Raw genomic sequence first — 54,854 nt, forward strand, 5'->3', positions numbered from 1 at the left:
GGGCACCGGCGGTGGCGCGGTCGAGCTCCCGTCGGACGTGCACGGCCAGACGGCGGCTCAGCACACCTGCTCGAAGCCGTTCACCGAGTGATCACCCGAGTGATCACCGTCGCTCGGGTTCGCTAGAATCGGGCGACGCCGGGTTCTCCCGGCGCCGGGAGGGCTGTCCGAGCGGCCGATGGAGCCAGTCTTGAAAACTGGTGGGCAGAAATGTCTCGTGGGTTCGAATCCCACGCCCTCCGCAGCGATCGTCGGTCACTCCTGGTCGGCGATGACGATCTGGACACCAGCGGCGCGCAGGCGCTCGAGCTCGGTGGGGTCCGCGCTGGAGTCGGTGATGAGAAGTTCCACCTGGTCCATGTCGGCGACTTGCGCCATCGCGACATTGCCGATCTTGGAGCCGTCGGCCACGACGACGGTGCGCTGTGCCTTGACGACCATCGCCCGGTTGGTGCGTGCTTCCGTCTCGTCGTGGGTGGTGACGCCCGCCTGGGCGCTGACACCGTCTGCACCCAGAACGGCCGTTCCGACGTTCACGGCGTTGAACGTGCTTTCGGCGAGAGCGCCGACGAGCTCTAACGACTGGGGGCGGAGAAAACCCCCGGTCATCGCGAGGCGGACGTCGGCGTTGCTGGAGAGCAGATTCGCGATCGTCAAGGAATTGGTGACGATGGTGATGTCACGGTGGTTCGCCAGGGCGCGCGCCACACTGGCGGTCGTCGTCCCTCCGCTGAGCGCGACGACGTAGCGGCCGGTGGGGAGTCGCCGCACCATCGCACGGGCGATCGCGCGCTTCGCCTCCTGGAAGCGCGTGTCGCGCAGCGCCACAGGGATCTCGTGGCCGCCTCGCTCCAGAGCCGTAGCACCGCCGTGGGTGCGGACGATGAGGTTCTGGTCCGCAAGGTCGGAGAGGTCCCGGCGCGCTGTCGCCGCCGAGATCCCCAGGCCGTCGGAGAGGTCGGTCAGGCTGATCGTGCCGCGCTCCGTGATCATGTCGAGGATGGCGACGAGTCGCTCGGCACGTCGGCCGGTGCTGACGCGTGCGATCAGGGATTCGGTGGTCGGGGAGAGCATCGGGGCCTTTCCGGGCTTGACGCCGAACGGACTCCGACAGCGCAAGCGATCAATCAATGTGAGCACTTTAGCCTCAAATCGCTCATTCTGTTGCGCGAAGTTGACACGGTATCGCAGGATCGCGTCATGCCACAGATCGTTTTCCTCGGCGCGGGCAGCGTCGTGTTCACTCGCCAGCTTCTCGCCGACCTGTACCGGTTCGACGACCTCCCGAGCCTGAAGATCGTGCTGCACGACATCGACGCCGAGCGGCTCGAGGTCGCGCGCGGTACGGCGGAGCAGGTGGCTTCCCGCTTCGGCCGTGCGACCGAGATCGTCGCAACGCTCGACCGCCGCGCGGCCCTCGTCGGAGCCGACTTCGTCATCAACATGATCCAGGTGGGCGGCATCGACGCCACCCGCATCGACCTCGAGGTGCCGGCAGCGGCCGGCCTGCTCCAGACGATCGGCGACACCACCGGCGTCGGCGGTGTGTTCCGCGCGCTGCGCACGTTCCCCGTGCTCTCCGGCATCGCGGCTGACATGACCGAGCTGTGCCCGGACGCGTGGTTCCTCAACTACACGAACCCCATGGCGATGAATGTCTGGTGGATGTCGGTCGTCGCCCCGCAGATCAAGACCGTCGGCCTCTGCCACAGCGTGTACTGGACCGTGCACGACCTCTGCCAGCTGATCGGGGTCCCGATGGAGGGCACGCACTACCGCGCTGCGGGGGTGAATCACCAGGCCTGGCTGGTCGAGTGGTCGCGCGACGGCGAGGACCTCTACCCCCGGCTGCGTGAGGCGATCGAGCGCGACCCCGAGCTGCTGCGCCGCGTCCGTGTCGAGATGTTCCGTCGCATCGGCTTCTACCCGACCGAGACCAGCGAGCACTCCTCCGAGTATCTCGACTGGTTCCTGCGGTCGCCCGAGCAGATCGAGCGGTTCCGCCTGAACCCGCTGGAGTACATCGGCATCTCCGAGGAGAACGTGGCCGAGTTCGTGCACGCGAAGGCAGCGCTCGCCGCCGGGGACGAACTGGAGCTGGAGGAAGGGGCGGCGGAGTACGCGCCGCAGGTCATCCACTCGATCCTCACGGGGACGGAGCGCATCATCCACGCGAACGTCGTCAACCGCGGACTCATCGACAACCTTCCCCGGGGTGCGGTGGTCGAGGTTCCGAGCCGGGTCGATGCCGACGGCGTCCACCCGCTGCCCTTCGGTTCGATCCCGGTGCAGGGCGCAGCACTGAACCGCACGTACCTCTCCGTCGCCGAGCTGACCATCGAGGCGGCGCGAACCGGCGACCCGGAGCTGGTCCGCCGGGCCGTGCTGACCGACCCCAACGCCTCCTCGACGCTGACACCCGAACAGATCTGGGCCCTGTGCGACGAACTCACGGCGCGGCACGCACCCCTGCTGCCGGTCGCGCTGGGCGGCACGCTCGCCGAGTCCCGCTGACCGACCGGCAGAAACGATCAGCCGAGCGGACCACACCGACCAGCACCACCTGTCCAGTCGATCGTGCCGGGTTCACCCGGCACCGGCATCCTGCAGAATCCGAGAGAGGAACAGACGATGAAGTCCCCGTCACGAAAGCGCATGCTCCGAACGACCGGCGTGGTCGCCGCCGCGGCCGTCCTTGCCGCCCTGGCCGGATGCAGCGGCTCACAGGGCGCCACGACGCTCGATCCCAAGGCGAAGACGACCATCCAGGTGTGGTCGGGCCAGGCCGACGCCGCGGAGAAGATCATGGAGTCGCTGGCCGCAGAGTTCGAGAAGCTCCACCCGAACGTGTCGATCGACCTCTCGCCGGGCGCCTCGTCCACCGACCAGCTGCTCCAGAAGCTCTCAGCCGGCTTCGCGGGCAACCAGTATCCCGACATGTCCTACGCCTTCGGCTCGTGGGCTGGGCAGCTCGAGTCCACCGGCCGGACGCTCGACATCACCGACGAGGTCAAGAAACCCGAGGTGAAGTGGGATGAGTTCACCACAGCCGCCCGCGGGACCGCCCAGCCGAGCGGCAAGAAGACCATCGGCTTCCCCGCAGTCGTCGACAACATCGGCCTCCTCTACAACAAGACCCTCTTCGACAAAGCCGGCCTCGCGTACCCGACGGACGACTGGACCTGGGACGACTTCCGCGAAGCCGCGAAGAAGCTGACCGACAGCGCCAACCACGTTTACGGCTACGGATACTCGGTCTCCGGTAGCGAAGAGACGACCTGGCAGTTCTGGCCGCACCTGTGGCAGGCCGGTGGCAGCATTCTGAACAAGGATGCGACGGAGGCCGAGTTCGCGTCGCAGGCCGGTGTCGACTCGCTCACCTTCCTCCAGAAGATGGCGGTCGACGACAAGAGCGTGTACCTCGACCAGACCGACACGAAGTTCGGTCAGCTTTTCACCAGCAACCGGATCGGGATGATCACCTCCGGCCCCTGGCAGCTGTCCGACCTGAAGACCGGGGGAACGAACTACGGCGTCGTGCAGCTCCCCGGCACGAACGGCGACCATCAGACCGTGTCCGGACCGGACATCTGGGCGCTGTTCGATCACAAGGACAAGAACCGCGCATACTGGGCCACCCAGTTCGCGCAGTGGCTGACATCGGCCGAGCAGGACGAGCGTTTCAACGTCGCCCTGGGCAACCTCCCCCTGCGGTCCTCCGAGGCGGGATCCGACGCCGTGAAGGAGGAGGCGAAGGCCTTCCCCGGCTATGAGGTGTTCGTGGCGAACTCCGACAACGTGAAGAACACCCGGCCGACCACCACCGGCTACGCGGGCCTCTCCGTCGCGATCGGCAAGTCCATCTCCCAGGTGCTGCAGGGCGAAGGACAGCCCGGGGATGCGCTCAAGCAGGCCGCCCGCGCTGCCGACGTCGCGCTGAGCAAGAAGTAGGGGCGGCCATGGCAGACAGCATCGCGCCGGCAGCGGCGCCGACCAGGTCCCGGCGGCTGTCGGGCCCCGGCTGGAAGGCATCGCTGACAGGATGGGGGTTCGTCGCCCCCGCGACCGTCATCATCCTGGGTCTCTCCATCTTCCCGGCCCTGTGGGCGTTCGTGCTCTCACTCCAGAGCTGGGATGGGTTCAGCGAGCCGACCTGGGTGGGCGCCGACAACTACACCGCTCTGATGTCGGACGCCGATTTCGGCAACTCCGTCCTCAACACGGTGGGGTTCACCCTGCTGTTCGTGCCGGCGTCTGTGCTGCTCGGGCTGTTCCTCGCGGTGGCGCTGAACCGGCGGATCCGGTGGATGGGGTTCTACCGCACCGCGATCTTCGTCCCGTTCGTCGCGTCGGCGGCGTCCACCGGCATCCTGTCGACCTACCTGTTCAGCCCGCAGTTCGGCCTGGTCAACAACGTCCTGCGCGTGCTGCACCTGCCGCAGCAGGGGTGGCTGGACGACCCGCATCAGGCCATGCTCGTGATCGCGATCATGTCACTGTGGGGGTCGGCCGCGTTCACGACGGTCATCTACCTGGCAGCGCTCCAGGATGTCCCTGCCGACCTCATCGAGGCGGCCCGCATCGACGGCGCCAACCGCTGGCAGACCTTCTGGCGCATCGTCTGGCCGCAGCTCGCTCCTGTCACCGTCTTCGTCGGCATCTGGCAGACCATCCAGGCCATTCAGCTGTTCGACCTCGTGTACACGACGACCCGTGGCGGCCCGCTGGACGCCACACGGACGATCGTCTACTTCCTCTACGACAGGGCGTTCCACGCCCTGCAATTCGGCTACGGGTCGGCCGCCGCCTACGTGCTCTTCGCGGTCACCCTGCTCATCACGATCGGCGTCGTCGTCTTGCAGCGGCGGCGGGGCTCGGAGGCGTTCTGATGGTGACGGTACTCGATGAGGTCTCGCAGGCCTCGACACAGATCGCGCGGGAGACCGCTCAGCGTCCCGCGAAGCGGTCACGGATGAGCGGGTGGCATTTCGTGCTGCTTCCCATCGCGATCCTCTTCCTGGTGCCCTTCCTGCAGATGGCGCTGGCGTCCTTCTCCCCGGCGAAGGAGCTGGTCGCCTTCCCGCCTCCGTTCATCCCGTCCCACTTCACGCTGGACGGGTACGCCAAGCTCTTCGGCCAGACCGACATCCTGCTGTGGCTCGGCAACACCGTCGTCGTCTCCGCGACCGCGATCGTCTCCAACCTCATCCTGTGCTCGCTCGCCGGTTACGGATTCGCGAGGCTGCGGTTCAAGGGCCGCAACTTCGGGTTCCTGATGATCCTCGCGACCATCATGATCCCGACACAGCTGCTGATGATCCCGACGTACATCCTGTTCGCGAAGCTCGGCCTGCTGAACGGTCTGGGCGCGGCCATCGTCCCCTGGTTGGCGACGGCGTTCGGGATCTTCCTGATGCGGCAGTTCTTTCTCACCCTGCCGGTCGAGCTGGAGGAGGCCGGTGCGATCGACGGCTGCAATCGCTGGCAGATCTTCTTCCGGATCGTGCTCCCGCTGGCGCGCCCCGCGCTCGCGACCCTCGCGATCTTCACCCTGCTCGGCGCATGGAACGACCTCGTCTGGCCGCTCATCGCGATCAACAACACGTCGTCCTTTACGCTGCAGCTCGGCATCGCGAACTTCCAGGGCGCCCACCAGACCGACTGGAGCCTCATCATGGCGGGCAATGTGATCGCCACCCTGCCGCTGATCCTGTTCTTCCTGTTCGCTCAGCGGCAGTTCATCGCGACCATGACATTCTCGGGATTGAAGGGATGAGCCGGACGACGACTCGTGAGCTCGTCGACGACGCGGTCTCCCGCAACGGCGCCGTGCTCGCGTTCAATGTGATCACGCTCGAGCACGCAGAAGGTATCGTCACGGGCGCGGAGACGGCCGGCACCCCGGTTCTGCTGCAACTCAGCGAGAACGCGATCCGGTATCACGGCGGTCGGTTCGCGCCGCTGCTGGCGGCATGCGATCGCCTGGCGGACGAGAGCGCGGTGCCCGTCGGCCTCCACCTCGACCACATCCAGGACGCGCAGCTCAGCGAAGAGCTCATCTCGTTCGCGGGAGCCCTCGGCGCAACCTCCATCATGGTGGACGAAGCTCACCACGACTACGCGCAGAACGTCGCCCGCACGGCAGCATCGGCCCGGCGCGCGCACGAGCGCGGGCTGTGGGTCGAGGCGGAGCTCGGCGCGATCGGCGGCAAGGACGGCGCGCACGCGCCCGGGGTGAGGACCGACCCCGGCGAAGCCGCCTCGTTCGTGGAGGCGACCGGCGTGGACGGGCTGGCCGTGGCGGTGGGCTCGTCGCACGCGATGACGACCGCCGACGCACGGCTCGACCTCCCGCTGATCTCCGAGCTGGCCCGCGCGGTCACCGTGCCGCTTGTGCTGCACGGATCCTCCGGTGTCCCGGTTGAGACGCTCGCCGCGGCCATCTCCTCCGGCATCCGCAAGGTCAACGTCGGCACCGCGCTGAACGTGGCCTTCACGGGCGGGGTCCGCTCGTTCCTCGACTCGGACTCCGCAGCGAACGACCCGAGGCGCTACCTGGCTCGAGGCCGCGACAACATCGCCGAGACGGTGGCCGCGCTCTGCGAGCAGCTGGTCGCGCCGGTTCCGACCACGTACGAGGGAGCACGATGAACGACCACCTGTGGGACACGATCCGGAGGCACAAGGCGGGAGAACCGGTGGGGATCTACTCGATCTGCTCCGCCCATCCCGTCGTGCTGGAGGCTGCCATCGCTCAGGCCTCGGCCGACGCCGGCTACGTGCTCATCGAGGCGACCTCCAACCAGGTCGACCAGTTCGGCGGCTATACCGGTATGCGACCCGCGGACTTCCGCGCGCTCGTCTACGCGATCGCCGACGAGCAGGGTTTCCCGCACGAGCGCATCGTGGTCGGCGGCGACCATCTGGGACCGAACCGGTGGCAGCACCTGCCCGCCGAGCAGGCCATGGCCAACGCCGACGCTCTCGTCGCCTCCTACGTCGAGGCCGGGTACACCAAGATCCACCTCGACTGCAGCATGTCCTGCGCCGGCGACCCTGTGCCGCTCGGCGACGAGCTTGTCGCGTCCCGCAGTGCGCGTCTCCTGCGCGTCGCGGAGGAGACTGCCCGCAGCACGGGGCAGTGGGGCCGCCAGCTCTACGTGATCGGTTCCGAGGTGCCTGTGCCGGGAGGTGCGCACGAGACCCTCGACGAGCTCACGCCCACCGCCCCCGAGGCGGCGCGGGAGACGCTCCGTCGCCACCGTGAGGCGTTCGAGGCTGCCGGCGTGCTCGACGTCTGGCCGCGGATCGTCGCGCTGGTCGTGCAGCCGGGCGTCGAGTTCGACCACCTCCAGGTCATCGACTATCAGCGGTCCCGCACGGAGGCGCTGCGCGAGGTCCTCGACGGCGAGCCGGGCATGGTCTTCGAGGCGCACTCGACCGACTATCAACTGGAGTCTCGGCTCAGCGAGCTGGTGCAGGACCACTGGGCGATCCTCAAGGTCGGGCCCGGGCTCACGTTCGCCATGAGGGAGGCGTTGTTCGCTCTCGCCGCCATCGAGGACGAGCTGGTCCCTGACGCCGAGCGCTCGAAACTGGTCGAGGTGATCGAGGGGCGGATGCTCGCCGAGCCCGGAAACTGGCAGAACTACTACGAGGGCGACGCCGACGAGCAGCGGATCGCCCGCCGCTACAGCTACAGCGACCGGCTCAGGTACTACTGGTCCGATCCCGCGATCGAGGAAGCCGAGAACACGCTGTACGCCAATCTCTCGCGGCGACCCGTGCCGCATCCGTTGATCGGACAGTTCCTGCCGGACCAATACGCCCGGGTGCGTGCGGGCGAACTCGAGCCGACACCGCGTGCGCTGGTGCTCGACAAGATCCGCGACGCCCTTCGGCCGTACGCCGCCGCCACCCTCCGACCGATCCACGCTTTCTCAACAACCGCTACAAACCAGGGAGACCTCCTTGCCTGAATCACGCTCCGTCACCACCGAACGCGCCGAGAGCGAAGGCTCACGGTTCACCATCAGAGAGATCAGCCACCAGCCGGAGGTATGGCACCAGGTCGCGACGGGTATCGCGGCCGATCGGTCTCGCATCGACGAGTTCCTCGCACCACTGCTGGCGCGACCCGATCTGCGCATCGTCCTGACCGGCGCCGGCACCTCCGCGTTCGTCGGGGGCGTCGCCGCTCCCGAACTGTCCCGCCTCCTCTCGCGGCGCATCGAGGCGATCGCAACGACGGACCTCGTGTCCAACCCGCGTGAGTTCCTGGCTGAGGACGTGCCGACACTCCTCGTGTCGTTCGCCCGCTCGGGCAACAGCCCGGAGAGCGTCGCCGCAACCCGCTTGGCCGACGAATGCCTCAGCGACGTCAGCCACCTGATCGTGACGTGCGACCCCGCGGGCCAGCTCAATCAGGAGCACCGCGGCCTCGAGCATTCGTGCGTCCTGCTCATGCCGGCCGGTGCCAACGACCAGGGCTTCGCCATGACGTCGAGCTTCACCTCGATGCTGCTGTCCGTGCTCCTGGTGTTCGGCGGCGACGTCCAGACGGTGGAGCCCCTGATCCGTGCTGCCGAGGGGCTCGTCGGCCCGGGCTGGGATGCGATCGCCGACCTCGCCGCACCCGACTGCGACCGCGTGGTGTACCTGGGCAGCGGACCGCTGACGGCGCTCGCCCGCGAGTCCGCGCTCAAGCTCCTCGAACTCACCGCCGGACGGGTGGTGAGCCACTACGACTCGTCGCTGGGTTTCCGGCACGGACCGAAATCCGTGCTCAACGACCGGACCCTCGTGGTCGTCTTCCTCTCTTCGGACGAGTACACGCGTCGGTACGACCTGGACATCGTCGCCGAGCTTCGTGACACCATCGACCCGGCTCGGGTCGTCGCGGTAGCCCCGGACGGCGTCGTCGCGCAGGGAGACCGGCCGGTCACGTTCGACGGGCTCGACGGAGTGAACGACGCGTACCTCGCGAGCGTGTATGTCGTCGTAGCGCAGATCCTGGCACTGTCGTTCGCGCTCCGCGTCGGCACGACTCCGGACAACCCGTTCCCGGACGGGAACGTCAACCGCGTCGTAAAGGGCGTGCGGCTCTACCCGCTCGGCGGCGACGGAAGCGGGCGCGGGTGAGCATGTACCTCGGCATCGACGGAGGCGGCACGAAGACCGCCTTCGTTCTGCTCGACTCCGACGGCACCGTGGCCGCCCGCTCCCGGCAGCCGAGCAGCGACTATTACCGACTAGGGGTGGAGACGGTGACACGGACGCTCGCGGACGGCGTCGACGACGTGTGCCGGCAGGCCGGGATCGACCCCGGTCAGCTCGATTTCACCGTCGTCGGCATGCCGGGATACGGCGAGGTCGGCGCGGACGTCCCGGTGCTCGACGCCGTCCCGATGTCGGTGCTCCGCAGCGACCGCTATCTGTGCGTCAACGACATGGTGTGCGGGTGGGCCGGGTCGCTGTGCGCCGGCGACGGTATCAACGTCGTCGGCGGCACCGGGTCGATGACGTACGGCGAGCGCGAGGGAGCGGGCGTGCGCGTCGGCGGCTGGGGCGAGGTGTTCGGCGACGAAGGCTCGGGCTATTGGATCGCCACCCGCGGCCTCAACGCATTCACGCGGATGAGCGACGGACGGCTCCCTCGCGGTCCGCTGCACGAGTTGATGCGCGAACGGCTCGGGGTCCGAACCGACCTCGACGCGATCGGCCTGGTGCTCACCGACTGGCAGAAGGAGCGGACACGGATCGCTGCGCTGTCGACGTCGGTCGCCGATGCCGCCGCCGCCGGCGACACGGTCGCCGCACAGATCCTCGCCGACGCCGGGACGGAGTTCGCTGAGATGGTCGACGCCACCCGCGTCGCGCTCGGGTACCGGGACGGTGAGACGATCGCCGTCTCCTACTCCGGGGGCGTTTTCCGCTCTGAACCGGTTCTCGCGGCTTTCGGGCGGTCGCTCGACGAGCTGTACGACGGCTACGACCTCCGTGTCCCGGTCTTCGAGCCGGATATCGGCGCCGCGCTCTACGCCGCGAAGGTCTCTGGAAGCCCTCTGAGCGACGATGCGTTGGGCCGGATTCCGCGGCGATGACCCCCTCCCGCAAACACCTCCTGAAGGGATGACCACATGACCGACCTGAGAATCGGCGTGATCGGCTATGGCAACCGCGGCGAAATCGCCCGTGAAGCACACCGCCCGGGCGGTGGCGCGGTCGTCGTCGGCATCTGCGATCGTGACGACGGCGCTCGTGCTCGCGCTCGTGAGGACTTCTCCGATGCGCAGGTCACCGGGAGCCTCGATGCGCTCCTGAGCCTCGGCCTGGACGCCGTCATGGTGCTCACGCCGGACGACCGGCATGCTGACGTCGCGATCCCGGCGCTCGAAGCAGGAGTGGCGGTGTTCTGCGAAAAGCCGCTGGCGACATCCATCGAAGACTGCGACCGCATTCTCGAGGCCGCCCGCAGGACCGGTTCGCGCCTGTACGTCGGACACAACATGCGTCACATGCCCGTGATCACGCTGATGCGCCGGCTGATCCTCGAGGGCCGCATCGGCGAAGTGAAGGCCGTCTGGTGCCGGCACTTCGTCGGAAACGGAGGCGACTACTACTTCAAGGACTGGCATGCAGACCGGTCGAAATCCCTGGGACTCCTGCTGCAGAAGGGCGCTCACGACATCGACGTGATCCACTGGCTCGCAGGGGGATACTCCAGCACGGTGCAGGCGATGGGCGCACTCGCCGTGTACGGCGCCTTGACCGACCGCCGGGACCGGTCGGGGGAGCGGATGCAGGACTGGTTCAGCCTCGACAACTGGCCGCCCTCCTCGGCGGAAGGCCTCAACCCGGTGATCGACGTCGAAGACATCTCCCAGGTGAACCTCGCGCTCGACAACGGCGCGCTCGCCTCCTACCAGCAATGCCACTTCACCCCCGACTACTGGCGCAACTACACCGTCATCGGAACCGAGGGGCGCTTCGAGAACTTCGGCGATACGGCCGGCTCGGAAGTGCGACTGTGGAATCGTCGGCACGAGGGCGCAGCCCCAGCCGATGAGACCTTCATCGTCGACGGCGGGATCGAAGGCCACGGAGGCGCGGACGCGCTCATGATCTCGGAGTTCCTCGACTTCGTGCGCGAGGGCGGGGACACCCTCACGTCACCCGTGGCCGCGAGGAACGCGGTCGCCGCCGGTGTGACGGCCACGGCATCCTTGCGAGGCGATGGCCGTACGCTTCCGGTGCCCGCGCTGAGCGACGACCTCACGAGCTATTTCACTTCGGGTCAGCGCCCTCGCTGAACGGAGCGCTACACCAGCGCAATAGTGCAAGCAGCGCGAGTCAGCCCAAAGGATGATGAGATCGCTTTGCTGCCTCGGCCAGACTGAACGAATGAGTGTGTCGTCCCCTGGCGTGATGCGCCGCTGGGTGTTCCCCGTCCTCCGCCTCGTCGTTTTCGCCGCGATCGCGGCCGCCCTGGTGAAGCTCGCGTTCTTCAGCGGTGCGACCGCCGGAGCGGACGGGATCAGTCCGACGGGAGTCGTCTCCGAGCCGACGACGACGGTCGCGAGCGGGTCGATCCGCAACGACCTCACTCTTGACGCGACCGTGTTCGCGGATGCGGCGGCCCCGGTGCGGGCCACCGCGGCGGGCGAGGTGACGAAGGTCGCCGTGGCGCAGGGCGCCGCGGTCGACGCCGGAACCCCCGTGGCGGTCGTCAAGCAGCAGCTCGCCACGCCCGCGGCGGACGGCAGTCCGCGGTACGGCACGGTGACGATCACCGCGGGAGCGACCGGGACGGTGTCCGCGGTCGACGTGCTCGTCGGTCAGCAGGTCGCCGTAGGGGATGTGCTCGCCCAGGTGGCTCCGCCGACGTTCAACGTGACCGGGTCGATCGCCGCCGTGCAGCAGTACCGTCTGCTGAGCAAGCCGACGGAGGCGAAGGTGACCATCGCGGGCGGGCCGGCGCCGTTCACGTGCACCGGCCTCAGTGTCAGCGCACCGCTGGCAGGCGCGAGCGCCGGGTCCGACGGGTCGGCGCAGGCCCCGGCAGCATCCACGGGCTCGCCCTCCGGATCCGGATCAACCGGCGGCCCGAGCGTGCGTTGCGCGGTGCCCGCGGATGTGACGGTCTTCGCCGGTCTGGCGGCCAAGCTGACCATCAGTGCCGGCTCGGCCGACGACGCACTCCTCGTTCCCGCGACGGCCGTCGAGGGAGCCGGTGCGGCCGGGACGGTGTACCGGCCGGCCGCCGATGGAGGCGCTCCGACGGCCGTGAAGGTGCAGTTGGGGATCTTCGACGGTCAGCAGGTGCAGATCGTCTCCGGGCTGAAGAAGGGTGACGAGATCCTGCAGTTCGTCCCGTCCAAGGTCGACGAGCAGGCGGCGGCGAACGGTATCAGCGGCTGATGGCGATCCTGGTGCTCGACGGGGTCACCCGCGTGGTGGAGATCCCGGATGCCGAGCCTCTGCACATCCTGCGCGGGGTCGACCTCGTCGTCGATGCCGGCGAACACGTCTCGATCGTCGGCCGGAGCGGGTCCGGCAAGTCGACGCTGCTCAACATCCTCGGGCTGCTCGACGAGCCGACGGGCGGTAGCATCCGGTTCGATGACGTTCCGGTGCAGCGGATGTCGGCGGCGGAGCGGGACAAGCGCAGGGGCCGGGAGGTGGGGTTCATCTTCCAGCAGTTCAATCTCCTGCCCGGCCGCACGGCGGCCGAGAACGTCGCGACCCCTCTGCTGTACGCCGAACCGCACCGGTTCTGGCGTCGCCGGCGTCTGGCGCTCGAGATGCTCGACAGGGTCGGGTTGGCCGACCGGGCCGACTGGCTGCCGAGCAGACTCTCGGGCGGCGAGCAGCAGCGCGTCGCGATCGCTCGGGCACTCGTCCGCGAGCCGCGTGTGATCCTCGCCGATGAGCCGACGGGAGCTCTGGATGTAGAAACGGGTCAGGCGGTCATGGGGCTGCTCGACGGCGTGGCCCGCGACAGCAGGGCCGCCCTCGTGACGATCACACACGATCCGCACATCGCCGCACTGGCCGACCGCCGCCACCGGCTCGACGGCGGCGTCCTGCATCCCGCCGAGGTCGAGGCCGTCCGGTGAGGGCCCTGACGTCGGTCTACAGCGTCCTCGTGGAGGCGTGGTCGGAGTTCCGGGTCTACCGGGCGCGGGTGCTGATGGCGATCGTGGGTGTCGCGGTCGCGATCATGGCGCTCACCTCCATCGCGGCCATTTCGGCGGTCGCTCAACAGGGCGTGGTCGAAGGGCTCGAACGCGGTCAGGGGCGGCCGGCGATGATGAACATCAGCTTGCCGTACTCCGAAGACGGCCAACCGCTCACCACGGATGAGGAGTTCGGCCCCCTGGTGACCGACGCACTCGCCCGGTACCAGGTGAGCTACTCGACGCGCCAGGGATATGCGCAGCCGGTCGTGCGTGGGTTGCCGCCGGACGCCAACCTCAGCGGCCAGCTGGTCGATCCGGACTACGCGGTGATGTTCCGCACCCGGATGGTCTCCGGGAGCTGGTTCTCCGCGCGCGATGCCGACCGGCTCGTGCCCGCGGTGGTCATCAACGAGGGCTTGTGGCGTCTGCTCGGCTCACCCGACGTGGCCTCGCACCCGATGCTGCACCTGATCAGCCCGGCATCCGTCGACGCGGTGGTCGTCGGGGTGGCCGCGGGAGGGGACGAGCACCTGGCCCAGCTGTGGATGCTCTACGACGCCTACCGGGCGCTCCAGCCTCCCGGCGCGGCCGGGGGAGACGCGGGCTCGACGCAGTACTTCGCCTGGGTGCCGCCCGAGGTCGCTGGTCCGCTGTCGGAACGTCTCTCCGTCGATCTCTCGCGCGCCGTCGGCAATGGTGCAACGGTGAGCGTGAACCGACAGGACTACCAAGCTGCGGACGGCCCGGACCCGCTGCTCTTCCTGAAGATCGTCGGCGGCGCCGGCGCGGGCCTCATCCTGCTGCTCGGCGCCCTGGGACTCCTGAACATCTCGATGGTGACCGTCCGAGCGCGCATCAGGGAGATCGGGATCCGGCGCAGCTTCGGCGCGACGGCGGGTCGCGTGTTCGCCGGGGTCATGATGGAGTGCGTCGTCGCGACCGCAGTGGCCGGAGTCATCGGGGTGATGGTCGCGATCCTCGCGCTCGAGAACCCGGTCGTCACCGGCTTCCTGCACCGCCAGGGCCTTCAGGACGTTCCGGCGTTCCCCCTCTCCGCCGCGGCGTTCGGGATGCTGATCTCCGTCGGCGTCGGCGCACTCGCCGGGCTGTTGCCCTCCATCGTCGCCGTCCGGGTGAGGCCGATCGACGCCATCCGGTATTGACCGGGCTCGGTCTGGTATCCCGCGGCGCGAGACGCCGTACAGTTGCGGGATGAGCGTCCACCTCGTCGGCGGCGGTGCATTGGAACCGTCAGACGCGCCGCTGTACGCGCCCTTCCTCGCTGAAGCGACCGCACGCGCCCACGCTGACGGACGTGCGGTGCCTCGGATCGCGATCGTGTCGATCCATCCCGGCGGTCCGGAGCGGGCCGAGGTGCTCCGCCGGGTGCTCGCGGCGGCCGGTGAGGTCGAGGTGCATGTGACGAGCTCGTACGGCGGTGAGGAGCTGTCGCCGAGCGCGATCGCCGAGGTCGACGGCATCCTGGTCGGCGGCGGCATCGTCGAAGCCGTGCGGGAGGGGCTCGAACCGCTGTTCGGCGAGCTCCGCCGCCTGGTCGCTGCGGGCGTGCCCTATCTCGGCGTCTCGGCCGGTGCCATGGTGGCAGCTGAGCGAGCGCTCGGCGGCGGGTCCCGCATCCACGGCGTGCTCGTCTGCCCGGAGGATCCGTCCGAGCCGGGGATCGAACTCGAGGTGGCGCCGGGCATCGGACTCGTCGACGGTTCGGTCGACGCGCACGTGGCACAGCGCGGCACGCTCTCGAGACTGGTCGCCGCCGTGGAGTCCGAGCTTACCGACGGTGGGCTCGGCGTCGACGAGCGCACCGTGTTGATCGTCGGCGACAAGGGTCTTCGGGTCGAGGGCAGCGGCAGCGTGTGGAGGGTGCGGTCGTCCGGCGGTGGCGTGTCGGTGTCGGTGATCGCCGCAACGACTGGCGAAGTCCGCTAACGCCTCGTCGCCCGTATGCCGGGGTCGCTCACGGGCGAAGCAGGGCCGGCAGGAGGACGTGGTCCACGAGTTCGGTGACGGCCTCCCGATCCAGGTACTGCTTCCGGAGGACGACGCTTCCGAATGCCGCGGTCGGCACGATGCCCGCGATCAGTCCGGCGGGAACATCCTTTCGGACCGTGCCCTCCGCCATCCACCGCTCGATGACCGCGGCCAGTGCCTGAACGGGCGGCTGACCGACCTCTCGGTACGCCGCCTCGTACAGCGCCGGATCGCCGCCGATCGCACTCAGCAGGCTGGCGAGCACCCGGCCGGAGCGCTCGTCGGACCCGGCGAAGTGCAGGGCTGCGGCGAGCAGATCGCCGCGCAGCGAGCCCGTGTCGGGTGGCGTTGATCGGGGCTGGGACGCCCGGACTGCGGCGACGATGAGGTCCGCCTTCGTCTCCCAGCGGCGGTAGATGGCGGACTTTCCGCAGTGCGCCCGCTCCGCGACCGCTGCGATGGTCGTGCCGCCGTAGCCGATCTCGATGAGCAGATCCTGCGTCGCCGAGAGGATGCGGGACTCCAGCTCCAGATCGCGCGGCCGGCCCACCGGGTTCGCAGAGGTGTCGGACATAGGAGGCCATTGTACCTTTCGGGAATTGACGGTACCGTAACTCCATTACGGTACCACTCGGAACCGTAACCGAACTGCACGGAGGTACTCATGACGACGCAGACCCTCACCCCGGTGGCGTCCGCATCCAAAGCTCGCGCGGCGATCATCCTCGTTGCAGCGACACTGATCGCGATCGGCCTGAACGCCGTCATCGCGTCCGTCGCCCACGCGTTGAGTGTCTCGTCCGCCTACGGCCCGCTGACCGTTCCCGCCTACGTGTCGATGACCGTGCTCGGAGTCGTCGCAGGCTGGGTGGGATGGGTTCTGATCCGTCGCCGCGCCCGCAACCCGCGGCGTGCACTGACGATCATCGTCCCGATCGTCGTCGTCGCGTCCTTCGTGCCGGACGTGCTGCTGGCAGTGCTGCGCTTCGTTCCGGGAACCACGTCCGGAGCAGTTCTGGCGCTCGCTCTCATGCACATCGTGGTGGCAGGCGTCGCCATCCCGGCGTACGCCCTGGCCTCCCGCGGCGCTCCGGCTCGCCGGTCGTGATGGGTCGCTCCGACGGGAACGGTCGACGTGACACGGCGCTGACACCGGAGGGAAAGCGTTAGGACTCCGGCGCGCGCCGTATGGATCGCGTTAGGACCGCCGTCCGGCGCTCCCTACCGCACTTACATAGGTCCGGGGTTCTGGCGTGCCGCCAGTCCTCACCGCCCCGCCGGACATCGGCGCGGCGGTTGACCCGGATGGAGTGATTCCGTGTTGGACCTCATGTGCGTTGTGGGCATCGTCGCGCTGGGCGCGATCGTCGCCCTGGTCGGCCGAGGGGTGGAGAAGCTGTGATCTTTTTCGACCTGCTGGCGGCCGCGGCGGCCCTGGCCTCGGTCGCGTACCTCGTGTACGCCCTGCTGAAGCCGGAGAAGTTCTAGCGATGCCGGATTCGATGGATACGTTCTGGCTGTTCGTGGCCTTCCTCGCCACGCTCGTCCTCCTGCTCGGCCTCGCATACCGCCCGCTCGGCGACTACATGGCTGCGACCTTCACCACCCGCAAAGACCTGAAGATCGAGCGCGGGTTCTACCGGATCATCGGAGTCGACTCCCGCGTGGGTCAGAGCTGGCCGGTCTACCTGCGCAGCGTCCTCGCGTTCTCGATCCTCGGCGTGCTGCTCGTCTATGCACTGCAGCGCGCGCAGGCCGTCCTCCCGTACTCGCTGGGGCTGCCCGCGGTTCCCGAGGGGCTGTCGTTCAACACCGCGATCTCATTCGTGACCAACACCAACTGGCAGTCCTACTCGCCGGAAGTGACCGTCGGGTACACGGTGCAGATCGCCGGTCTGGCGGTGCAGAACTTCCTCTCCGCGGCCGTCGGGCTCGCGGTCGCCGTCACGCTGGTCCGTGGATTCGCCGCTCACCGGTCCGGCACGATCGGCAACTTCTGGGTGGATGCGACCCGCGCCGTGCTACGCATCCTGCTGCCCCTCTCGGTGGTGTTCGCGATCATCCTGATCGTCGGCGGCGTCATCCAGAACTTCAACGGCTTCACCAGCGTCACCACGCTGACGGCTGGATCGGCGACGATCCCCGGCGGACCGGTGGCGTCGCAGGAGGTCATCAAGCTGCTCGGGAACAACGGCGGAGGGTTCTTCAACGTCAACTCGGCGCATCCCTTCGAGAACCCGACGGCGTGGACCAACCTGATCGAGATCTTCCTCATGCTGCTGATCCCGTTCTCGCTGCCGCGCACCTTCGGCCGGGTGGTCGGCGACAACCGTCAGGGCTACGCCATCCTCGGCGCGATGTCCGCGATTTTCGTCGTCTCCCTCGTCGCGCTCACCCTCCTCGAGCTGCAGGGGTCCGGGACGGCGACTCAGGCCGCGGGCGGCGCGCTCGAAGGGAAGGAGCAGCGGTTCGGCATCCTCGGATCCACCTTCTTCGCGACGACGAGCACGCTGACCTCCACCGGCGCGGTGAACTCGATGCACGACAGCTTCACGCCTCTCGGCGGGATGATGACGATGCTGAACATGATGACCGGCGAGCTCGCCCCCGGCGGTATCGGCGCGGGGCTCTACGGCATCCTCATCATCGCGATCATCTCCGTCTTCCTCGCCGGTCTGATGGTCGGTCGTACCCCGGAGTACCTGGGGAAGAAGATCGGCTCGCGGGAGATCAAGCTGGCCAGCCTGTACATCCTGATCACGCCGACACTGGTGCTGCTCGGCACCGGGCTCAGCTTCGCCATCCCCGCGATCAAAGACAACGTCGAGAAGGTCTCGATCTGGAACCCCGGACAGCACGGCTTCTCCGAGGTGCTCTACGCGTTCACCTCCGCGGCGAACAACAACGGGTCGGCCTTCGCCGGACTCACTGCGAACACGCCCTGGCTGAACGCCGCGCTCGGCACGGCCATGTTCCTCGGCCGATTCCTGCCGATCGTGTTCGTCCTGGCGCTCGCCGGCTCGCTCGCGGCTCAGGACAAGGTGCCCGCCACGACCGGCACCCTCCCGACGCATCGACCTCTGTTCGTCGCCTTCGTCGTCGGCGTGGTCGTCGTCGTCGCCGCACTCACCTACTTCCCCGTTCTCGCGCTGGGTCCCCTGGCGGAAGGGCTTCACTGATCATGTCCACTCTCACCGACACCGCCGAGGACCGCGGCCAGAACCAGCCCCACGGCGGAAAGGCGCCCACTGGAGCCAAGACACCGACCGGCGCGTTCGGCGTCCGGCAGCTCTGGGCCGGGCTCCCTGGCGCGTTCCGCAAGCTCGACCCGCGCGACATGTGGCACAACCCGGTCATGTTCATCGTCGAGGTCGGCGCTGCGCTGACCACGATCCTGGCCATCGCCGAGCCGTTCCTCGGTCGGCAGACCTCCGGCGGCACGGTCACCACGCTCGCCTTCACCTGGGCGATCGCCGTCTGGCTGTGGCTCACCGTGCTCTTCGCCACCCTGGCGGAGTCGGTCGCCGAGGGCCGCGGCAAGGCGCAGGCCGCCAGCCTCCGCAAGACGCGGACCACGACCGTCGCCAACCGGGTCGCCGACTACGACCCGGAGTCGGATGCTTCGGCGCTCGCCGCATCCGTGACCCAGGTCCCCTCCGCCGAGCTCCGCCTGGGGGATGTGGTGGTCGTCACGGCCGGGGAACTCATCCCCGGCGACGGCGACATCGTCTGGGGCATCGCCTCCGTCGACGAGTCGGCCATCACGGGCGAGTCCGCTCCGGTGGTGCGCGAGTCGGGCGGCGACCGCAGCGCGGTCACGGGTGGCACCCGCGTGCTGTCCGACCGGATCGTGGTGCGGATCACCAGCAAGCCCGGAGAGACCTTCGTCGACCGGATGATCAAGCTGGTCGAGGGCGCGGCACGGCAGAAGACGCCCAACGAGATCGCCCTGAACATCCTGCTCGCGGCGCTGACGATCGTGTTCGTCGTCGTCGTCCTGGTGCTCGGCCCCACGGCCGGGTTCGCGAACGCCGCACCGAGCGTCACGGTTCTGGTCGCCCTGCTGGTGTGTCTCATCCCGACGACGATCGGCGCGCTGCTGTCGGCGATCGGTATCGCCGGGATGGACCGGCTCGTGCAGCACAACGTCCTCGCGATGTCGGGGCGTGCGGTGGAGGCGGCCGGTGACGTGACGACGCTCCTCCTCGACAAGACCGGCACCATCACCTACGGCAACCGCCAGGCCGCGGAGTTCACGGCGGTTGAGGGCGTCGACCAGCGTGCGCTCGTGAAGGCGGCTGCGCAGGCATCGTTGAGTGACCCCACCCCCGAGGGCTCCTCGGTGGTCGCGCTCGCCGAACAGCAGGGATTCGTCCAGGCCGGAACTCTCGACGGCGTGGTGGTGCCGTTCACCGCGCAGACCCGGATGAGCGGCGTCGACTTCGCCGACGGGTCCCAGGTGCGCAAGGGGGCGGCGTCGATGGTCGTCGCGTGGGCGCAGGAGTCCACTCCCGTCGCCTCCGCGATCCTCGGCGATCTCGACGAGAAGGTGCTCCACATCTCCGAAGCCGGCGGCACCCCTCTGGCGGTCGCAACGAAATCGGCGACGGGGGAGGCCACCATCCTCGGCGTGATCTACCTGAAGGACATCGTCAAGGCGGGGCTCACCGAGCGGTTCGCGGACATGCGCCGGATGGGCATCCGCACCGTGATGATCACGGGCGACAATCCGGTGACCGCCCGCGCGATCGCCGCCGAAGCGGGAGTCGACGACTTTCTGGCGGAGGCGACCCCCGAGGACAAGCTCGCCCTCATCCGCAAAGAGCAGGAGGGCGGCAACCTCGTCGCCATGACGGGCGACGGCACGAACGACGCTCCGGCGCTCGCGCAGGCGGATGTCGGCGTCGCGATGAACACGGGCACCTCGGCGGCGAAGGAGGCGGGCAACATGGTCGACCTCGACTCCGACCCCACCAAGCTGATCGACATCGTCCGCATCGGCAAGCAGCTGCTCATCACCCGCGGCGCGCTCACCACGTTCTCGATCGCGAACGACGTGGCGAAGTACTTCGCGATCATCCCGGCGATGTTCGTCGGAGTGTTCCCCGGGCTGCAGGCGATCAACATCATGCAGCTGCACTCGTCGTCGTCCGCGATCCTGTCGGCGGTGATCTTCAACGCGATCATCATCGTCATCCTGATCCCGCTCGCGCTGCGCGGTGTCCGCTACCGGGCCGCCTCGGCCTCGGCCCTGCTGCGCAGCAACCTCCTGATCTACGGCCTCGGCGGCATCATCGCCCCCTTCATCGGCATCAAGCTGATCGACCTGGTCGTCGTCAGCCTGATCCCCGGATTCTAGAAATCAGAACGGAACTCATCATGAATGCTTCGACACGGGGAACCGGGCGCCAGTACTGGGTCGCCCTCCGGGGACTGCTCATCTTCACCGTCGTCCTCGGCGTCGCCTACCCGCTGGTGGTCACGGGGATCGGCCAGCTCACCCTCCCCGCGCAGGCGAACGGCTCGACCGTCACCGCGCAGGGCACGGTCGTCGGCTCGAGTCTGCTCGGTCAGTCCTTCACCGATGAGAAGGGGAACCCGCTGCCGCAGTGGTTCCAGTCCCGGCCGTCTGCGGCGGGCGAAGGGTACGACGGCGGCGCGTCCAGCGGCAGCAACCTCGGACCGAACAACCCGGACCTCCGGAAGTCGATCGACGAGCGGGCGAAGGTCATCGAGAAGGTGGACGGCGTCAGCGCCGGCCGGATCCCGCCCGACGCGCTGACCGCATCCGGCTCGGGATTGGACCCGCACATCTCGCCGGCGTATGCGCTGCTCCAGGTGGATGCGGTGGCGAAGGCCCGAGGCATCAGCGCCGACCGGGTGCGCGCCCTCGTCGAGAAGCACGTCCAGCAGCGCGACCTCGGCTACCTGGGGGAGCCGACCGTCAACGTCCTGCAACTGAACATCGCTCTCGAGGCGATGGCGCCGTCAGAATGAGGGTATGACTGTCGCCGACCAGCTTCTGGACCGCTTCGTCGGCACCGTCGATCGGGAAGGGCTGGGCGCGTACGGCGCCCACGCCCTGGTGGGTGACGACGAGGCGGACCACCGCTGGCGCAGCGACGACCGGGTGAACGTGTACTCCGTGTCGAAGGGGGTCAGCGCGCTGGCCGCCGGCATCGCGGTCGATGAAGGCGTGCTGACCCTCGACACGACCGTCGCGGAGGCGCTCCCCGGACTGGAGCTCGGCGACGGGGTGGGAACGGTGACGCTCCGCCACCTGCTGACCATGTCGAGCGGCATCGACTTCCAGTGGTTCGGCGATCAGCCGGTGCCGGGCGCCGACCTGGCGCAGGAGATGCTCCGCCTCCCGACCCGCGGTCCGGGGGAGCACTTCCTCTACTCGGACGCCAGCACCTACGTGGCCATGCGGATGCTCGGCGCTGCTGTGGGCGACGTGCGCGACTGGCTGCTCCCGCGGCTGTTCGATCCCCTGGGAATCGACAACCCGCAGTGGATGCGGTGCCCGCTGGGCTGGATCGTCGCGGGCAGCGGCCTCCAGCTGCGCACCGAGGAGCTCGCGCGCATCGGACGCGTGCTGCGCGACCGCGGCGAGTGGCGCGGATCGAGGATCGTGAGCGCCGCCTGGATCGACGGGATGCACGCCGACTGGCGCGACACCGGCAGCGAGGGCACCTCCGCTCACTACGGCATCGCGACCTGGGAGGGCCCGTCGGGCCTGTGGCGATTCGACGGACGGTACGGGCAGTACGTCGTCGTCGACGACGCGCACGGCGCCGTCCTCACGGTGACGGCTCACGAGGAGTTCCGGAACTCGCGGCTGCTCGAGGTCGCCCACGAGGCACTCCTCGGCTGACCATGTGGCGACCGGGTAGTGTTTCGAGCGTGCCCCACACGGAGCGCAGAGGGAGAGGATTCGCATGACCGACAGCCCCGTACCGTCGTTCGAGCTGCTTGCGGCACAGCTGCTGGAGGACCCCGACCTGGATGTGTCGGTGACCGCCACCGGGCTCCACGTGCACGGCCGCCTGTTCGCCTATCTGGACGGTACGGACCTCGTGGTCGACCTCCCCACCGGTCGCGCCGACGACCTGATCGGCCGCGACGTCGCCACCGCGGTGCCCGCCGGCCGCAGCGAGGCCAAGGGCTCCTGGGTGCGGATCGCCGACACCGAGGACTGGCCGGAGCTCGCGAGCGAGTCGCACCAGTTCGTCGGCGAGCCCGCCGTCGGCCACGACTCCTGATCCGACGATGACCGACCCGATCCCTCCCGCCGCGGGCTGGTACCCGGACCCCCACGGGTCCGGTGCGCTCCGCTGGTGGGACGGCTCCCGCTGGGGCGACCAGCTCGCACCGGCAGCGCCGTCTCCGTACGCGGCGCCGTCCCCGTACGGGCCTCCGCCGCGTCGCCCGCTCGCGCCGGGCACCCCGGTGTACACGGTGTGGATCTGGCTGGTCGCGGTCGCACCGGTGGTGACCGGACTGCTGTTGTTCCTGTTGCACCCGCAGGCGATGTTCCGTACCGCGCCCGACGGTTCCGGTGTGGTCCTGACGGACCCGTTCGCCCTGCTCGGCGGCCCGCTGTACTTCGTGGTACTGGGTGTGAGCTGGCTGATCTCGGCAGCGACGATCGTCTTCTCCTGGCTGGACTACCGCGAGCTCGTCCGACGCGGAATGGAGCGACCCTTCCACTGGGCGTGGTCGTTCCTCGGCATCGTCTACCCGATCGGTCGCAGCGTCATCGTGCGCAAGGTCGCCGACGGCCGCGGGCTGGCGCCCCTCTGGGTGGCGATCGCGGCGTACGTCGTCACGATGGTCCTGGCGACGGTCTGGTCGATCCTGCTCGTCAGCCAGATCCTCGGAACCGTGACGCAGCACGTCCCCGTCGGCGCCTGAGAGAACCGTGTCCGGGCATCCCCGTGGCGTCCGTTATGATGGCTGTCGTGCGTCCGTTCGCGGTCGCGCTGGAGACGTCGCATAGTCAGGCCTAGTGCACCACCCTGCTAAGGTGGAGTCCCCGTAAGGGGACCGAGGGTTCAAATCCCTCCGTCTCCGCCGATTGAAACCCCCGGAATCTCAACGATTCCGGGGGTTTTCGCGCGGTGGCGATTGAGCCTGCCTGCACAACTCGGTTCACGCTTCAGCGTTTCGTCATCTGTCCGGGAACGAGGCATAGATGAGCTCCGGGTTCGTCGGGTCGCCCTTGAACTCGCAGATCCACACTTGGGGCTGGCCGCCCTCATTGTTCCCGACCGAGGACGCGAAGATCGCTACGTGACCCGTGCCGTCCTCCTGAGCGTCTCTCAGGGTGTCGGGAGTGAGGGGCCCGAACTCGGTGACACCAGGACTGGTCTGCTCCCAACTCGCGTACTGAGTTCGAACTGCTTCCTGGCAGAGGTCTCGAAGCTGAACGGCATCGAAGCCCAGCACGGTGTAGTCGGCCGTCGACAGTGCCGATGTCTCCGTCGGTGTCGGCGTCGGTGTCGGGGTCGGAGCGGGGGTGACGGACGGAGGCTCCGTGTCTCGAACCTCCGGAGTCGCGGTGTGGACCATCGGTGCCGTGGCGGGCGTGAGGAGGTGGGCGCTCAGCGCGTAAGCGACACCACCACCGGATACGAGAAGCGCCGCGATGACCAGACCGACGATCAGCGCCACTCGCTTGCGCGTACTGGTTCGCCCGGCTCGGTCCGCGCGGGCGGCCTCCACGATGGCGTTCCTCCAGGCGGCACTCCGGCCACTGTCGAAGCGGATGTCGTCATTCATCGGAAGTCTCCTTCCATCGAGACAAGCGGGGTCGTTTCACGGAGCAGACCGGCCAGCCGGGCTTTGGCCCGCGAGAGGCGTGACTTCACGGTGCCGGGAGGGATCTGCAACACCGCTGCGGCGTCGGCCGTGCTGAGTTCCTCGATGACGCACAACGAGAGGATGTCCTGGTCTCTCCGTGACAACTGCGGAAGCGCCGACCGCAGAGCGCTCCGCCGCGGGTCCGAATCCAGCCGGTCGTCGACCGCGTCACTGTGATCGGGCGCGTTCTCCTGCTTGGGCAGAACGGTGAGCACGTGTTGGTAGCGGCGTCGTGAACGGGAGAAGTTCCGGCTGACGTTGTTCGCGGTCACCAGGAGCCACCCGATGACCGAGCCGTCAACATCGCGCATCACCTCGCGCCGCCGCCACGCCTCCAAGAACACCATCCCGGTCACGTCCTCGGCGTCGTGCACCGACGGCGTCAAACGCAGGGCATGACGGAATACGCGGTCGCGGTGCAGGTCGAACAGGTCGCCGAACGCATCCGGATCGCCCTCTCGAGCGCGCGCCAGCAGGGCCGGCTCATCGATGTCATCGCTTCTCACATCTCGATAATGTCCGAACCCGAGAAACGGTTCCCGCGACCCACGTACCTTCACCTGCGACCGCGCCTGAGCGCCCCTCGAAGTGGTCGATCCTCTGCCTGAGTCAGGGCTCTCTGGTGAAGAAGCGAACCGGCGCCGTGACAGGCTCATCGACTCGATGGGGCGCATAGCGAAGCGAATGGCCGAGCAAGCCGGTCTTTAGAGGCGCCATCGATGGAGGCGTTGCCGACGCGCCCCTTGCGGTCCGCTGACCGCGAGCGGAGGGTGGGGATGTGATCCGGATCGGCTCGATCGTGTGGGGTGCTCGGGATGTGCCGCGCGCTGTCGAGTTCTGGTGCGCGGCACTCGGCTACAGTCCGCTCCGGGAACCCGACGACGATTGGGCTCTGCTGGGGCCGGCGGAGGGCAGCGCGGACCGCGCGACGGGTCCACAGCTCGCGATCAAGCAGGTCGCCAGCGAGGCGAATCCGAGTCCGCGGCATCACCTCGACCTCTACGCGTCGGATCAGGCCGCGGAGGTTCAGCGGCTGATCGGGCTCGGTGCCCGGGAGGTCGACTGGGACTACGAGGACGATGCCGACTATGTCGTGCTGGCCGACCCTGACGGCAATCGCTTCTGCGTCGTCGACGCCGGCGAAAAAGCCCTGTGACGAGACGCTCAGACGGGTCCTCGGAGGCCCCCGTCCCCGACTCAGCCTGCCGGCGTCAACCGGTCGCCGTCCAGGCGCACCAGGTAGCCTCCCGCGAAGGACCAGGAGCCCGGGTAGACGGCGGTGGAGCTCCACAGCTTCGCGCCCGACTGCCGGTCATAGGCGACAAGGTGGCCAGTCGGTTCGTTGGAGAAGACGTACGTGTTCTCCGGCCCGAAGAAGAGCGCGGAACCGCTCGGGACATCCGGCAGCGGCCGCGGAGCGCCCGTCGACGCTGCGAAGGTGCAGGTCCCGGTGCCGTCGTGCTGGACGATGATGGCGTCGTGCTCGCTATCCAGGAAAACAGTGACCAGAGGCGAAGGTCGCCCAGCGTCGGTCACCAGACCGCAGCGAGTCGCGGCCGCCGTCCAGAGGGCAGTCCCGGAGCTGGAGTCGATAATGGTGAGCTCCGATGTGGACACGACAGCGATGAGATCCGTCGCGCCGGAATACCTCGTGTCCGCACCGGGAGTCCCGGTCAGCGAGCGGACGACGAAGGTGTCGGAGTCCGAGGGTAGCTGCTTGACCCAGGTCGTCCCTCCCGAAGAGTCGAGACCGGTCAGCTCGACGGGCAGTCCAGAAGCCTCGTATTTCGACACCACAGCCGGGTGGGTTTCGGTGTTCAGGTAGGCGTTGATGCTCCATCCGGAATCCAGCCGTCCCGTCTCGAGATCGATGCGCGCGTCCTCGTACGGGTAGCCGTTGGGGTAGGGCTCGTTCAACGCGATGCTGACAGGAAGGAAGTCGGTCTCTCCCGCCGGCGGGTAGACCCAGGAGGACTTTCCGGAGATGGCGGTGGACCAGCGAGGCGTCTGTGCGTCACGAGGATCGACCCGGACGATCGCGCCGGGAGTGGTCATGACAATGTCCCCGGAATCACCCGGCACGGCCACCGCGTTGAGGATGATGTCGGCTGTCTGACCCGCGAATTCGCCCTCAGTCCTGCCGGTGGCCAGGTCGATGACCTCGTGCGGTCCGTCCCCCAAGATCTGGTCGGCGACGAGAACCCGTCCGGACGTGCCGAGCACGATCACGTCGACGTCGTACATGGGCGCTGCACGCCAGCTCCACTCACGCGACCAGATGGCCGTACCCCGCTGGGTGTCGACGAGCGACAGCGAGACGTGCTGCAGGTCGTCCTGACAATCGGGGCTGCCGTCGCCCACGACGTGCGCTCCCAGCTGGACGAGGGCGAGGCCGTCCGCGATGTCGTAGATGTCGCGCTGCTCGCACGACCGTCCCGTGCCCGGGAGGTCGAGGGACCACGAAGCCGCTCCGAGCTGGTCGACGTCGTGCCGCTGGATCGGCGTCGTCTGAACGGCGATCGGTCGACTCGTGGGGGTCGGAGTCGGCGTCGGAGTCGGGGTGGGCGTGAGAGTGGTGCTCGGGGCCGGCGGGGGCGGGACGTCCGGTGACCCGAAGTGCAAGGCGCCGCTGAGTGCGAGCGCGGCGGTTCCCCCCGCGAGGAGAGCGGCCGCACCGACGAGGCCCGCGACGACAGCGAAACGCGTGCGTGAGGGACGCGGCGGTGCAGTGGCGACCGTCTCGTGGAGGATGTCGCGGAGGATGGCGCTGCGCGCCGGGTCGAAGGCGGGTCCGGTGGCGGTCATTCTGCACCTCCTTCGAGGGCGGGGTGGATCGGTTCGGAGACGAGGGTGAGATCGCCGAGACGGCGCTTGGCGCGGGAGAGCCGGGACTTGACCGTCCCGACGGGGACGCCGAGAGTGCGGGCCGCTTCGGCCAGGGGAAGCTCTTCCAGCACGCACAGCGTGATCACGTTCTGATCGGCGGTGGACAGGGTGGCGAACGCGTCACGGACGCGTCGGTCCCGCTCCCGGTTGTCGAGGTCCTCGGCGACGTCGTCGGCGTGGTCGGGCGTGCGACCGGGTTCGGACATGCGGGTGAGCGCTGCACGGTAGCGGCGCTTGCCTCGTTCCAGGTTGTGGACGGTGTTGTTCGCCGTAACCAGCAGCCAGGCGATGATGGAGCCGTCCACGACGCGTACGGCGTCCCGACGGCGCCAGGCCTCCAGGAAGACGACCGCGGTGACATCCTCGGCGTCGTGCGGCTGGCGCACCAGCCGCAAAGCGTGGCCGAAGACGCGGTCGCGATGCTTGTCGAACAGCGACGTGAACGCGTCGGGGTCCCCGTCTCGCGCCCGGGACCAGGCGTCCGCCTCGTCCAAACCAGCGTTGTGCATATCCCCTAGTGTCCGATGGGCGGGAAAGGTTCCAACGCCGAGCCCGCCCCGAAGATCAGGAGCGCGCGGTGAGGTTTCCGACGGCCCACTCGCCGAGCTGGTCGAGGATCGGGAGCAGACGGCTGCCGCTGTCGGTGAGGCCGTACGAGACGGTCACGGGCGGGCCCGGTGTGACCGTGCGGACGACGAGGCCGGCTTCGGCCAGGTCTGCGAGGCGGTCGGAGAGCACGGCGTCGCTGATTCCCGGCACGGCGTGACTCACTCCGCGGAAGGTGGAGGCGCCGCTGCCGAGAGCCGACACGATCATCCCGTTCCACCGCTTGCCGAGGACGGAGAACGCGAGGGTGACGGCAGCATCACAGCGGATGACATCGTGCTCGGGCGCGTCCATGCTCCAATTCTACGCATGCTACAGTTCGCATAGTCGCTATGTTTTTAAGAGTGACTAGTACAAAGTGATTGGAGAAGCATGGAGCTGTACCGACTGGACGCCAGCATCACACCGGCCACCTCTGCGAGCCGTTCGCTCGCCGACCTGGTCGAAGCCGAATGGCTGTCCACGCATCCCGAGTCCCGGGTCGTCCGCCGCGACCTCGCCGCAGAGCCGATCCCTGCGACGGCGTGGGCCGACGTCGTCACCTCGGGCGCCATCGCGGAGTCGGATCGTACGGATCGTCAGCGCGCAGCGCACAGCCTTGCGACCGCGCTGGCCGACGAGCTGGTCAGCGCGGACGCGCTGGTGTTCGCCGTTCCCCTCTACAACTACGGTGTCTCGCAGCATTTCAAGACCTGGTTCGACCTGGTGTACACGGATCCCCGGACCAACCCCACGGGCACGGCACTGCGTGGCAAGCCGGCCACGCTCGTCACCGTCCTGGGCGGCAACTACGCGCCTGGGACTCCCAAAGAGGGATGGGACCACTCCACCGCCTGGCTTCGCCGCGTCCTCCAGGATGTCTGGGGACTCGACCTCCGGGTCGTCCAGCGGCCCTTCACGCTCGTCGGCGTCAACCCTGCTCTCGACGCGTTCGCCGACGCGGCGGCGCAACTGAAGCAGGCCGCCGAAGAGGAGGCCGTGCACTCGGGCCGCCACATCGCACAGAGCGCCGGAGCGGCCTCGCTCGCCGGATAGAGCTCACCCGACGCGGACTCGAGAACGGCGGCTGATCATCGGCCGCCGTTCTCGTTCGCGAGAGCCTCGCGCTGAGCATCGATCGCCCGCCGGACGGCGCTCACGGCTTCGTCGATGACCCGCTCACGCGCCGCCGCATCCTCCCGCTCCGAGTCGTACACGAACGCGGTCGCTCCTCGGCGGCTGCCGCAGTAGTCGATGATGCCGTGCTCGATCTGCGTTCGGAGGGCCTGCTCGTAGCCGTGCCGTTCGTACACTCCCGCGTCGTCGCCGGCGATCGGGATGAGGTGGATGGTGAGCCGGTCGAGGTTGCGACGGATGCCGTGATCGGGGTCGACGGTGAACGCCCATCCGTTGACGAAGACGCGGTCGATCCACCCCTTCAGCTGGGCCGGCATCGACCACCAATAAACCGGGAACACCAGGACCAGCTGGTCGGCCTCATCCAGTCTCCGCTGCTCCGCGGCCACGTCCGGAGTGACGTGCTCGCCGGTCAGGTACGTGCGGCGGTCGGCAACGGTGAAGCGAGGGTCGAAGCCCTCGGCGGCCAGGTCGACGATCTCGACCGGTGACGGGTCCAACGCGCTCGCGAGTCGGTGCGCGATCCGGTTGGTCAGCGAATCAGGCTCGGGATGTGCGGTGACGATGACGGTCTTCACACTCCATCTTCACCGATTCGCCGCTCGGAACCGCCTGAGCCGCAGGCTGTTGGTGACGACGAAGACGCTGGAGAGCGCCATCGCGGCCCCGGCGAGGAGCGGATTCAGGAGGCCGAGCATCGCGACCGGGATCGCCGCCACGTTGTAGGCGAACGCCCAGAACAGGTTGCCCTTGATCGTGCCGAGCGTGCGGCGGGCGAGCCGGATGGCGTCGCCGACGGCCAGCAGATCGCCGCTCATCACGGTGATGTCGCCGGCGGCGATCGCCGCGTCGGTGCCGGTTCCCATGGCGATCCCGAGGTCGGCGGCCGCCAGTGCCGCTGCGTCGTTGACGCCGTCGCCCGCCATCGCGACGACGTGGCCGTCCTGCTGCAGCTGCCTGATGGCATCCAGCTTTCCCTGCGGTGTGACGCCGGCGCGCACATCCACGATTCCGACGCGTTCCGCGACCGCGTTCGCGGAACCCGCGTTGTCGCCGGTCAGCAGCACCGGGGTCAGCCCGAGCCGGCGGAACTCGGCCATCGCCGCTGCGCTGGACTCCTTGATCGTGTCGCTGACGACCACGACGCCACGCACCGCGCCGTCCCACGCGACCGTCACGGCGGTCGTGGCCTCGCGCTCGGCATCACTGATCTGCTCGAGAAGCTCCACGGGCACCTCGAGCGCCCACGCGTCGGCCAGCCACGATGCCCGCCCGACGGTGACATGGCGGCCGTCGACGACGGCCTCCACGCCGAGGCCCTGCTCGGAACGGAACGACTCCGCCGTCAGCAGCGGGATCCCGCGGCGGTGGGCGCCCTCGACGATCGCCCGCGCGACGGGATGCTCGGAGCCGTCTTCGGCGGCGGCGGCCAGTGCGAGAACGGTGCCTTCCTCCTCGCCCTCGGCGATGTGCACGTCGGTGAGGCTCATCCGGCCGGTCGTGATCGTGCCGGTCTTGTCCAGCACGATGGTGTCGATGCGGCGGGTCTGCTCCAGCACCTGGGGACCCCGGATGAGCAGGCCGAGCTGAGCGCCGCGGCCGGTCCCCACCAGCAGCGCCGTCGGGGTCGCCAGGCCGAGCGCGCACGGGCACGCGATGATGAGGGTCGCCACTGCCGCGGTGAACGCGGCCTCGACGCCGGCGCCGAGCGCCAGCCAGAGCACGAGCGCCAGCACTGAGAGGCCGATCACGACGGGCACGAAGATCGCGGAGACCCGATCGGCCAGCCGCTGCGCCTCCGCTTTTCCGGTCTGGGCCTCCTCCACCAGGCGACCCAGACGAGCCAGCTCGGTGTCCGCGCCGACCGCCGTCGTCTCGACCACCAGGCGCCCGCCGACATTCAGCGTCGCTCCGGTCACGTGATCGGTCGGGGCGACCTCGACCGGGACGGACTCGCCGGTCAGCATGCTCATGTCGATCGCAGAGGATCCCTCGACCACCCGTCCGTCCGTCGCCACCTTCTCACCGGGCCGGACCACGAAGCGATCTCCGACGGTGAGGGAGGATACGGGCACCCGTGACTCGCCTCGGTCGGTGAGCAGGGAGGCGTCTTTGGCGCCCAGTTCGAGCAGGGCCCGAAGCGCCGCGCCGGACTCTCGCTTCGCGCGGGCCTCGAAGTAGCGGCCGGCGAGGATGAAGACGGTGACCGCCGAGGCGACCTCCAGGTAGATCTCGCTCGCACCCGAGCCGGGTTCGGCGATCAACTGGAAGGTCATGTGCATGCCGGGCCGGCCGGCCATGCCGAAGAACAACGCGTACAGCGACCACCCGAAGGCGGCGATGACGCCGACGCTGATCAGGGTGTCCATCGTCGCTGCGCCGTGGCGGGCGTTCACCCACGCGGCGCGGTGGAACGGCCACGCGCCCCAGACCGCCACGGGTGCGGCGAGTGTCAGAGCGAGCCACTGCCAGTTCGTGAACTGCAGCAGCGGCACCATCGACAGTGCGACGACGGGCACGGTCAACGCTGCCGAGATGAGAAGGCGCCGCCGCAGCTCTTCCGTCTCCCGGTCGGCGGCGGATACGGCCGGTGCCTCGTCGAGAGGCGGTGCCGGGACGGCGGCGGTGTAACCGGCCGCTTCGACGGTGGCGATCAGCGTGGAGGTGTCCACGCCGTCGGCGGTGATCCGGGCCTTCTCGGTGGCGTAGTTGACAGTGGCCTCGACGCCCTCGATCCGGTTGAGCTTGCGCTCGATCCGGGTGGCGCAGGAGGCGCACGTCATCCCGCCGATCTCGAGTTCGACCGTTCCCGCGCTCATGCCGAGACCAGCGAGTATCCTGCCTCGTCGATCGCAGCGCGGACGGCGTCCGTGTCGAAAGGCGCGGCCGAGGAGACGGTGACCGTGGAGGTGCCGCCCGCCTTCAGGTCGACCCTCACGGCCTCGACGCCATCAAGCGCCCCCAGCTCTTCGGTGACGCTGGCGACGCAGTGCGAGCAGGTCATCCCGCTCACGAGATAGTCGACGGAGACGGCCGCCATGGCCGCCGAGGATGAGGCCGCGGTGGCGTGTCCGTGTGCGTCCGAGCCACATGTGCAGGCGCTGTTCTTGTCGGTGAGACCGAGGTCGCCGTGCGTGGACGTGGTGCTGCACATGATGTGTTTCCTTCGGTTCGAGGTCGAGATGGACGAGGTGAGCTATCGCCGCGGAAGTACCCCCTACGGGTATACGCTATACCCCGGCCCCGTACCTATCAACCCGCACACGCCGACTCGGATCGCCTTCCCCGCCTCGCTTGCCGGCGAGGATCGACGAGGGGCTGGGATCAGCCCCGCTGCCGATGGGCCAGCAGCCCGAGATCGCGCAGGCTCTCGGCCGTCTCCACGATCGTCTCGACGGCGGGACGCGGACGGAGGCCCAGTTCCCGCTTCGCGCGCTCGTTGTGGATGACGAGGGGTGCGGGCTCGTCGCCGGGCAGCTCCTCGGTGGGGGCTTGGGCGGCGAGGTCGCCGAGCTGCTCCCGCAGCACGTTCGCGACGTCGAGGAAGGTCATCGTCGGTCCGTCCGCCAGCACCAGGTAGCGGTTGCCGGCGGCGCTCGGGGTGGACATGGCGGCGAGGTGGGCCGCCGAGACGTCCCGCACATCCGCCATGCCGAAGCGCTGCCGCGGGACTGCCGTCATCGTGCCGTCGAGCATCCCCGTGAAGACGGCGAGGGACGACCGTGCGGAGGCTGTCAGGGTCGGGCCGGCGATCCACGTCGGATTGACGGCGACCAGCTCGAGGTCGCCGCCTTCCCGCTCGATGAAATCCCACGCGGCGCGCTCGGCGACCGCCTTCGACAGCGGGTAGGCAGGGAGGCCGGGGGTGGCGGGGTCGGTCCAGTCGCTCTCGTCGTAGTCGCGCACGGGCTTCGGCGAGTAGCCGACCGCAGCGAAGGAGGACGTGAGCACGACGCGGCGCGCACCGGCATCGCGGGCGCCCCGCAGCACCCGGAGGGCTCCGTCGCGGGCGGGGACGACGACCTCCTCCGGCACGGCCGTCTGGATCATCGGCGAAGCGGTGTGGTGAACCTCCTCGATGCCGGCGAGGGCGTCGGCCCAACCCTCGTCCTCGGTGAGGGATGCGGCGACGAACGACAGGCCGCCGTCGTCGACGCCCGCGCGGCGGACGGCGTCGCGGACCTCGTCCGCGCGGTCGAGCGAGCGGACGGTGGCGCGGACCGCGGCGCCGGACGCCAGCAGGTCGGCCAGCAGGCGGGTGGCGAGGTAGCCGGTGCCGCCGGTGACGAGGATGGTCGGGGTGCGGGAAGTCATCGGAAGGTCTCCTCGAGTCGGGGAAGGATGGTCTCGAGCTCGGCATGCGCCTGAGCCTCGGCGGCGGAGTCCGCCTGCTCCCGCGCATCCCACAGGGCGGCCTTCACCCTCAGGTAGTCGAGGTGCACGCGGAGCGTCGCGATCTGCTCCTCGACGCGGTCGGCGTGCCGAAGCAGGATGTCTCGCTGCTCGCCCGCCGCATCGCGCCCGCGCCGGCGGTTCGCCTGGTACGTGCGCATGTCCTCGATCCCGACGCCCATGGCGCGCAGGCAGGCGAGCACCTGGGCGGCGTCGAGGTCGCCCTCGGCGTACCGCCGGTGCCCGCTGCGCTCGTCGCGCGCGATGGGGCCGAGCAGGCCGACCTCTTCGTAGTACCGAAGGGTCGGCTCGCTCAGCCCGCTCTGCCGGGAGACGTCCTGGATGGTCAACGTGGTCATGTCCCCATCAGAACAGACCTCAAGCGCTTGAAGTCAAGCGCTCCGTCGTGACCGGGTCAGGCGGCCAGGTGCTGACGTGCTCCGAAGAGCGTCACCGGGGTCTGCTCGCCGTGGCCGACGCAGACGAAGAAGACGAACTCCGTCGCTGCCGGGACCGTGACGACGGCGGCGACGTTCTGCCACGGGTCGACCGGCAGGCTCTGCAGGCGACCCATCTCGAGCGGGCGGCGTTCGATGTCGCGGGCGAGACCCTGCACGGTGAAGAACGCGTCGAGGCCGGCCTCGTTGGCCGGGTCGCCGAGCCAGCCGACGAGCGGAGTGTCGGTGGCGTCACTGACGGGCAGCGCGGTGAGAATCGCCGAGATCGTCTCGTCGAGGGATGAGTCGACCGTCACGCTGTCCGCGCGGTTCGGGACCGGGCGTGAGGTGATGGCGATCCATTGCCCGCTGGTGAGCGTGGTCAGGCGCGTGAGAAGGCGGTTGGGAACGGCGGAGCTGATGTTGCGCAACATGGAAGTTCGGGTACTTTCCGTTACGGCGTCTCGAAGGGGCCGGCGCGATGTCGGGTCACGCACGGTTTCGGGACGCGTTATGAAGGCGCTCGCGTGGGCCACCGGGATGTCGGGTTGGGGCCTGATGCGTTCGCGGCCGGTGATTCGGGTTCACCGGTAGCCCAAAACTACTCCGATGTCCTCCATAGCGCGGACACCAAAACGGGGGTCATTTGTCCCCCTCCGTGATGAGGGTCTGGACTTCACGCGCGCTTCTTGACGCCCGCAGCACCGAGTGCTTCTGTTGCATCGACTCTCGGTGAGGAGGCCACCATGGGGCGCACGATCTGCGACATGTCCGTCTCTCTCGACGGCTACGTCACCGGCCCGAACGACAGCCGCGAGAATCCCTTCGGCGACGGTGCGGACGGCCTGCACGCGTGGCTGCGGCCGACGGCCTCGGACGAGGATCGCGCCGTGCTGGAAAGCGTCATCGGCAGCGTCGGCGCCATCATCATGGGGCGGACGTCGTTCGAGAAGAACGAGGGCGACGGGGGATGGGGCGACGTCGGCCCGATGGGCGACGTGCCGGTCTTCGTGCTCACGCACCATCCGCCGGACCGGCCGTATCCCGCGGTGTTCACGTTCGTGTCCGACGGCGTACCCGACGCCATCGGGCGGGCCCGGCAGGTCGCAGGCGACAGGGATGTGCACCTCTTCGGCGCCACCGTGACGCAGCAGGCGCTGCCCCTGGGCCTCGTCGACGAGTTGCACCTCCACGTGATGCCGGTGCTGCTGGGTGCCGGAACGCCGCTCTTCGGGGCACTCGACGCGGCGATCCCGCTGGAGCGCGTCGGGGCGCAGCTCACCCCGGCGGCGACGCACCTGCAGTACCGCGTGGTCCGTTAGCGCCGGGTCAGAACTCCACCGGATCGCGGATGATCGGGCACGTCATGCAGTGGCCGCCGCCGCGTCCCCGGCCGAGCTCGGCCCCGACGATCGAGATGACTTCGACACCTGCGTCGCGGAGGAGCGCGTTGGTGGCCGTGTTCCGGTCGTACGTGTAGACCACGCCCGGGCGCAGGGCGACGGCGTTGTTGCCGCTGTCCCACTGCTGGCGTTCCGACTCGTAGTTGTCCCCGGCGGTCTCGATGACGTGCAGCCGGGGGAGGCCGAGCGCCTCCGCGACGACGTCCACGAAGGCGCGGTCGCCGTGGTCGATCACCCGGAGGCCGGGAGCGGCGTCTTCCGGGACGAGGGTGAACGTGTGGACGGCATCCATGATCTTCGGGTAGAGGGTGACGATGTCGCGGTCCGCGAAGGTGAACACGGTGTCCAGGTGCATGGCCGCGCGCAGCTTCGGCATCCCGGCGACGATGACCTGCGTCGCGGCGCCCTGCGCGAAGAGTGCTGCGGCCGCCTGCGTGATCGCGTGCCGCGACGTGCGCTCGCTCATCCCGATCAGGACGACGCCGTTGCCGACGGGCATGACGTCGCCGCCTTCGAGGGTCGCCTGCCCCCAGTCCGTCTCCGGGTCGCCCCACCAGACGGTGGCGTCGCGGAAGTGGGGGTGGAAGGCGTAGACGGCCTTCATGAGCAGCGTCTCGTCGTGACGAGCCGGCCAGTACAGGGGGTTGAGTGTCACTCCGCCGTAGATCCAGCAGGTGGTGTCGCGGGTGTACAGCGTGTTCGGCAGGGGAGGCATCAGGTATTCGCGGACGCCGGTGGACTCCCGGGCGAGGGAGACGTAGTCGGTGCGGTAGTCGTCGGGAAGGTCCGAGGTGGCCAGTCCGCCGATCAGGTAGCGGGCGAGTTCGGAGGGAGCGAGCGAGTCGAGGTACGCGCGCGTCCCCTCGATGAGGCCGAGGCCGACCTCGCCTGCGACGATCTTGCGATCGAGCAGCCACGACTTCGCGTCGGGGTCGCTGACCGTCTCGGCGAGGAGGTCGTGGAGTTCCACCACGTCGACGTCGTTCGAGCGCAGGTCGGCGACGAATGCGGCGTGATCCCGGATGGCGTTGTCCACCCACATCACGTCGTCGAAGAGGAGGTCGTCGGCGTTGCTCGGCGTCAGCCGGTGGTGGGCGAGCCCGGGCGAGCAGACGAGCACCTTCCGCAGTCGGCCGACCTCGGAATGGACGCCGTACGTGGGCGCTGGGGATGAATCCGTCATCGTTCCTCCTTGGATGGGCCCTCAGATGCTGATCCAGCCGGCGGCGAGGGCGACGATGCCGGTGACCCCGCCGATGACCGCGACGGCCAGGATGATCAGCTCACGACCGCTGAAGACGCGCCGACCTTGCTCGCGGCGCGCCATGACGAACAGCACCGTCGCCGGCGCATAGATGATGAACGAGAGCAGCACGAAGGTGACGCCCGCGGCGAAGAGGAGGTACGCCGTGTAGAGGGTCGCGAGGACGGCGATGGTCGTCTCGCGCCCCCAGCCGCGCGGGGTGTCGCCGTACGTCTCCCTCGTGATGACCAGCTTCATCGCGTAGCAGGCGACCAGGAAGAACGGGATGAGCGTCAGCGCGCTGGTGAGATCGAGCGCCAGGTTGAAGGCGTCGTGCGAGAAGTAGGTGATCACCAGGATCACCTGCACGAAGATCGCCGTCATCAGCAGGGCGGGCACGGGTACGTCGGCCGAGTTCGAGCGCGAGAGGAAGCGCGGCATGTCGTTGTCCTTGGCGGCGACGAACAGCACCTCCGCCGCCATGAGCGACCAGGCCAGGTAGGCGCCGAGCACCGAGACCACCAGTCCGATGCTGACGAACCAGGCACCCCACGGCCCTACGGCGGCGGCCAGCACGCCGGCCATCGACGGCTGCCGCAGCTGCGCGATCTCGCCCATCGGCAGCACGCCGTACGACACCAGCGTCACCGACGCGAAGGTGGCGAAGACGCTGAGGAACCCGAGGATCGTCGCCTTGCCGACGTCGGCGCGCCGCTTCGCGTGGCGGGAGTAGACGCTCGCCCCCTCCACGCCGAGGAAGACGAAGACGGTCACCAGCATGGTGCCGGTCACCTGGTCGAACAGCGACCCGGCGTAGTCGGCCCCGGCCCAGTTCTCGGCGAACACCTGCGGTTTGAGCACGAACAGGCAGAGCAGGATGAAGACGACGATCGGAACGAGCTTCGCCACGGTCACGATGCGGTTGATGACCGCCGCTTCCTTGATGCCGCGGCGGATCAGGAAGAAGAACCCCCACAGTCCGAGCGACGAGATCCCGATCGCGAGGAGGGTGTCGCCGTCACCCAGCGCCGGGGCGACCGCGCCGATGGTCGACATGATGAAGACCCAGTAGAAGACGAGTCCCATCCCGGCGCTCGCCCAGTAGCCGATAGCGGAGAAGAAGCCCAGGAACTGGCCGAACCCGGCCTTCGCGTACGCGTACACGCCGGCGTCGAGTTCCGGTTTTCGGTTGGCGAGCATCTGGAACACGAAGGCGAGCATCAGCATCCCGACGCCCGCGATGGACCAGGCGATCAAGGAGCCGGCGACCCCGGTCTCCTGGGCGAACCGGCGCGGGAGCGAGAACACGCCCGCTCCGACCATCGATCCGACGACCATCCCGGTCATCGTCAACATGGACAGCTTCGCTACGGGCGCGACCTCCCGCCGCGCTGTGTCGTCCGTTCTCGTCATCGACCCTCCCCAGGGGTGCGCCACGTCGCATGACGGGAAGGCGAGAACGCTCCCGCGACGCGGCTCGACGCGCACATTCAACTCGCCGGGCGGGCGGCTGGCAAGAACCGAAATCATCTGCGAATGCGCGTGGAACCGTGACGCCGTACGAGGGACAACCCGCCAGGTACACCGTCTGGGGCAACGACAACTCCCAGGCGGTCGCCGACCGCTTCGGGCTCACGCTCGATCAGCTGTTCTACCTCAACCCGCAGCTGCGCCGCGGCGACACCACGCTGTTTCGGGACACGCAGCTGAACCTCAGCGTCGCGTATCGCTAGCGCGTGCGCTCCACGTCAGCGAATGCCGCGCTTGCTCCGCCGTGAGGGCGGTTTCGCCCCCGCAGTTGGTGCACCGGTTGATGTAGCGGGTCGAGATCGGGAACAGCGGGAGGAAGAACAGCGTGAAGCGGTTCGAGCGCTTGACGACATTCTGGGGCGCGTCGACGCCGCAGTAGCCGCACACGAACCGGACCACGTTGATGATCGTCTCGTGCACGCTGGAACCGAATATCAGGAGCATGCGCTGGGCCTTCCTCTGAACAGCTCCCCCATCTAGCAGCGCGGTTCCCGAGCGGGGTAAGCCCTTGACCGGCCGGAATCCGCCCGCGAAAATCTGCGCCGACCGCCGGCCGGTGTCATGATTCGGTGGTGGTGGACGAATTGATCGATGTGGAGTTGTCGGATCGTGAGCGCACCCTGCTGGTACGGGGGCTCGGCGAGTGGGGCGGTCCTGCCCGAAGCGGCGAGCCGATGGCCGTGGCCCTCGGATTCGAGAGTGCCGAGTCTCTGCGCCGCGAAGGGCGTCGGCTCGCCGAGGCGATAGCGGGTCGGATCCCCCTCACTCGCCTGGACTGGACCCGTGCGCTGTTGGCCACGGAGGTCGTCTTCGCAAGCGATGTCGTCGGGTCGGGCGTCGACTGGGCGACGACAACGGGACTCACGGATGCCGACACGATCCAGACGTTGAGACTCATCCAGCGGACGTTGGCCGGCGTGGTGATCCGACCGCGATGAGGAGGCGGCCGCGCGAGGTTCTCGGCCGCCTCCCCGGGCTCAGGCCTCCCGGGTCTTCGGCGACCGCGTCGCCGTGTGTGACGGGTCGCGCTCGACCGCGCCGCCGAGCACCTCGTCGATGCGGGCGAGCAGCTCCGCCGGGATCGTCACGCCCGAGGCCTTGACGTTCTCGACGACCTGCTCCGGGCGGGAGGCGCCGATGATCGCCGTGGCCACGTTGTCGTTCTGCAGCACCCAGGCGACGGCGAGCTGCGCCGGCGTGAGGTCGAGCTCCTGAGCGATCGGCGTGAGCTCCTGCACCCGGGTCAGCACGTCGTCCGTGAGCCAGCGCTTGACTGCCCCAGCGCCGCCCTTCTCGTCGGTGGCTCGGCTGCCCTCGGGCAGCGGCGCACCGGGGCGGTACTTGCCGCTCAGTACGCCCTGCGCCACGGGCGACCAGACGACCTGCGAGATGCCGAGCTCCTTCGACGTCGGCACGACCTCCGCCTCGATGACACGCCACAGGGCCGAGTACTCCGGCTGATTCGAGATGAGCTGGATGTTCAGCTCCTTCGCCAGCGCGTGTCCGGCCCGCAGCTGGTCGGCCGTCCACTCGCTGACGCCGATGTAGAGGGCCTTGCCGGCGCGGACGACGTCGGCGAAGGCCTGCATCGTCTCCTCGAGGGGCGTCTCGACGTCGTACCGGTGCGCCTGATACAGGTCGACGTAATCGGTCTGGAGGCGCCGCAGAGACCCGTCGATCGACTCGAGGATGTGCTTGCGCGAGAGGCCGACATCGTTGTGACCCTTCGGGCCGGTCGGGCCGAACACCTTGGTGAAGATCTCCAGCGACTGACGGCGCTCCCCCTTGAGTGCCTCGCCGAGGACCGTCTCGGCCATCGTGTTCGCGTAGACGTCGGCCGTGTCGAAGGTCGAGATCCCCGAGTCGAGGGCGGCGCGCACGCACGCGGCGGCCGTGTCGTTCTCCACCTGCGAGCCGTGGGTCAACCAGTTCCCGTACGTGATTTCGGAGATCTTGAAGCCGGAGTTTCCCAGGTATCTGAACTGCACTGTCGTTCCTTTCGCACCGCTGAAGCGTGGTCACCGCGATGGTAGGCCGCATCCGTTGTACGAATCCAACAGGAGAATCTTCTCGGATTGAGTCTGCCGGTCGATGAATGCAGCGCCCGCCGGACCGTCGCTCAGAAAGTGAACCGCAGGACACCCAGATCGCTGCGTTCGGCGAGCCGCGGGAACGCGTTCATGATCCGGATCGCCGTCTGGACGCGTCGGGGCATCCTGTCGACGTAGGGCGAACGGCTGAGCATCGTCCGCTCCGCCAGTTTCAGCCGCGGATGCCACCCCTCGGGCTCGTGAGGATCGTCGAATGCAGTGCCGCCGGCCGTGTCGATCCCGAGGTCGCGGATGGCCTTGACGCGGGGCATGAGTGAGCGCGCGAGCGTCGTGTAGCCGTTCATGAGCAGCACTCCGGCGGGCGCGCGGTCCACCAACCGGTGGACCACCTCACGGGAGTCGTCAGGGGAGAGGAACGGGAAGAAGCCGTCCGCCAGGATCGCCAGCGGTCGATCGGCCGGAACCGCGGCGATCCAATCGGGCGATGTCGCATCCACCTCGAGTTCGCTGTAGCCGGCGAGCACAGGCGGACGCTCCGGCAGTCTGCGGCGAAAGGCCATGATCCCGGGGAGGTCGAGATCGAACCAGATAGAGCCGGCGGGCGGTTGCGCGCGCTGCGCACGGTCGTCGAGCCCGGACCCGAGATCGAGCACCACGCCGTCGGGATGTGCCGCCAGGAACGCACGGCACCCATCGTCGATGAGCCGGCCGCGGGCAGCCACGTTCGACGCCTCCTTCCGGGGCAGGCCGAGACCCTCCCAGTCGACGGCCACCGTGTCGACCACGACCTGGGACCACGCATCGGCGAGGATGGGCGTCTCGCTCGAAGCGTCGCGGGCGCGTCCGAGGATGGGCAGCAGCGCCGAGCGCTCGACCGGCGAGAGGTCCGTGGGCAGGTGCAGACGGTTCATCGTGTCTCCTCCTCGCGCACCAGGGCCGCGGTCACGGCGCCCTCGACGAACTCCGGGCTCTCGCTGAGCACGGCCGTGACGAGCTCCAGGACGAGGGCGAGCTGGCGATCCGGAGACGGCCCTTCTCTGAGCCACCCGCGCCGGGCTCCCTGGCGGAACCACTCCGTGATCTGGTCGGCGGCCGGATCGTCCGACTCCGGCCGCGCCGCGCGGAAGGCGGCCCACCCTGCCGCGCGTTCCCAGGCGAGGATGCGCGCAGCGTCGGGATGAGCGACCAGGAAGCGTGCGGTCTCTCGAACGAGGTCGCAGACCATGCCCACGAACTGCGCGCGGTCGACCGGCGTGGCCCGGTCTGCGACGATGTCGGACCGGGTCGCCGCCGCATCCTGGGCCACCTGGGCGAGCACGGCGCGGTACAGGCCGTCCTTGTCGCCGAAGCGCTGGAAGAGCAGGGCGCGGTTGAGGCCCGAGGACGCGCTGATCCGGTCCACGCGCGCCCCTTCGTAGCCGTGGGCGGCGAACTCCTCGGTGGCCGCGGCCAGCAGGCGGGCGGTCGAAGCCGCCGCGTCCCTCCGTCGGACCGTCGTGGAACCATCCATCGGTGCCTCCCGCAACTAACTAACTAATCAGTTAGTTAGTTATAGCACGGTGAGGCCCGCGGTGCCCGGCGTTGTTTACACGACGCGGTCGTTGCCGCCGTCGACCGAGAGGTGGGCTCCGGTCGTCGTTGTGAGCCCGGTGACGAACGCAAGCACCGCCTCCGCGACGGTCGCGCTCGTGACCTCGACGCCGAGGAGGTTGCGGGTGCGGTACTCGTCGACGGTCAGGCCGTAGCGGGCCGCGCGGTCGGCGAGCAGCTCCGGTGTCCAGATCGCGGTGTCGAAGACGCCGTCGGGCTCGACCTGGTTGACGCGGATTCCGTCGGCCGCCCACTCCAGCGCGGCGACGCGCGCCAGCTGCGCGGCGGCCGCCTTGCTCGCCGAATAGGCGGCGGCACCGGGCCCGGGTGCTGCGACGTTCTTCGTGGAGACCAGCACGACGCGACCGCCGCGGGGTGCGAGGGCGAGGAGGGGATGCGCGGCGCGCAGAGCGCGGGCGACAGCCGTCGTGTTGACCCGCAGCGACCGCTCCCAGACATCGTCGCCGAACTCCGAGAGACGTTCGGCCGACGGGAAGATGCCGGCAGCGACGACCAGGGTGTCCAGTCCTCCGAACTCGCGTGCAGCCGACTCGATGGCGTCGTCGATCACCGCGGCGTCGGAGACATCGCCGACGACCCCGCGCCAGGCGGGACCCGCGAAGGCGTCGACCACTCCCGGGCTGAGGTCGACGCCCACGACGGACGCGCCCTGAGCGAGGAGCGCGGCGGCCGTGGCCTTGCCGATCCCCGAGGCAGCGCCGGTCACCAGGGCGACCTCGCCATCCAGCGGCCGGTCGGCGGCGCCCGAGCGCAGGCGTGCCTGCTCCAGCTCCCAGTACTCGATGTCGAAGGTGAGTGCCTCGTCGAGCGAGCGGTACCCGCCCTGGCGGTCGGCCGCCTCGACGATGTCCATGGTGTGCACGGCGATGTCGTGAACGGCGTCGGTCGCGGCCCGCGAAGCGCCGGCGGTCAGCAGGCCGAGTTCTGGATCCAGGATGACGCGGGGAGCCGGGTCGATCGGCTCCAGACCGCCGGGTACGCGGTCTCGGTGCGCGTCGACATAGGCGTCGTAGGCGGCGGCGTACGCGTCCACATCCCGGCCGATGAGCGGTACGCGCTTGGTGCGGATCACGTGCTCGGGGGTCGCCGTGCCCCTGCCGGTCACCTCGGCGAGGTCCGGACGCTGCGCGTAGCTCCGCGCCCGCGAGGACGCGGACTGACGCACGACCACGGGGCGGCCGGCAGCGCGCGACACGTCGCGGCGCAGCACCGCCAGCTCGACGGCTGACCCCCTGCGTTCCACATCGGGCCCCTCGTCCCCCCACGCGGGGTCACCGAACGAGGCCGACGCGCGGTCCACCAGCTCGCGGTGCCGCCGGAGCGCCTCATCGGCATCGTCCGCGAAGGTGAACAGCCCGTGGTTGGCGAGGACGAGAGCATCCACTCCGTCCAGGGGTGCCTCGGCGACCGCGCGCGCCAGCGGGAACCCGGGCATCACGTAGGGGAGCACGTGGACGCCGCCACCCAGCACCTCCGCCGCGTGGCGGACGCCGTCCGGCTGGTCGGTCAGCGCGACGATCGCGTCGGCGTGCGAGTGCAGAACGACGCGTGCCGGGAGGTGGGCGTGCAGCAGAGCCTCGATGGATGCGGTCGGAGCCGACGCGTCGAGGGACGCCTGCCGGACCTCGTTGACCATCCGGCTGTCGCTCAGCTCGTCGAGGGCGAGCAGGCGCAGCAGCCGCTCCCGCCGCAGCGGCGCGAATCCCGCCGGTTGGATGCTGCCGAGGTCCCAGCCGCTGCCCTTCACGAGCACGAGCTCCACCTCGTCACCGGTGATATCGCGGCCGACGGCCTTGATGGAGGTGTTCCCGCCCCCGTGAAGCACGAGGGACGGGTCGGCGCCGAGTGCTCGCGACACGCGCGTGATGTCGGCGAGAGCGGCATCCACATCGCCGCCCAGACCGGTGAATCCGAGCAGGGGAGGCGTCACCGGGCCACCTCCGTCCAGACCTCGCCCATCACGGCGAGCGTGCGGTCGAAGCGCTGGGCCTGCACCCGGTAGAGGTCGCGGTCCTCGCCGGGCGAGACCACGAGCGCCGGGTCCGGGTCGACGCGCCAGCACGCGGTGTCGACACCGACCGCCGCCGCGGCCAGGGAGGCGACGCCGCGCGCGCCCAGTTCCGTGCCGAGCTGACGCCGCACCGGGTGATCGATGATGTCGGCGAACATCTGCGCCCAGAACGGGTTCTTCGCGCCGCCGCCGGCGAGCGTCCACGGTTCGGGCGAGACGGTCGCGCCGCTGACCCGCACCTTGTCGAGCTGGACGCGGTGGTACTGGGTGATGCCCTCGGCGACGGCACGGGCGATCTCACGGTAGCCGTGCTTGTCCTTCACGCCGAGCAGCGTGCCGGAAGCGCCGAGGTGCTCGGGAGCGCCGTGCACGAACGGCAGGAAGAGCAGTCCCTCCGCACCGGCCGGAACCGTCGAGGCGGCGTGCAGCAGGTCGCGAGGGCTCACCGCATCCACGGCGACGGAGGACATGAGTGAGGAGAACCACTCGACGCTCGCGGCTGAGGTGGGGGCGACCTCCTGCGCGAGCATGTAGCGCGGGTCGGGCAGGAGGGCGTTGAGGGTCACGCGCGGCGGCTCCGAGTCGGCGGGAACGACCACGGAGTTGATCGCCCAGGTTCCCACGATCACCGTAACGTCGCCCGGTGCAGTCGATCCGGCGCCGATCGGGCTGGCGATGCAGTCCATGCACCCGGCGACGACGGGAGTGCCCTGGGGCAGCCCGGTGAGGGATGCGGCCGGGCCGGTGACGCGTCCGACGACCTCGTCGGAACGAGACAGCGGAGGAAGCAGGGACATCAGCTCGCGCGGGAGGCCGAGCAGGCCGAACACCGCCGGCTCATACGTCCGCTCGGCGAGGTCGACCAGACCGCAGGCGGAGGCGTCCGAGAAGTCGGCGCTCGCCGTCGCGGTGAGGCACGCGACGATCCAGTCCTTGCAGCTGAGCGCCCAGCGGGCGCGGTCGAGCGTCTCGGGCTCGTTGTCCTGCAGCCAGCGCAGCAGCACGGCGGGCTGCCCGGCCCACGGGACGGAACCGGTGACGCTACGCACCCGCTCGACCTCCGCCGGGTCGAGCGCCGCGACGATGCGCTCGCTGCGGCTGTCGGTGGAGGCGACCGCCGGCCGGACGGGGCGCAGCGCGTCGTCGACGAGGTACAGCCCATTGCCGTGCCCGGTCGCACCGATGCCGCGGACGGTCCAGCCTTCCGCGGTCAGCCAGGCGGTCAGCTCCGCGAGCACACCGGCGACGACCTCCCACAGGGCCGCCATGTCGATCTCCTGTCGGTCGGCGGCGACCGCGACGCGCGGGTTCGCCGCCGAGACCGTGCGCAATTCGCGTCCGCTCTCGTCGAAGGCGGCGGCCTTGGCGGCGGTGAGGCCGACGTCGATCCCGATCAGGCAGTGCTTCATTCCGTGCTTCCTCGCATGGTTCCGGCCTCGCGCTCGGCGGTCAGGGCGCGCGGTTTGAAGCGTCGCATCGCCGCGCGGTAGTGGTCAAGTTCGCTCTCGGCCCGCGCTCCGCTCCAGCCGGCGTGGGCGACGAGCACGGCAGCGATGGCGGGGGCGGCGGCCAGGCCGACGTCCCGGTTGAGGGCGACGGCCATGCGTCGGACGGCGACGTCCTCCAGGGTGAGGGCGCCCTCCTCGCGCACCGCATGCACGGCCTCGGCGGCGATGGCCCCGGTGTCCGGGTCAACGATCTCGGCCAGTGCCGGCGTCTCGACCGCCAGGCGCTCGATGTCGGCCGCGACGGTGCCGTAGGTCTCCACCAGGCGCTGGGCGGTCCGCGCGGGCAGGATGCTGCGGCGGAGGTAGTCCGCCCGGAACTCCTGCCAGTCGCCGTCCGGGGCGCCGGGGAGCCGCGCATTCCGTGTCGGGGAGGGCCCCGGCCGTCGTCCGAGTTCCCGCTCCAGCCTCCGGACCACAAGCTCGCCGAGCGCGCGGTGCGTGGTGAGCTTGCCTCCGATGATGGTCACGAGGCCCGCGTCGGCGCCGGTGTGCACGACGATCTCGTGGTCGCGGCTCACCTTCGACGGGTCGTCCAGCTCGCCAACATATGGGAGCGGCCGGACGCCGGAGTACGACCACAGCACGTCCTCCGGGGTGAGCCCGGCCTGCGGGATGAGCGCGTTGACGGCGCTGAGGAGGTACGCGGTCTCGTCGTCATCCATCGCGATGTCGTCGATCGATCCGTCGTACGGGAGGTCGGTCGTGCCGATCATGTACTTGTCCTCCCACGGCAGCACGAACATCGGCCGGGCGTCGTCGGGCGACTCGAAGAAGATGCAGGTCTCGGGCGCGCCGGGGAAGGAGTCCACGATCAGGTGGCTGCCCTTGGTCGGGCCGATCCGCCGGTCATGGGCTCCGGCGAGGTCGAGCACCCGGTCGACCCAGGGACCCGCGGCGTTGACGGTGATCCGAGCGGGCACCGTCCGGATCTCGCCGGTCTCGCGGTCGCGGTAGCGGAGGCCGGTGATCCGGCCGCCGGTACGCACCAGCGACTCCACGCGGGAGTGGGTGGACACGATCGCGCCGTGACGCTGAGCATCCACCGCCAGTTCGACGGCGAGGCGCTCGGTGACCGGGACATTCGCATCGTGGAACAGCCCGCCCCACCGCAGGCCCCCGGCCGCGAGGGCCGGCCAGTCGCGCTGCAGGCGCTTGCGGAACACGACCCGGTTGAGGGGGAGCGGCTTGCCCAGCGACAGCACGTCGTGCAGCATCAGGCCGCAGGCGAGCAGCCAGCCGGGCCGGCTCTGCTGCTTCGAGAACGGGATGAGCATCGGGTACGGGTGCACCAGGTGCGGGGCCTTCGCGAGCAGGATGTTGCGCTCGCGGATGGACTCGTAGACCAGGTTCAGCTCGAACCGCTCCAGGTACTTCAGTCCACCGTGGATGAGGCGGGTCGAGATCGCAGAGGTCCGTGCGGCGAGGTCGTCCTGGTCGAAGAGGGCGACGGTCAGGCCGCGCGCCGCGGCCTCCCGCGCGACCGCCAGACCGTTGATGCCCGCGCCGATAACGGCGACGTCGACGGCCGGGATCTCGGGGGTGTAGGTGGTGAGTGCGGCCATGTCAGTGCGAGAGCTGCTCGTAGAGGGCGAAGGCGTCGTCGGCGGTGAGGCCGTCGTGGACCACGCAGCGAACGGCCGCGAGCATCGCCGCGGGGTGCTCGGACTGGAAGACGTTGCGGCCCATGTCGACGCCGGCCGCGCCCTCCTGGATCGCGCGGTACGCGATGCGGAGCGCCTCCTTCTCCTCGACCTTCTTGCCGCCGGCGATGACGATCGGCACCGGGCAGGCGCTGGTGACCGTCTCGAACCCGTCTTCGACGTAGTACGTCTTCACGAATGCGGCGCCGAGCTCGGCCGAGATGCGCGTCGCGAGGCGGAAGTAGCGGGCGTCGCGCACCATGTCGCGCCCGACGGCGGTGACGGCGAGCACCGGGATGCCAACGGCCTGTCCCTGATCGACGAGCGTGGTCAGGTTCTTGACGGACCGGCTCTCGTTCTCCGCCCCGACGAAGACCTGCACCGCGAGGGCGGCGGCGTCGAGCCGAACGGCGTCGTCGATGCTCACGGCCAGGTCCTCCTGGCTGAGGTCGCCGAGCACGCTGGGGCCGCCGCTGGCGCGCAGCACCACGCCCTTGCCGGCGTTCGACGGAACGGTGGTGCGCAGGGCGCCGCGGGTGCACATGAGCGCGTCCGCCTGGGGGATCAGCGGAACGATGGAGCGATCCAGCCGCTCGAGCCCGGAGGTCGGGCCCTGGAAGTAGCCGTGGTCGAAGGCGAGCATGACCGTCTTGCCGTCGGCAGGATCGAAGACGCGGGAGAGGCGTGCGCGCATCCCCCAGTCGAGTCCGGCGGCGCCTTTCAGCGCCGCGTCGCCCGTCGGGGCGACGGCTCCGGTGAAGTCGGTTCCTTCGCGGAGGTCGTCGAGGTCAGGCATGGGTGTTCCTTTTCTTCTTGGGGGTCATGGTCAGGGAGGCGCGGAGTCGTGCCAGGCTGGGGCGGCCGGTGCCGGTCGCGGTGGAGGAGACCACCACCACGGCGACGACGAGCACGCCTTTGAGGATGTTCTGGGCGCCGACGCTCCACCCGACGAGGTTGAGGAGGCCCGACAGCAGGACGAAGAACAGCGCACCGGTCCAGGCGCCGACGGGCACGGCGCGGCCGCCCGAGATGAGCGTCCCGCCGATCACGACGACGGCGACGGAGTCGAGCATGTACGAGGTGCCGAGAACGGTGCTCGGTGAGATGAAGGCGGCGAGCAGTCCTCCGGCGAGGCCGGCGAGACCGCCGCTCACCAGGTAGGTGATGGCGGTGACGCGCCACACCCGGATGCCCGCCCGCTCGGCGGCTCGCGGGCTCTGCCCGACGGCGAGCACCGAGAGACCGAACCGGGTGCGCGTCAGGACCAGCGCGACGACCACCGTGATGACGGCGACGACCAGCGCGATGACCGGGATGCCCAAGACCTTGGCGTTGACGAATCCGCGAAGGGCGGCGGAGGCCGAGGCGCGGTTCGCGTCGGCGAGCAGGAGCGTCGTCGACTGCACGATCAGGCTGGTCGCCAGTGTCGCGATGATCGGCGGCACCCGCAGCACGAGGATGGCGATCACGCTGATCAACCCGGCCGCGAGCCCCGCACCGGCGCCGGCGGCGACGCCGAGCACCGGCCCGGCCGCCGCGCCGACGCCGACGGAGACGTAAGACGCCATCGAGACGACCGTGCCGACGGAGACGTCGATGTTGCCGGGGCCGAGCGTGATCACGAGCATCTGCCCGAGTGCGACCAGCACCAGGAAGGGGGCGAGCGAGAGCGCTTGGGCCAGTGGATCGAACGGCTGCGCGGGGCGCACCGCGACGATGCACAGCCAGACCGCGAGCACGCCGATCAGCGACCACCCCCAGGCCGGCCAGTGGAACCGGGCGCGAGGCTCGGCGACGGGCGTCGAGACGGTGGGGTTCTGGGTGGACGTGGTCATCGGCTGAACCTCTCGGTGACGATGCGGCCGGCGAGGACCGCGAGGACGATCACGCCCTGTGCACCCGCCTGCATGCTCGACGGGAGCGCCACCAGGCTGAGCAGGACGGAGATCAGTCCGAGGGTGACGGCGCCCAGCGCGGTGCCGAGAGGCAGCGCGCGTCCGCCCGAGAACGTGCCGCCGCCGAGGATGACCGCGGCGATGGTGGTGAGGGTGAAGTTGCTCGCGGAGTTGATGTCGCCCGACCGGGTCTGGGCCGCGAGGAGGAGGCCGGAGGCCAGGATGAGCACGGCGGCGAGCACGTAGGCCGTCATGCGGGTGCGGGTCGCCGACCATCCGGCTTTGTCGAGCGTCGCCGCGCTGGAGCCCAACGCTCGCATGCGAGCGCCTGCCCGGGTGCGTCGCATGATCCACCACCCGGCGATGGCCGCGAGGGCGACGAACACCAGCGGCGGCGGCACGACGGTGCTGCGCCAGGCGCCGATGGCGGTCAGCCACCCCGGGGTCGCGCCGCCGGGCGTGGGCAGCAGCTGCAGCCCGATCCCGAGCCAGACGAACGACATCCCGAGGGTGACGATGATCGAGGGCACGCCGCGCTTCTGCACGATCACCGCGAGAAGCGCGTAGACGACGAGCACGCCGGCCAGCATCCCGACGCCCAGCAGGGGATCGGTCGCCAGCAGGGTCGCGGCGATCACGGTCACCAGTCCGACCAGATTGCCGATGCCGAGGTCGATGTCGCCGACCGACATGATGATCATCTGCGCCTGGGCGGCGAAGGCCAGCGGTACGGCCGACATCAGCATCAGACTGAGCCCGGTGACCGAGAGGATGCCCGGCTGGATGGCCGCGGCGATCGCCACGATCACCGCCAGGGCGACGAGCGAGAGGAGGGCCGGCGAGCCGTGGGCGAGGCCCGCTCGGAGCCGGACCGCAGGGGCGGGACGACCGGCGTTCGCCGTTCGCTTCTGCCCGGTGGAGGCGGTGGTGGCGGTCATCGGACGGTCCCTTCCTCGAACGAGTCGGCGATGATCCGCTCCTCGGTGTTGCTGTCGCCGGAGAGTTCCGAGACGATCCGGCCGGCGCGGAGCACGTACACCCGGTCGCAGTGCGCCATCTCGGCGTTCTCGGTCGAGTACCAGACGATGGCCCGACCGGCCGCCGCCTCCGACTTCATCAGCGTGTAGAGCTCGCTCTTCGTCGCCACATCCACTCCGCGGAACGGGTCGTCGAGGAGCACTAGCGCTGCGTCGGTTGCGAACGCACGCGCGACGAGGACCTTCTGCTGGTTGCCGCCGCTGAGCGCGGTGATCGGCGTCGCGGCCGCGCCACGGATGCTGAGCGCGTCGATCCAGCGGGCCGCGAGGGCGCGCTTTGCCCGGCCGTCGACCACTCCGGCGGTACTGATGCCGCGGAGTGCGGCGATGGTGAGATTCTGGGCGACGCTCCAGAGCGGGAGGATGCCAGACGTCTGGCGGTCGCCGGGCACATAGGCGCGGCGTCGGGGAGCGTCGACTCCGCGGGTGAGGGCGCCGGCCGACCATAGCCGGCCGAGCATGCGCTCCTGACCCTGCCCCGCGAGTCCGGCCAGGCCGACGATCTCGCCGGCGCGGATAGTGAAGGGGATGCCGTCGCCGCGGATCGCCGCGACGACGTCGCCGGTGCCGCGGGCCTCAGCCGCGGCCTCGACGGCCGCGGGCGCGTGGACGTCGCCGCCCATCGCCTGCAGCAGGGAGCGCTCGTCGGCATCGGTGAACACGCCGGCGACCGCACCGTCGCGCATCACGGCGACCCGGTCGCTGTGGGCGATGATCTCGGCCATGCGGTGCGAGATCAGGAGCACGCTCACGCCGTCCGCCGTGAGCCGGTGGAGGTGGGCGTACAGCTGGTCGGCGGCATCCACACCGAGCGACTCGGTCGGTTCGTCCAGGATCAGGAGACCGAGCCGCTCGGTGCAGAGGGCGCGGGCGATCTCCACCATCTGGCGTTGTGCCAGGGTGAGCTCGCCCACGCGACGGACCACCGCGATCCCGTGCCCGGGGAAGACGGTGTCCAGCACCTCGCCGATGCGGCGCTCGGCGCGGCCCCGCCAGCCGAAGGGGGATCCGCCGCGGCGGTCGGAGAGGTACGCGTTCTCGGCGACGGTGAGGTCGGGGCAGAGCGCGAGCTCCTGGTAGACCATCCGGACGCCGACGGCGGCAGCCGTCGCGGCATCCCAGGGGCGTCCGGGGGTCGCATCCCCGGCCGTGACCGCGCCCTCGTCGGGCTGCTCGCGCCCGGCGAGGATGCGCATGAGGGTGCTCTTGCCTGCGCCGTTGTGACCGACGAGTCCGAGGATCTCCCCGCGCTCGACGTGCAGGTCGACCCCGGTCAGCGCGCGGGTGCTCCCGTAGCGCTTGGTCACGCCGCGGGCGTCGATGGCGGCCGTCGGCCGGAGTGCGCCGGCCTCCGTCGCCTGGCCGGCGGCCGCGTGCGCGGGCGTCTGTGTGATCGTCGTGGGCATGGTTGCTCCTTTGAACTCGCCGGTCGCTTCGCGCTACTTGAGCGCGGGAGCCTCGGCGTCCTTCCCGTCGGCGACGGCGGCGATGGCGGCGTTCACGCTCTCCTTGTCCCACGGGTACGCGGCGTACTCGTCGGCGGAGAGCGTGCCCGCCCAGTAGTCGAGGTCGCCCTGTCCGATCTCCAGCAGCGGGAGCACGACGGTCGACGGGACCTTCTTGCCGGCGAGGAGCTCGAGGCCGACGTAGAGGGCGGCGACGCCTTGGCCGGGGTCGGTCAGTGCGGCGAAGGAGCCGTTGCTGATGCCGCTGTCCTTCCAGAACTTCAGCGACTTGCCGTCCGTGTCGAACACCACGACCGGGTCGGGCCGGCCGGCCGACTCGAACGCCTGCACGACGCCCATCCCGCCGATGCAGCCGGGGACGGCCGAGATCGGAGGCAGTGAGCCGAGCACTGACACGATCTCCTTCTGCGCGGTCGAGCCGTCGCAGTATCCGTTGACCTCGGCGGCGACCTTGACGTCCGGGTACTCCTTGAGGATTTCGTGCTGGCGCTTGTTGAACTCCTCCTCCGGCTGCGAGCCGATCACGCCGCGGTTGATGATGATGTCGCCCTTGCCGTTGATCGCCTTGAGGGCGGGGACGAGGGAGACCTCACCCCACTTGGCGTAGTCGTTGCGGACGATGTGCGCGCACGGCGCCTTCATGTCGGCGTCGAGCACCAACACCGTGATGCCGGCGGTGCAGGCCTCTTCGACGGCCGGCACCAGGGCGGTAGAGGAGGCCGGGATCACGATGAGCATGTCCGGCTTCTGCAGTACGAGGCTGCGGATCTGGGAGGCCTGCTCGGTCGCGCTGTTCTCGCCGGGGGCGTTGACGGTCGTGTACTTGGAGACGACGCCGTCCTTCTTGAGCTTGTCGGCCTCCTTCTCGAACTTGTCGATCAGGGTGAGCCGCCAGCCGTTGACGAAGCCGTTGCTCAGCGCGACGGAGATGCCGGACGTCTTGCCCGCTCCGTCGCCGCCGTCGCCGGCAGCGCCGGCCGAGCAGCCGGTGAGGGTGAGGGCCGCCGCGACGGCGGCGACGACGCCGATGCGGCGCCAGGATTGAAACGACATTGTTCTGCCTCCAGGGTTTCGCTTCTCTGCGAAACGGATCGTGTTCGGGGATTGCCAGGTGATTGCTTCCGGTCAACTTGTCACGTCTAACTCATCATGACAAGCTTGTAGTGACAAGACCTTAGACAGTAGCCTGGCGGAGTGTCAAGCGAGGCCCGAGCCGACGATGGAGCCGGCCGAATGAAGGGGGATGCGATGCCCGCCAACGCACTGAGCGACGCGCGGCTGGACCGGGAGGCGAAGGAGCCGCTCTGGCAGCAGCTCGTGGCCGTGTTGCGCGACGCGATCGAAACCGGCGCTCTCGCCCCCGACCAGGCCCTTCCGTCGGAGGCCGACCTGATCGACCGGTACGGGGTCTCGCGCACGGTGGTCCGGGAGGCGCTGGCCGAGCTGGTGCGCCGCGGTCAGATCTACAAGATCCGCGCGAAGGGATCGTTCGTCGCGCCGCCGCGCCGCGATCTGTCCTTCATCGGGTCGAATGCGGGCTCCTCGGAAGACCTCGCCGGCACTGGTCGAACGGTCGCCACGCGCATCCTCTCGCTCGATGAGGGGTTCGCCGACGAACTCGAAGCCGCCGGCCTCCGCGTACCGGAGGGCACCCCCGTCATCCGGATGCGACGCCTGCGCACGGTCGACGGAACGCCGTGGCTCTTGGTGCAGACGACGCTTCCCCGCGACCGCTTCGCCGGGCTTCTCAAGGCTCACCTCGAGAACCGGTCGCTCTACGACCACCTGCGCCGCACCTACGGCGTCGCCCCGGCCGGCGCCGACCGCTGGCTGAAGGCGATCATTCCCTCGGCCGAGGAGGCGTCGCTTCTCGAATTGCCGTCCGGCGCCCCGGCGCTCGACATCGTGTCGGTCGCCTGGGACGAGGACGGCGTGCCGTTCGAGTACTACCACGCGCTGCACCGCAGCGACGAGTCGCGCTTCTACGTCGGCGTGCGCTGACCACCGCCCCGGAGGCGGTGCGGGACAGCCGGGTGTTCAGGCCCGGTCCCGCACCCGCAGTGTCAGCGCGTGGTGCGTCACAGTCAGCGTCGCCGCGATCACCGAGCCGTTGGGGTCGCCGTCGAGCTGGATCTCCTGCGGCTCCTCGAACCACACCTGGAGCCTGCGCGCCTGTGCATACCGGATCGCCCGCGGCTCGGGCGTCAGACGGCCGACGAACCGGCCGAAGCCGGTCCGGTGCAGCAGGCGGTTGAAGGTGAGGCGGTAGCCGATGTTCGTCCAGCCCGCGCCGCGTCCGGGCCGCAGGATGACAGCGTCCAGCATCCCGTCGTCGATGGTCGCGGCGGGGATCAGGAGCAGACCGGCCGTGAGGCTGCCCGAGTTCCCGACGATGACGGTGTGCGCGCGGGTCGACACCGCCGGCTCGTCGTCCAGGCGGAAGGTGAGGTCGAACTGCCGGTTGCCGAGGATGCTGCGGGCGATCGGGTCTGAGTACGCCAGCCAGCCGATCCGCTTCTTCAGCGCCTGGTTCGTCTTCGCGGCCATCTGTGCGTCGAGCCCGATGCCCGCCATGACGAGGAACGCCCGCTGCACCGAATCGCCGTCCGGTCGTTCGAGCGTCGCGAGGCCCAGATCGACCGGGCGGTCGCGGCCGGTGAAGGCGACGGTGACGGCCGTGCGCAGGTTGTTCAGCGGCAGCCCCAGCTCGCGGGCGAACAGGTTGCCGGTGCCCGAGGGGATGAGGCCCATCGGGATGCCCGTGCCCGCCAGAGCCTCCGCGGCCGCTCGGAGCGTTCCGTCGCCGCCCGCGACGACGATCAGGTCCGGCTCCGATGCTGCCGCGTCCAGGACGGCGGCGCGCCCGTCGTCGACCGCGCTGGTCTCGAACCACACCGACTCCGTCCATCCGCCGGCGGACTCCTCCGTGGCGACGGCGGTGCGCAGGGCGGCCACCTGGACCTTGCTCGGGTTGAACACGACCGCCGCCCGCCGAGCCGGCATCGACGGGATCAGGTCAGAGCTCACTCGACCACCGTACGCGGAAGCGGGCCCCGGGAAGCGACCCATGGCCGCACGCGTCGACGGGAGCCCGGTGTCGGGTCACCGGGTCCCCGTCTCGCGGGAGTCGCGCGACTCCCTGGTCTGCGACAGCTCGGGTGCGTCGCATCCCACTGTGATACGCCTGCCGCGGCGGGACCCGGATGGCGGCGTACCCGAACGACGATCACCTGGGCCCGACCCGGGTGAAGCGCCGAAAGAACTCGGGGACAGCATCGCCGGGGTCTGGGGCGAACCCTCATATGGTCGCACCGATGCAAGGGCGGCGCTAGAGGAGAGATCGCCTGCGAGCAGGACGCACGACCAGAGCGGTGAATGCCGCCACGGCGGATCCGGACAGCAGAAGCGCACTGGGCCCGACGCTTCCCTGCCCTGAGGTCGCGATGAGCGAGCCGCCCACCGTGGAGCCGACGGCGATCCCGATGTTCAGGACCACGACGAAGAGGCCGGTCGCCAGCGGCCGGAACGTCGCAGACGCCGTCCTCGCCACCCGTGCCTGAAGGACGGGAGGCAGCCCGCCGATCCCGAACCCGACGAGCGCGGTGCCCGCCGCGGCCAGCGGCTGCGGGAGTCCGGAGGACGGCGCGGTGGTGATGAGCAGGATGCCAGCCGGTACGGCAGCGACCAGGACGAGCAGTGCGGTCGCCGGGTACCGGTCGCTCAGCGCCCCACCGAGGAGGAGGGCGACGGCGCCGGCGACCCCGGCCATCAGCAGCACGGTACCGACACCGTCCGGACCGATCCCGGCGGCGCCCAGCACCGGCACGATGTACGCGTACAGGGTCATGTACCCCGTCAACAGGAGCGCGCCTGCCGAAAGGAGCGCGGCCACCGAGATCGCCGAGCGATCGAGGGAGCGGGTCCGCATCCCCCCGGTGGGTGCGCCCGGCAGCCGGGGGAGGCCGACGGCGAGCACGAGGGCGGAGA

57 protein-coding genes and 2 tRNA genes (2 of these 59 only partly in view) are annotated in these 54,854 nt (G+C 69.5%); 30 read left to right on the forward strand and 29 right to left on the reverse strand.

What is annotated here, in order from left to right; translation table 11 throughout:
• Window positions 1–91 carry the final stretch of an LCP family protein gene (locus ACF1AJ_RS14765; RefSeq protein ID WP_391508019.1) on the forward strand. 1,202 nt of this gene lie to the left of the window's left edge, so only the last 91 of its 1,293 coding nucleotides appear in the window; its start codon lies beyond the left edge, outside the window; its stop codon occupies window positions 89–91.
• Between the two features lie 66 nt (window positions 92–157).
• Window positions 158–242, forward strand: a tRNA-Ser gene (locus tag ACF1AJ_RS14770).
• 13 nt (window positions 243–255) lie between these two features.
• Here ACF1AJ_RS14770 and ACF1AJ_RS14775 read toward each other — a convergent pair.
• The gene (locus ACF1AJ_RS14775; RefSeq protein ID WP_391508020.1) at window positions 256–1,074 is read right to left on the reverse strand and encodes a DeoR/GlpR family DNA-binding transcription regulator; all 819 of its coding nucleotides are present in this window, start codon (window positions 1,072–1,074) and stop codon (window positions 256–258) included.
• 126 nt (window positions 1,075–1,200) lie between these two features.
• Between ACF1AJ_RS14775 and melA the strand changes: the two genes are divergently transcribed.
• From melA to ACF1AJ_RS14840, 13 genes are all read left to right on the forward strand, one after another.
• On the forward strand, window positions 1,201–2,514 hold the full coding sequence (gene melA, locus ACF1AJ_RS14780) for an alpha-galactosidase (RefSeq protein ID WP_391508021.1): 1,314 nt from the start codon (window positions 1,201–1,203) through the stop codon (window positions 2,512–2,514).
• A 141-nt stretch (window positions 2,515–2,655) separates the two neighbouring features.
• Entirely contained in the window at window positions 2,656–3,951 is a 1,296-nt protein-coding gene (locus ACF1AJ_RS14785) for an ABC transporter substrate-binding protein (protein ID WP_391508022.1), read from the forward strand.
• 8 nt (window positions 3,952–3,959) lie between these two features.
• Window positions 3,960–4,889 (forward strand): carbohydrate ABC transporter permease, encoded by a 930-nt coding sequence (locus tag ACF1AJ_RS14790; protein ID WP_391508023.1) that lies wholly within the window; start codon window positions 3,960–3,962, stop codon window positions 4,887–4,889.
• Window positions 4,889–5,776, forward strand: a complete 888-nt coding sequence (locus ACF1AJ_RS14795; protein WP_391508024.1) for a carbohydrate ABC transporter permease — start codon at window positions 4,889–4,891, stop codon at window positions 5,774–5,776. The genes ACF1AJ_RS14790 and ACF1AJ_RS14795 overlap by 1 nt, the downstream gene beginning before the upstream one ends.
• Window positions 5,773–6,651, forward strand: coding sequence for a class II fructose-bisphosphate aldolase (locus tag ACF1AJ_RS14800; RefSeq protein ID WP_391508025.1), 879 nt, complete (start codon window positions 5,773–5,775; stop codon window positions 6,649–6,651). The genes ACF1AJ_RS14795 and ACF1AJ_RS14800 overlap by 4 nt, the downstream gene beginning before the upstream one ends.
• Window positions 6,648–7,979, forward strand: coding sequence for a D-tagatose-bisphosphate aldolase, class II, non-catalytic subunit (locus ACF1AJ_RS14805; RefSeq protein WP_391508026.1), 1,332 nt, complete (start codon window positions 6,648–6,650; stop codon window positions 7,977–7,979). Before ACF1AJ_RS14800 ends, ACF1AJ_RS14805 begins: the two co-directional genes overlap by 4 nt.
• A complete protein-coding gene (locus tag ACF1AJ_RS14810; protein WP_391508027.1) occupies window positions 7,972–9,141 on the forward strand; it encodes an SIS domain-containing protein in 1,170 nt (389 codons plus the stop codon). Before ACF1AJ_RS14805 ends, ACF1AJ_RS14810 begins: the two co-directional genes overlap by 8 nt.
• 2 nt (window positions 9,142–9,143) lie before the next feature.
• Window positions 9,144–10,103 (forward strand): BadF/BadG/BcrA/BcrD ATPase family protein, encoded by a 960-nt coding sequence (locus ACF1AJ_RS14815; protein WP_391508771.1) that lies wholly within the window; start codon window positions 9,144–9,146, stop codon window positions 10,101–10,103.
• A gap of 36 nt (window positions 10,104–10,139) precedes the next feature.
• A complete protein-coding gene (locus ACF1AJ_RS14820) occupies window positions 10,140–11,312 on the forward strand; it encodes a Gfo/Idh/MocA family protein (protein ID WP_391508028.1) in 1,173 nt (390 codons plus the stop codon).
• Between the two features lie 91 nt (window positions 11,313–11,403).
• Window positions 11,404–12,420, forward strand: coding sequence for a hypothetical protein (locus ACF1AJ_RS14825; protein WP_391508029.1), 1,017 nt, complete (start codon window positions 11,404–11,406; stop codon window positions 12,418–12,420).
• Window positions 12,420–13,118: an ABC transporter ATP-binding protein gene (locus ACF1AJ_RS14830; RefSeq protein WP_391508030.1), complete on the forward strand. Its 699-nt coding sequence runs from the start codon at window positions 12,420–12,422 to the stop codon at window positions 13,116–13,118. The genes ACF1AJ_RS14825 and ACF1AJ_RS14830 overlap by 1 nt, the downstream gene beginning before the upstream one ends.
• Window positions 13,115–14,344 (forward strand): ABC transporter permease, encoded by a 1,230-nt coding sequence (locus tag ACF1AJ_RS14835; protein WP_391508031.1) that lies wholly within the window; start codon window positions 13,115–13,117, stop codon window positions 14,342–14,344. Before ACF1AJ_RS14830 ends, ACF1AJ_RS14835 begins: the two co-directional genes overlap by 4 nt.
• Before the next feature lie 49 nt (window positions 14,345–14,393).
• Window positions 14,394–15,128, forward strand: coding sequence for a Type 1 glutamine amidotransferase-like domain-containing protein (locus ACF1AJ_RS14840; protein WP_391508032.1), 735 nt, complete (start codon window positions 14,394–14,396; stop codon window positions 15,126–15,128).
• A gap of 28 nt (window positions 15,129–15,156) precedes the next feature.
• On the opposite strand, the gene ACF1AJ_RS14845 is transcribed toward ACF1AJ_RS14840, so the two are convergent.
• Window positions 15,157–15,744: a TetR/AcrR family transcriptional regulator gene (locus tag ACF1AJ_RS14845; RefSeq protein ID WP_391508033.1), complete on the reverse strand. Its 588-nt coding sequence runs from the start codon at window positions 15,742–15,744 to the stop codon at window positions 15,157–15,159.
• Window positions 15,745–15,834: 90 nt separating this feature from the next.
• Between ACF1AJ_RS14845 and ACF1AJ_RS14850 the strand changes: the two genes are divergently transcribed.
• The 9 genes from ACF1AJ_RS14850 (at window position 15,835) to ACF1AJ_RS14890 (ending at window position 23,246) form a co-directional block, all read left to right on the forward strand.
• Window positions 15,835–16,278: a DUF6069 family protein gene (locus ACF1AJ_RS14850; RefSeq protein ID WP_391508034.1), complete on the forward strand. Its 444-nt coding sequence runs from the start codon at window positions 15,835–15,837 to the stop codon at window positions 16,276–16,278.
• A 290-nt stretch (window positions 16,279–16,568) separates the two neighbouring features.
• Window positions 16,569–16,658, forward strand: coding sequence for a potassium-transporting ATPase subunit F (locus ACF1AJ_RS14855; RefSeq protein ID WP_309855020.1), 90 nt, complete (start codon window positions 16,569–16,571; stop codon window positions 16,656–16,658).
• A gap of 2 nt (window positions 16,659–16,660) precedes the next feature.
• The gene (kdpA, locus tag ACF1AJ_RS14860; RefSeq protein WP_391508035.1) at window positions 16,661–18,349 is read left to right on the forward strand and encodes a potassium-transporting ATPase subunit KdpA; all 1,689 of its coding nucleotides are present in this window, start codon (window positions 16,661–16,663) and stop codon (window positions 18,347–18,349) included.
• A 2-nt stretch (window positions 18,350–18,351) separates the two neighbouring features.
• Window positions 18,352–20,529 carry a potassium-transporting ATPase subunit KdpB gene (kdpB, locus tag ACF1AJ_RS14865; protein ID WP_391508036.1) on the forward strand — a complete coding sequence of 726 codons (2,178 nt, stop codon included), beginning with the start codon at window positions 18,352–18,354 and terminating at the stop codon, window positions 20,527–20,529.
• A gap of 20 nt (window positions 20,530–20,549) precedes the next feature.
• The gene (gene kdpC / locus ACF1AJ_RS14870; RefSeq protein WP_391508037.1) at window positions 20,550–21,167 is read left to right on the forward strand and encodes a K(+)-transporting ATPase subunit C; all 618 of its coding nucleotides are present in this window, start codon (window positions 20,550–20,552) and stop codon (window positions 21,165–21,167) included.
• Window positions 21,168–21,171: 4 nt separating this feature from the next.
• Window positions 21,172–22,047: a serine hydrolase domain-containing protein gene (locus ACF1AJ_RS14875; RefSeq protein WP_391508038.1), complete on the forward strand. Its 876-nt coding sequence runs from the start codon at window positions 21,172–21,174 to the stop codon at window positions 22,045–22,047.
• A 64-nt stretch (window positions 22,048–22,111) separates the two neighbouring features.
• Window positions 22,112–22,435, forward strand: coding sequence for a hypothetical protein (locus ACF1AJ_RS14880; RefSeq protein ID WP_309855012.1), 324 nt, complete (start codon window positions 22,112–22,114; stop codon window positions 22,433–22,435).
• A 7-nt stretch (window positions 22,436–22,442) separates the two neighbouring features.
• Complete coding sequence (locus ACF1AJ_RS14885) at window positions 22,443–23,087, forward strand: DUF2510 domain-containing protein (protein WP_391508039.1); 645 nt, start codon at window positions 22,443–22,445, stop codon at window positions 23,085–23,087.
• A 70-nt stretch (window positions 23,088–23,157) separates the two neighbouring features.
• Window positions 23,158–23,246 (forward strand) — tRNA-Ser (locus ACF1AJ_RS14890).
• A gap of 96 nt (window positions 23,247–23,342) precedes the next feature.
• On the opposite strand, the gene ACF1AJ_RS14895 is transcribed toward ACF1AJ_RS14890, so the two are convergent.
• Window positions 23,343–23,954 carry a hypothetical protein gene (locus ACF1AJ_RS14895; RefSeq protein WP_391508040.1) on the reverse strand — a complete coding sequence of 204 codons (612 nt, stop codon included), beginning with the start codon at window positions 23,952–23,954 and terminating at the stop codon, window positions 23,343–23,345.
• Complete coding sequence (locus ACF1AJ_RS14900; RefSeq protein ID WP_391508041.1) at window positions 23,951–24,541, reverse strand: RNA polymerase sigma factor; 591 nt, start codon at window positions 24,539–24,541, stop codon at window positions 23,951–23,953. Before ACF1AJ_RS14900 ends, ACF1AJ_RS14895 begins: the two co-directional genes overlap by 4 nt.
• 272 nt (window positions 24,542–24,813) lie before the next feature.
• Between ACF1AJ_RS14900 and ACF1AJ_RS14905 the strand changes: the two genes are divergently transcribed.
• A complete protein-coding gene (locus ACF1AJ_RS14905; protein WP_391508042.1) occupies window positions 24,814–25,191 on the forward strand; it encodes a VOC family protein in 378 nt (125 codons plus the stop codon).
• A 41-nt stretch (window positions 25,192–25,232) separates the two neighbouring features.
• Here ACF1AJ_RS14905 and ACF1AJ_RS14910 read toward each other — a convergent pair whose 3' ends face one another.
• Genes ACF1AJ_RS14910 through ACF1AJ_RS14920 form a run of 3 tightly spaced genes read right to left on the reverse strand, consistent with a single transcriptional unit; the run spans window position 25,233 to window position 27,821 of the window.
• Complete coding sequence (locus tag ACF1AJ_RS14910) at window positions 25,233–26,840, reverse strand: PQQ-binding-like beta-propeller repeat protein (protein ID WP_391508043.1); 1,608 nt, start codon at window positions 26,838–26,840, stop codon at window positions 25,233–25,235.
• Window positions 26,837–27,430: an RNA polymerase sigma factor gene (locus ACF1AJ_RS14915; protein ID WP_391508044.1), complete on the reverse strand. Its 594-nt coding sequence runs from the start codon at window positions 27,428–27,430 to the stop codon at window positions 26,837–26,839. The genes ACF1AJ_RS14910 and ACF1AJ_RS14915 overlap by 4 nt, the downstream gene beginning before the upstream one ends.
• Before the next feature lie 55 nt (window positions 27,431–27,485).
• Window positions 27,486–27,821 (reverse strand): winged helix-turn-helix transcriptional regulator, encoded by a 336-nt coding sequence (locus tag ACF1AJ_RS14920; RefSeq protein ID WP_391508045.1) that lies wholly within the window; start codon window positions 27,819–27,821, stop codon window positions 27,486–27,488.
• Between the two features lie 78 nt (window positions 27,822–27,899).
• Here ACF1AJ_RS14920 and ACF1AJ_RS14925 point away from each other — a divergent pair, with 78 nt between their 5' ends.
• Complete coding sequence (locus tag ACF1AJ_RS14925) at window positions 27,900–28,562, forward strand: FMN-dependent NADH-azoreductase (protein WP_391508046.1); 663 nt, start codon at window positions 27,900–27,902, stop codon at window positions 28,560–28,562.
• 35 nt (window positions 28,563–28,597) lie between these two features.
• On the opposite strand, the gene ACF1AJ_RS14930 is transcribed toward ACF1AJ_RS14925, so the two are convergent.
• From ACF1AJ_RS14930 to ACF1AJ_RS14955, 6 genes are all read right to left on the reverse strand, one after another.
• Window positions 28,598–29,221, reverse strand: a complete 624-nt coding sequence (locus ACF1AJ_RS14930) for an NAD(P)H-dependent oxidoreductase (RefSeq protein WP_391508047.1) — start codon at window positions 29,219–29,221, stop codon at window positions 28,598–28,600.
• Between the two features lie 9 nt (window positions 29,222–29,230).
• Window positions 29,231–31,462: a heavy metal translocating P-type ATPase gene (locus ACF1AJ_RS14935; RefSeq protein WP_391508048.1), complete on the reverse strand. Its 2,232-nt coding sequence runs from the start codon at window positions 31,460–31,462 to the stop codon at window positions 29,231–29,233.
• Complete coding sequence (locus tag ACF1AJ_RS14940) at window positions 31,459–31,797, reverse strand: heavy-metal-associated domain-containing protein (protein ID WP_391508049.1); 339 nt, start codon at window positions 31,795–31,797, stop codon at window positions 31,459–31,461. The genes ACF1AJ_RS14935 and ACF1AJ_RS14940 overlap by 4 nt, the downstream gene beginning before the upstream one ends.
• Before the next feature lie 170 nt (window positions 31,798–31,967).
• Window positions 31,968–32,957, reverse strand: coding sequence for an NAD-dependent epimerase/dehydratase family protein (locus ACF1AJ_RS14945; RefSeq protein WP_391508050.1), 990 nt, complete (start codon window positions 32,955–32,957; stop codon window positions 31,968–31,970).
• Complete coding sequence (locus ACF1AJ_RS14950; RefSeq protein WP_391508051.1) at window positions 32,954–33,394, reverse strand: MerR family transcriptional regulator; 441 nt, start codon at window positions 33,392–33,394, stop codon at window positions 32,954–32,956. Before ACF1AJ_RS14950 ends, ACF1AJ_RS14945 begins: the two co-directional genes overlap by 4 nt.
• A 56-nt stretch (window positions 33,395–33,450) precedes the next feature.
• Window positions 33,451–33,906, reverse strand: coding sequence for a hypothetical protein (locus ACF1AJ_RS14955; protein ID WP_391508052.1), 456 nt, complete (start codon window positions 33,904–33,906; stop codon window positions 33,451–33,453).
• A gap of 312 nt (window positions 33,907–34,218) precedes the next feature.
• On the opposite strand from ACF1AJ_RS14955, the gene ACF1AJ_RS14960 reads away from it, so the two are divergent.
• Window positions 34,219–34,794, forward strand: coding sequence for a dihydrofolate reductase family protein (locus ACF1AJ_RS14960; protein ID WP_391508053.1), 576 nt, complete (start codon window positions 34,219–34,221; stop codon window positions 34,792–34,794).
• 7 nt (window positions 34,795–34,801) lie between these two features.
• On the opposite strand, the gene ACF1AJ_RS14965 is transcribed toward ACF1AJ_RS14960, so the two are convergent.
• Window positions 34,802–36,058: an arginine deiminase gene (locus ACF1AJ_RS14965; protein ID WP_391508054.1), complete on the reverse strand. Its 1,257-nt coding sequence runs from the start codon at window positions 36,056–36,058 to the stop codon at window positions 34,802–34,804.
• A gap of 21 nt (window positions 36,059–36,079) precedes the next feature.
• Window positions 36,080–37,531 carry a basic amino acid/polyamine antiporter gene (locus ACF1AJ_RS14970; RefSeq protein ID WP_391508055.1) on the reverse strand — a complete coding sequence of 484 codons (1,452 nt, stop codon included), beginning with the start codon at window positions 37,529–37,531 and terminating at the stop codon, window positions 36,080–36,082.
• Window positions 37,532–37,668: 137 nt separating this feature from the next.
• Here ACF1AJ_RS14970 and ACF1AJ_RS14975 point away from each other — a divergent pair, with 137 nt between their 5' ends.
• Window positions 37,669–37,851 carry a hypothetical protein gene (locus ACF1AJ_RS14975; protein ID WP_391508056.1) on the forward strand — a complete coding sequence of 61 codons (183 nt, stop codon included), beginning with the start codon at window positions 37,669–37,671 and terminating at the stop codon, window positions 37,849–37,851.
• Here ACF1AJ_RS14975 and ACF1AJ_RS14980 read toward each other — a convergent pair.
• Window positions 37,832–38,068, reverse strand: a complete 237-nt coding sequence (locus tag ACF1AJ_RS14980; protein ID WP_391508057.1) for a zinc-ribbon domain-containing protein — start codon at window positions 38,066–38,068, stop codon at window positions 37,832–37,834. The genes ACF1AJ_RS14975 and ACF1AJ_RS14980 overlap by 20 nt on opposite strands.
• 149 nt (window positions 38,069–38,217) lie before the next feature.
• Between ACF1AJ_RS14980 and ACF1AJ_RS14985 the strand changes: the two genes are divergently transcribed.
• The gene (locus tag ACF1AJ_RS14985) at window positions 38,218–38,586 is read left to right on the forward strand and encodes a hypothetical protein (RefSeq protein WP_391508058.1); all 369 of its coding nucleotides are present in this window, start codon (window positions 38,218–38,220) and stop codon (window positions 38,584–38,586) included.
• 39 nt (window positions 38,587–38,625) lie between these two features.
• Here the strand turns inward: ACF1AJ_RS14985 and ACF1AJ_RS14990 are convergent, their stop codons facing one another.
• The 11 genes from ACF1AJ_RS14990 to ACF1AJ_RS15040 form a co-directional block, all read right to left on the reverse strand.
• Entirely contained in the window at window positions 38,626–39,636 is a 1,011-nt protein-coding gene (locus ACF1AJ_RS14990; protein WP_391508059.1) for an aldo/keto reductase family protein, read from the reverse strand.
• A 131-nt stretch (window positions 39,637–39,767) separates the two neighbouring features.
• Entirely contained in the window at window positions 39,768–40,610 is an 843-nt protein-coding gene (locus tag ACF1AJ_RS14995; RefSeq protein ID WP_391508060.1) for a class I SAM-dependent methyltransferase, read from the reverse strand.
• Complete coding sequence (locus ACF1AJ_RS15000; RefSeq protein WP_391508061.1) at window positions 40,607–41,209, reverse strand: TetR/AcrR family transcriptional regulator; 603 nt, start codon at window positions 41,207–41,209, stop codon at window positions 40,607–40,609. The genes ACF1AJ_RS14995 and ACF1AJ_RS15000 overlap by 4 nt, the downstream gene beginning before the upstream one ends.
• Window positions 41,210–41,284: 75 nt before the next feature.
• Window positions 41,285–43,240, reverse strand: coding sequence for an SDR family NAD(P)-dependent oxidoreductase (locus ACF1AJ_RS15005; protein ID WP_391508062.1), 1,956 nt, complete (start codon window positions 43,238–43,240; stop codon window positions 41,285–41,287).
• A complete protein-coding gene (locus ACF1AJ_RS15010) occupies window positions 43,237–44,730 on the reverse strand; it encodes an FGGY-family carbohydrate kinase (protein ID WP_391508063.1) in 1,494 nt (497 codons plus the stop codon). The genes ACF1AJ_RS15005 and ACF1AJ_RS15010 overlap by 4 nt, the downstream gene beginning before the upstream one ends.
• Window positions 44,727–46,391 carry an FAD-dependent oxidoreductase gene (locus ACF1AJ_RS15015; protein WP_391508064.1) on the reverse strand — a complete coding sequence of 555 codons (1,665 nt, stop codon included), beginning with the start codon at window positions 46,389–46,391 and terminating at the stop codon, window positions 44,727–44,729. The genes ACF1AJ_RS15010 and ACF1AJ_RS15015 overlap by 4 nt, the downstream gene beginning before the upstream one ends.
• A 1-nt stretch (window position 46,392) precedes the next feature.
• Window positions 46,393–47,265 carry a 3-hydroxy-5-phosphonooxypentane-2,4-dione thiolase gene (gene lsrF / locus ACF1AJ_RS15020; RefSeq protein WP_391508065.1) on the reverse strand — a complete coding sequence of 291 codons (873 nt, stop codon included), beginning with the start codon at window positions 47,263–47,265 and terminating at the stop codon, window positions 46,393–46,395.
• Window positions 47,258–48,304 carry an ABC transporter permease gene (locus tag ACF1AJ_RS15025; protein WP_391508066.1) on the reverse strand — a complete coding sequence of 349 codons (1,047 nt, stop codon included), beginning with the start codon at window positions 48,302–48,304 and terminating at the stop codon, window positions 47,258–47,260. The genes lsrF and ACF1AJ_RS15025 overlap by 8 nt, the downstream gene beginning before the upstream one ends.
• Entirely contained in the window at window positions 48,301–49,302 is a 1,002-nt protein-coding gene (locus tag ACF1AJ_RS15030; protein WP_391508067.1) for an ABC transporter permease, read from the reverse strand. The genes ACF1AJ_RS15025 and ACF1AJ_RS15030 overlap by 4 nt, the downstream gene beginning before the upstream one ends.
• On the reverse strand, window positions 49,299–50,807 hold the full coding sequence (locus ACF1AJ_RS15035; protein WP_391508068.1) for a sugar ABC transporter ATP-binding protein: 1,509 nt from the start codon (window positions 50,805–50,807) through the stop codon (window positions 49,299–49,301). Before ACF1AJ_RS15035 ends, ACF1AJ_RS15030 begins: the two co-directional genes overlap by 4 nt.
• Window positions 50,808–50,840: 33 nt before the next feature.
• Window positions 50,841–51,920, reverse strand: a complete 1,080-nt coding sequence (locus ACF1AJ_RS15040) for a substrate-binding domain-containing protein (protein ID WP_391508069.1) — start codon at window positions 51,918–51,920, stop codon at window positions 50,841–50,843.
• A gap of 195 nt (window positions 51,921–52,115) precedes the next feature.
• Between ACF1AJ_RS15040 and ACF1AJ_RS15045 the strand changes: the two genes are divergently transcribed.
• Window positions 52,116–52,868 (forward strand): GntR family transcriptional regulator, encoded by a 753-nt coding sequence (locus ACF1AJ_RS15045; RefSeq protein ID WP_391508070.1) that lies wholly within the window; start codon window positions 52,116–52,118, stop codon window positions 52,866–52,868.
• 36 nt (window positions 52,869–52,904) lie between these two features.
• Here ACF1AJ_RS15045 and ACF1AJ_RS15050 read toward each other — a convergent pair whose 3' ends face one another.
• Together ACF1AJ_RS15050 and ACF1AJ_RS15055 are read right to left on the reverse strand one after the other, a co-directional pair.
• Entirely contained in the window at window positions 52,905–53,894 is a 990-nt protein-coding gene (locus tag ACF1AJ_RS15050) for a diacylglycerol/lipid kinase family protein (protein WP_391508071.1), read from the reverse strand.
• A 301-nt stretch (window positions 53,895–54,195) separates the two neighbouring features.
• A protein-coding gene (locus ACF1AJ_RS15055; protein ID WP_391508072.1) for an MFS transporter crosses the window boundary here: on the reverse strand, window positions 54,196–54,854 show its 3' portion. It continues 553 nt past the right edge of the window; only the last 659 of its 1,212 coding nucleotides appear in the window; its start codon lies beyond the right edge, outside the window; the stop codon is at window positions 54,196–54,198.

This window comes from Leifsonia sp. NPDC014704 (genome assembly GCF_043083605.1).
In the GTDB taxonomy this organism is placed as follows: Bacteria; Actinomycetota; Actinomycetes; order Actinomycetales; family Microbacteriaceae; genus Leifsonia.

Excerpts from the sequence above, each read along its gene's own strand:
- ACF1AJ_RS14775 (WP_391508020.1), bottom strand. The coding sequence starts at position 1,074 with ATGCTCTCCCCGACCACCGAATCCCTGATCGCACGCGTCAGCACCGGC.
- melA (WP_391508021.1), top strand. The coding sequence starts at position 1,201 with ATGCCACAGATCGTTTTCCTCGGCGCGGGCAGCGTCGTGTTCACTCGC.
- ACF1AJ_RS14785 (WP_391508022.1), top strand. The coding sequence starts at position 2,656 with ATGCTCCGAACGACCGGCGTGGTCGCCGCCGCGGCCGTCCTTGCCGCC.
- ACF1AJ_RS14790 (WP_391508023.1), top strand. The coding sequence starts at position 3,960 with ATGGCAGACAGCATCGCGCCGGCAGCGGCGCCGACCAGGTCCCGGCGG.
- ACF1AJ_RS14795 (WP_391508024.1), top strand. The coding sequence starts at position 4,889 with ATGGTGACGGTACTCGATGAGGTCTCGCAGGCCTCGACACAGATCGCG.
- ACF1AJ_RS14800 (WP_391508025.1), top strand. The coding sequence starts at position 5,773 with ATGAGCCGGACGACGACTCGTGAGCTCGTCGACGACGCGGTCTCCCGC.
- ACF1AJ_RS14805 (WP_391508026.1), top strand. The coding sequence starts at position 6,648 with ATGAACGACCACCTGTGGGACACGATCCGGAGGCACAAGGCGGGAGAA.
- ACF1AJ_RS14815 (WP_391508771.1), top strand. The coding sequence starts at position 9,144 with ATGTACCTCGGCATCGACGGAGGCGGCACGAAGACCGCCTTCGTTCTG.
- ACF1AJ_RS14820 (WP_391508028.1), top strand. The coding sequence starts at position 10,140 with ATGACCGACCTGAGAATCGGCGTGATCGGCTATGGCAACCGCGGCGAA.
- ACF1AJ_RS14825 (WP_391508029.1), top strand. The coding sequence starts at position 11,404 with ATGAGTGTGTCGTCCCCTGGCGTGATGCGCCGCTGGGTGTTCCCCGTC.
- ACF1AJ_RS14830 (WP_391508030.1), top strand. The coding sequence starts at position 12,420 with ATGGCGATCCTGGTGCTCGACGGGGTCACCCGCGTGGTGGAGATCCCG.
- ACF1AJ_RS14840 (WP_391508032.1), top strand. The coding sequence starts at position 14,394 with ATGAGCGTCCACCTCGTCGGCGGCGGTGCATTGGAACCGTCAGACGCG.
- ACF1AJ_RS14845 (WP_391508033.1), bottom strand. The coding sequence starts at position 15,744 with ATGTCCGACACCTCTGCGAACCCGGTGGGCCGGCCGCGCGATCTGGAG.
- ACF1AJ_RS14850 (WP_391508034.1), top strand. The coding sequence starts at position 15,835 with ATGACGACGCAGACCCTCACCCCGGTGGCGTCCGCATCCAAAGCTCGC.
- kdpA (WP_391508035.1), top strand. The coding sequence starts at position 16,661 with ATGCCGGATTCGATGGATACGTTCTGGCTGTTCGTGGCCTTCCTCGCC.
- kdpB (WP_391508036.1), top strand. The coding sequence starts at position 18,352 with ATGTCCACTCTCACCGACACCGCCGAGGACCGCGGCCAGAACCAGCCC.
- kdpC (WP_391508037.1), top strand. The coding sequence starts at position 20,550 with ATGAATGCTTCGACACGGGGAACCGGGCGCCAGTACTGGGTCGCCCTC.
- ACF1AJ_RS14875 (WP_391508038.1), top strand. The coding sequence starts at position 21,172 with ATGACTGTCGCCGACCAGCTTCTGGACCGCTTCGTCGGCACCGTCGAT.
- ACF1AJ_RS14880 (WP_309855012.1), top strand. The coding sequence starts at position 22,112 with ATGACCGACAGCCCCGTACCGTCGTTCGAGCTGCTTGCGGCACAGCTG.
- ACF1AJ_RS14885 (WP_391508039.1), top strand. The coding sequence starts at position 22,443 with ATGACCGACCCGATCCCTCCCGCCGCGGGCTGGTACCCGGACCCCCAC.
- ACF1AJ_RS14895 (WP_391508040.1), bottom strand. The coding sequence starts at position 23,954 with ATGAATGACGACATCCGCTTCGACAGTGGCCGGAGTGCCGCCTGGAGG.
- ACF1AJ_RS14910 (WP_391508043.1), bottom strand. The coding sequence starts at position 26,840 with ATGACCGCCACCGGACCCGCCTTCGACCCGGCGCGCAGCGCCATCCTC.
- ACF1AJ_RS14915 (WP_391508044.1), bottom strand. The coding sequence starts at position 27,430 with ATGCACAACGCTGGTTTGGACGAGGCGGACGCCTGGTCCCGGGCGCGA.
- ACF1AJ_RS14920 (WP_391508045.1), bottom strand. The coding sequence starts at position 27,821 with ATGGACGCGCCCGAGCACGATGTCATCCGCTGTGATGCTGCCGTCACC.
- ACF1AJ_RS14925 (WP_391508046.1), top strand. The coding sequence starts at position 27,900 with ATGGAGCTGTACCGACTGGACGCCAGCATCACACCGGCCACCTCTGCG.
- ACF1AJ_RS14935 (WP_391508048.1), bottom strand. The coding sequence starts at position 31,462 with ATGAGCGCGGGAACGGTCGAACTCGAGATCGGCGGGATGACGTGCGCC.
- ACF1AJ_RS14940 (WP_391508049.1), bottom strand. The coding sequence starts at position 31,797 with ATGTGCAGCACCACGTCCACGCACGGCGACCTCGGTCTCACCGACAAG.
- ACF1AJ_RS14945 (WP_391508050.1), bottom strand. The coding sequence starts at position 32,957 with ATGACTTCCCGCACCCCGACCATCCTCGTCACCGGCGGCACCGGCTAC.
- ACF1AJ_RS14950 (WP_391508051.1), bottom strand. The coding sequence starts at position 33,394 with ATGACCACGTTGACCATCCAGGACGTCTCCCGGCAGAGCGGGCTGAGC.
- ACF1AJ_RS14955 (WP_391508052.1), bottom strand. The coding sequence starts at position 33,906 with ATGTTGCGCAACATCAGCTCCGCCGTTCCCAACCGCCTTCTCACGCGC.
- ACF1AJ_RS14960 (WP_391508053.1), top strand. The coding sequence starts at position 34,219 with ATGGGGCGCACGATCTGCGACATGTCCGTCTCTCTCGACGGCTACGTC.
- ACF1AJ_RS14965 (WP_391508054.1), bottom strand. The coding sequence starts at position 36,058 with ATGACGGATTCATCCCCAGCGCCCACGTACGGCGTCCATTCCGAGGTC.
- ACF1AJ_RS14970 (WP_391508055.1), bottom strand. The coding sequence starts at position 37,531 with ATGACGAGAACGGACGACACAGCGCGGCGGGAGGTCGCGCCCGTAGCG.
- ACF1AJ_RS14995 (WP_391508060.1), bottom strand. The coding sequence starts at position 40,610 with ATGAACCGTCTGCACCTGCCCACGGACCTCTCGCCGGTCGAGCGCTCG.
- ACF1AJ_RS15000 (WP_391508061.1), bottom strand. The coding sequence starts at position 41,209 with ATGGATGGTTCCACGACGGTCCGACGGAGGGACGCGGCGGCTTCGACC.
- ACF1AJ_RS15010 (WP_391508063.1), bottom strand. The coding sequence starts at position 44,730 with ATGAAGCACTGCCTGATCGGGATCGACGTCGGCCTCACCGCCGCCAAG.
- ACF1AJ_RS15015 (WP_391508064.1), bottom strand. The coding sequence starts at position 46,391 with ATGGCCGCACTCACCACCTACACCCCCGAGATCCCGGCCGTCGACGTC.
- lsrF (WP_391508065.1), bottom strand. The coding sequence starts at position 47,265 with ATGCCTGACCTCGACGACCTCCGCGAAGGAACCGACTTCACCGGAGCC.
- ACF1AJ_RS15025 (WP_391508066.1), bottom strand. The coding sequence starts at position 48,304 with ATGACCACGTCCACCCAGAACCCCACCGTCTCGACGCCCGTCGCCGAG.
- ACF1AJ_RS15030 (WP_391508067.1), bottom strand. The coding sequence starts at position 49,302 with ATGACCGCCACCACCGCCTCCACCGGGCAGAAGCGAACGGCGAACGCC.
- ACF1AJ_RS15035 (WP_391508068.1), bottom strand. The coding sequence starts at position 50,807 with ATGCCCACGACGATCACACAGACGCCCGCGCACGCGGCCGCCGGCCAG.
- ACF1AJ_RS15040 (WP_391508069.1), bottom strand. The coding sequence starts at position 51,920 with ATGTCGTTTCAATCCTGGCGCCGCATCGGCGTCGTCGCCGCCGTCGCG.
- ACF1AJ_RS15045 (WP_391508070.1), top strand. The coding sequence starts at position 52,116 with ATGCCCGCCAACGCACTGAGCGACGCGCGGCTGGACCGGGAGGCGAAG.